Source organism: Algoriphagus sp., from assembly GCF_029254265.1.
Classification (GTDB): domain Bacteria; phylum Bacteroidota; class Bacteroidia; order Cytophagales; family Cyclobacteriaceae; genus Algoriphagus.
Map to the genome: position 1 here is coordinate 1 of NZ_JAQWXX010000115.1, position 57,671 is coordinate 57,671.

Annotated in this window: 49 protein-coding genes and 2 tRNA genes (1 of these 51 running past the window's edge); 22 read left to right on the forward strand and 29 right to left on the reverse strand. The window is 38.7% G+C overall.

What is annotated here, in order from left to right; all coding sequences use genetic code 11:
* Nucleotides 1-257: 257 nt before the first annotated feature.
* Entirely contained in the window at nt 258-1,646 is a 1,389-nt protein-coding gene (locus tag P8O16_RS17620) for a dipeptidase (RefSeq protein WP_300316820.1), read from the forward strand.
* Nucleotides 1,647-1,710: 64 nt separating this feature from the next.
* Complete coding sequence (locus P8O16_RS17625; RefSeq protein WP_300316940.1) at nt 1,711-3,807, forward strand: cytochrome c biogenesis protein CcdA; 2,097 nt, start codon at nt 1,711-1,713, stop codon at nt 3,805-3,807.
* Between the two features lie 50 nt (nt 3,808-3,857).
* On the opposite strand, the gene P8O16_RS17630 is transcribed toward P8O16_RS17625, so the two are convergent.
* The 7 genes from P8O16_RS17630 to dapF form a co-directional block, all read right to left on the reverse strand.
* Nucleotides 3,858-4,508 (reverse strand): response regulator transcription factor, encoded by a 651-nt coding sequence (locus P8O16_RS17630; protein WP_300316822.1) that lies wholly within the window; start codon nt 4,506-4,508, stop codon nt 3,858-3,860.
* A gap of 15 nt (nt 4,509-4,523) precedes the next feature.
* Nucleotides 4,524-6,380: a sensor histidine kinase gene (locus tag P8O16_RS17635; protein WP_300316824.1), complete on the reverse strand. Its 1,857-nt coding sequence runs from the start codon at nt 6,378-6,380 to the stop codon at nt 4,524-4,526.
* Nucleotides 6,381-6,466: 86 nt separating this feature from the next.
* Nucleotides 6,467-7,234, reverse strand: a complete 768-nt coding sequence (locus P8O16_RS17640) for a S1/P1 nuclease (protein ID WP_300316826.1) — start codon at nt 7,232-7,234, stop codon at nt 6,467-6,469.
* Nucleotides 7,235-7,298: 64 nt separating this feature from the next.
* Complete coding sequence (locus P8O16_RS17645) at nt 7,299-8,489, reverse strand: M20 family metallopeptidase (RefSeq protein WP_300316828.1); 1,191 nt, start codon at nt 8,487-8,489, stop codon at nt 7,299-7,301.
* Entirely contained in the window at nt 8,470-9,012 is a 543-nt protein-coding gene (locus P8O16_RS17650) for a hypothetical protein (protein ID WP_300316830.1), read from the reverse strand. Before P8O16_RS17650 ends, P8O16_RS17645 begins: the two co-directional genes overlap by 20 nt.
* 7 nt (nt 9,013-9,019) lie before the next feature.
* Complete coding sequence (gene secA, locus P8O16_RS17655) at nt 9,020-12,400, reverse strand: preprotein translocase subunit SecA (RefSeq protein WP_300316832.1); 3,381 nt, start codon at nt 12,398-12,400, stop codon at nt 9,020-9,022.
* A 101-nt stretch (nt 12,401-12,501) separates the two neighbouring features.
* Entirely contained in the window at nt 12,502-13,275 is a 774-nt protein-coding gene (dapF, locus tag P8O16_RS17660) for a diaminopimelate epimerase (RefSeq protein ID WP_300316834.1), read from the reverse strand.
* Between the two features lie 175 nt (nt 13,276-13,450).
* Between dapF and P8O16_RS17665 the strand changes: the two genes are divergently transcribed.
* The gene (locus P8O16_RS17665) at nt 13,451-14,209 is read left to right on the forward strand and encodes a superoxide dismutase (RefSeq protein WP_300316836.1); all 759 of its coding nucleotides are present in this window, start codon (nt 13,451-13,453) and stop codon (nt 14,207-14,209) included.
* Between the two features lie 78 nt (nt 14,210-14,287).
* Nucleotides 14,288-14,755, forward strand: coding sequence for a nucleoside triphosphate pyrophosphohydrolase family protein (locus tag P8O16_RS17670; protein ID WP_300316838.1), 468 nt, complete (start codon nt 14,288-14,290; stop codon nt 14,753-14,755).
* Here P8O16_RS17670 and P8O16_RS17675 read toward each other — a convergent pair whose 3' ends face one another.
* The 15 genes from P8O16_RS17675 to mutS form a co-directional block, all read right to left on the reverse strand.
* Nucleotides 14,756-15,601 (reverse strand): mechanosensitive ion channel family protein, encoded by an 846-nt coding sequence (locus P8O16_RS17675; RefSeq protein WP_300316840.1) that lies wholly within the window; start codon nt 15,599-15,601, stop codon nt 14,756-14,758.
* Nucleotides 15,602-16,058: 457 nt separating this feature from the next.
* Nucleotides 16,059-16,340: a mechanosensitive ion channel domain-containing protein gene (locus tag P8O16_RS17680; RefSeq protein WP_300316842.1), complete on the reverse strand. Its 282-nt coding sequence runs from the start codon at nt 16,338-16,340 to the stop codon at nt 16,059-16,061.
* Nucleotides 16,341-16,561: 221 nt separating this feature from the next.
* A complete protein-coding gene (locus P8O16_RS17685) occupies nt 16,562-19,099 on the reverse strand; it encodes a hypothetical protein (RefSeq protein ID WP_300316844.1) in 2,538 nt (845 codons plus the stop codon).
* Nucleotides 19,100-19,260: 161 nt separating this feature from the next.
* A complete protein-coding gene (locus P8O16_RS17690; RefSeq protein ID WP_300316846.1) occupies nt 19,261-19,920 on the reverse strand; it encodes a hypothetical protein in 660 nt (219 codons plus the stop codon).
* Nucleotides 19,921-19,989: 69 nt separating this feature from the next.
* Nucleotides 19,990-20,352: a hypothetical protein gene (locus tag P8O16_RS17695; protein WP_300316848.1), complete on the reverse strand. Its 363-nt coding sequence runs from the start codon at nt 20,350-20,352 to the stop codon at nt 19,990-19,992.
* Between the two features lie 54 nt (nt 20,353-20,406).
* Entirely contained in the window at nt 20,407-20,679 is a 273-nt protein-coding gene (locus P8O16_RS17700) for a hypothetical protein (RefSeq protein WP_300316851.1), read from the reverse strand.
* A 69-nt stretch (nt 20,680-20,748) separates the two neighbouring features.
* Nucleotides 20,749-21,930 carry a hypothetical protein gene (locus P8O16_RS17705; protein ID WP_300316853.1) on the reverse strand — a complete coding sequence of 394 codons (1,182 nt, stop codon included), beginning with the start codon at nt 21,928-21,930 and terminating at the stop codon, nt 20,749-20,751.
* A gap of 63 nt (nt 21,931-21,993) precedes the next feature.
* Nucleotides 21,994-22,722 (reverse strand): hypothetical protein, encoded by a 729-nt coding sequence (locus P8O16_RS17710; protein WP_300316855.1) that lies wholly within the window; start codon nt 22,720-22,722, stop codon nt 21,994-21,996.
* Between the two features lie 5 nt (nt 22,723-22,727).
* Nucleotides 22,728-23,285, reverse strand: a complete 558-nt coding sequence (locus P8O16_RS17715; RefSeq protein ID WP_300316858.1) for a sigma-70 family RNA polymerase sigma factor — start codon at nt 23,283-23,285, stop codon at nt 22,728-22,730.
* Between the two features lie 71 nt (nt 23,286-23,356).
* The gene (locus tag P8O16_RS17720; RefSeq protein ID WP_300316861.1) at nt 23,357-24,541 is read right to left on the reverse strand and encodes a serine hydrolase; all 1,185 of its coding nucleotides are present in this window, start codon (nt 24,539-24,541) and stop codon (nt 23,357-23,359) included.
* Between the two features lie 56 nt (nt 24,542-24,597).
* A complete protein-coding gene (locus tag P8O16_RS17725; RefSeq protein ID WP_300316864.1) occupies nt 24,598-27,810 on the reverse strand; it encodes a CHAT domain-containing protein in 3,213 nt (1,070 codons plus the stop codon).
* Nucleotides 27,811-27,945: 135 nt separating this feature from the next.
* Nucleotides 27,946-28,029: transfer RNA gene (locus tag P8O16_RS17730), tRNA-Leu, on the reverse strand.
* 68 nt (nt 28,030-28,097) lie between these two features.
* A tRNA-Gly gene (locus tag P8O16_RS17735) sits at nt 28,098-28,170 on the reverse strand.
* Nucleotides 28,171-28,310: 140 nt separating this feature from the next.
* Nucleotides 28,311-29,108 carry a LuxR C-terminal-related transcriptional regulator gene (locus P8O16_RS17740; RefSeq protein WP_300316867.1) on the reverse strand — a complete coding sequence of 266 codons (798 nt, stop codon included), beginning with the start codon at nt 29,106-29,108 and terminating at the stop codon, nt 28,311-28,313.
* Between the two features lie 55 nt (nt 29,109-29,163).
* Nucleotides 29,164-31,770 carry a DNA mismatch repair protein MutS gene (gene mutS, locus P8O16_RS17745; RefSeq protein ID WP_300316870.1) on the reverse strand — a complete coding sequence of 869 codons (2,607 nt, stop codon included), beginning with the start codon at nt 31,768-31,770 and terminating at the stop codon, nt 29,164-29,166.
* An 85-nt stretch (nt 31,771-31,855) separates the two neighbouring features.
* Here mutS and P8O16_RS17750 point away from each other — a divergent pair, with 85 nt between their 5' ends.
* Nucleotides 31,856-32,389, forward strand: coding sequence for an RNA methyltransferase (locus P8O16_RS17750; protein WP_300316873.1), 534 nt, complete (start codon nt 31,856-31,858; stop codon nt 32,387-32,389).
* On the opposite strand, the gene P8O16_RS17755 is transcribed toward P8O16_RS17750, so the two are convergent.
* The 7 genes from P8O16_RS17755 to P8O16_RS17785 form a co-directional block, all read right to left on the reverse strand.
* Nucleotides 32,386-32,799, reverse strand: coding sequence for a hypothetical protein (locus tag P8O16_RS17755; RefSeq protein WP_300316875.1), 414 nt, complete (start codon nt 32,797-32,799; stop codon nt 32,386-32,388). The two genes, P8O16_RS17750 and P8O16_RS17755, sit on opposite strands and share 4 nt — an antisense overlap.
* A 29-nt stretch (nt 32,800-32,828) precedes the next feature.
* Nucleotides 32,829-33,287, reverse strand: coding sequence for a PaaI family thioesterase (locus tag P8O16_RS17760; protein ID WP_300316878.1), 459 nt, complete (start codon nt 33,285-33,287; stop codon nt 32,829-32,831).
* A gap of 10 nt (nt 33,288-33,297) precedes the next feature.
* Nucleotides 33,298-33,882 carry a hypothetical protein gene (locus tag P8O16_RS17765; RefSeq protein ID WP_300316881.1) on the reverse strand — a complete coding sequence of 195 codons (585 nt, stop codon included), beginning with the start codon at nt 33,880-33,882 and terminating at the stop codon, nt 33,298-33,300.
* A 3-nt stretch (nt 33,883-33,885) separates the two neighbouring features.
* Nucleotides 33,886-35,310: a pyridoxal-dependent decarboxylase gene (locus P8O16_RS17770; protein WP_300316884.1), complete on the reverse strand. Its 1,425-nt coding sequence runs from the start codon at nt 35,308-35,310 to the stop codon at nt 33,886-33,888.
* Between the two features lie 5 nt (nt 35,311-35,315).
* Nucleotides 35,316-36,074: an SDR family NAD(P)-dependent oxidoreductase gene (locus P8O16_RS17775; protein ID WP_300316887.1), complete on the reverse strand. Its 759-nt coding sequence runs from the start codon at nt 36,072-36,074 to the stop codon at nt 35,316-35,318.
* Between the two features lie 85 nt (nt 36,075-36,159).
* Entirely contained in the window at nt 36,160-36,702 is a 543-nt protein-coding gene (locus tag P8O16_RS17780) for a YfiT family bacillithiol transferase (RefSeq protein WP_300316890.1), read from the reverse strand.
* Nucleotides 36,699-37,397 (reverse strand): ComF family protein, encoded by a 699-nt coding sequence (locus P8O16_RS17785; protein ID WP_300316893.1) that lies wholly within the window; start codon nt 37,395-37,397, stop codon nt 36,699-36,701. The genes P8O16_RS17780 and P8O16_RS17785 overlap by 4 nt, the downstream gene beginning before the upstream one ends.
* 81 nt (nt 37,398-37,478) lie before the next feature.
* Here P8O16_RS17785 and P8O16_RS17790 point away from each other — a divergent pair, with 81 nt between their 5' ends.
* The 17 genes from P8O16_RS17790 to P8O16_RS17870 form a co-directional block, all read left to right on the forward strand.
* Nucleotides 37,479-37,826: a carboxymuconolactone decarboxylase family protein gene (locus P8O16_RS17790; protein ID WP_075348774.1), complete on the forward strand. Its 348-nt coding sequence runs from the start codon at nt 37,479-37,481 to the stop codon at nt 37,824-37,826.
* Nucleotides 37,823-38,182: a hypothetical protein gene (locus P8O16_RS17795; RefSeq protein WP_300316897.1), complete on the forward strand. Its 360-nt coding sequence runs from the start codon at nt 37,823-37,825 to the stop codon at nt 38,180-38,182. Before P8O16_RS17790 ends, P8O16_RS17795 begins: the two co-directional genes overlap by 4 nt.
* A gap of 3 nt (nt 38,183-38,185) precedes the next feature.
* Nucleotides 38,186-38,947: an exodeoxyribonuclease III gene (locus tag P8O16_RS17800; RefSeq protein ID WP_300316900.1), complete on the forward strand. Its 762-nt coding sequence runs from the start codon at nt 38,186-38,188 to the stop codon at nt 38,945-38,947.
* 40 nt (nt 38,948-38,987) lie between these two features.
* On the forward strand, nt 38,988-39,389 hold the full coding sequence (locus tag P8O16_RS17805; protein ID WP_300316943.1) for an ATP-binding protein: 402 nt from the start codon (nt 38,988-38,990) through the stop codon (nt 39,387-39,389).
* Between the two features lies 1 nt (nt 39,390).
* Nucleotides 39,391-39,828: an rRNA maturation RNase YbeY gene (gene ybeY, locus P8O16_RS17810; RefSeq protein ID WP_300316903.1), complete on the forward strand. Its 438-nt coding sequence runs from the start codon at nt 39,391-39,393 to the stop codon at nt 39,826-39,828.
* A 65-nt stretch (nt 39,829-39,893) separates the two neighbouring features.
* Nucleotides 39,894-41,759: a tRNA uridine-5-carboxymethylaminomethyl(34) synthesis enzyme MnmG gene (gene mnmG, locus P8O16_RS17815; protein WP_300316905.1), complete on the forward strand. Its 1,866-nt coding sequence runs from the start codon at nt 39,894-39,896 to the stop codon at nt 41,757-41,759.
* A gap of 1 nt (nt 41,760) precedes the next feature.
* Nucleotides 41,761-42,660 (forward strand): class I SAM-dependent methyltransferase, encoded by a 900-nt coding sequence (locus P8O16_RS17820; RefSeq protein ID WP_300316908.1) that lies wholly within the window; start codon nt 41,761-41,763, stop codon nt 42,658-42,660.
* 62 nt (nt 42,661-42,722) lie between these two features.
* Complete coding sequence (locus P8O16_RS17825; protein ID WP_300316910.1) at nt 42,723-44,303, forward strand: Ig-like domain-containing domain; 1,581 nt, start codon at nt 42,723-42,725, stop codon at nt 44,301-44,303.
* 471 nt (nt 44,304-44,774) lie between these two features.
* Nucleotides 44,775-46,523, forward strand: a complete 1,749-nt coding sequence (locus tag P8O16_RS17830) for a long-chain fatty acid--CoA ligase (RefSeq protein ID WP_300316912.1) — start codon at nt 44,775-44,777, stop codon at nt 46,521-46,523.
* Between the two features lie 261 nt (nt 46,524-46,784).
* Nucleotides 46,785-47,255 (forward strand): MarR family transcriptional regulator, encoded by a 471-nt coding sequence (locus tag P8O16_RS17835; protein ID WP_300316915.1) that lies wholly within the window; start codon nt 46,785-46,787, stop codon nt 47,253-47,255.
* Nucleotides 47,256-47,297: 42 nt separating this feature from the next.
* Nucleotides 47,298-49,703, forward strand: coding sequence for a 3-hydroxyacyl-CoA dehydrogenase/enoyl-CoA hydratase family protein (locus P8O16_RS17840; protein WP_300316918.1), 2,406 nt, complete (start codon nt 47,298-47,300; stop codon nt 49,701-49,703).
* 37 nt (nt 49,704-49,740) lie between these two features.
* The gene (locus P8O16_RS17845; protein WP_300316920.1) at nt 49,741-50,916 is read left to right on the forward strand and encodes an acetyl-CoA C-acyltransferase; all 1,176 of its coding nucleotides are present in this window, start codon (nt 49,741-49,743) and stop codon (nt 50,914-50,916) included.
* A 57-nt stretch (nt 50,917-50,973) separates the two neighbouring features.
* A complete protein-coding gene (locus tag P8O16_RS17850) occupies nt 50,974-52,767 on the forward strand; it encodes an acyl-CoA dehydrogenase family protein (protein WP_300316922.1) in 1,794 nt (597 codons plus the stop codon).
* A 127-nt stretch (nt 52,768-52,894) separates the two neighbouring features.
* Nucleotides 52,895-53,905: a DUF3500 domain-containing protein gene (locus P8O16_RS17855; RefSeq protein ID WP_300316925.1), complete on the forward strand. Its 1,011-nt coding sequence runs from the start codon at nt 52,895-52,897 to the stop codon at nt 53,903-53,905.
* A gap of 463 nt (nt 53,906-54,368) precedes the next feature.
* On the forward strand, nt 54,369-56,045 hold the full coding sequence (locus tag P8O16_RS17860; protein WP_300316927.1) for a PQQ-dependent sugar dehydrogenase: 1,677 nt from the start codon (nt 54,369-54,371) through the stop codon (nt 56,043-56,045).
* Nucleotides 56,042-57,325, forward strand: a complete 1,284-nt coding sequence (locus P8O16_RS17865) for a serine hydrolase (protein ID WP_300316929.1) — start codon at nt 56,042-56,044, stop codon at nt 57,323-57,325. Before P8O16_RS17860 ends, P8O16_RS17865 begins: the two co-directional genes overlap by 4 nt.
* 16 nt (nt 57,326-57,341) lie before the next feature.
* Nucleotides 57,342-57,671: the start of a hypothetical protein gene (locus P8O16_RS17870; RefSeq protein ID WP_300316932.1), read on the forward strand. It continues 2,124 nt past the right edge of the window; the window shows 330 of its 2,454 coding nt (coding positions 1-330); its start codon is at nt 57,342-57,344; its stop codon lies off the right edge, out of view.

The following is a 57,671-nucleotide window of genomic DNA, read 5'->3' on the forward strand; positions in this document are numbered from 1 at the left end:
TTCCAAGAGGCATCGAGCCCCTTGGAAGTTTACCCAAGAGAAGAACCTCTGGCTCATAATTGCCCGATGGAATTAAATAAATGTTGAACCAAACGGTCAACGCTATTTAGGGAAGTACAGTAAGTATATTTCAGCTTTCTCACTTCTACTTTCTAAATTTTCAAGCTTAACCAAGATGGCATTTCCTTAAATAAAACTAGGCATTTCCTGCCGAAATGGATAATTTTGAGGCCCTTACTAAAATATAAAACCCAATTATGGCTGTCAACGATTTCATACGCTCCAACAAAGACAGATTTCTTAACGAACTCCTAGATTTACTTCGCATTCCATCAGTAAGTGCTGATCCAAAATTCAAAGACGATGTCTTTGCGGCAGCTGATTTTGTGAAAGAATCTCTTCTAAAAGCTGGTGCCGATACCGTAGAAATCTGCCAAACTGCAGGCTATCCAATCGTCTATGGTGAAAAAATCATTGACCCTTCTTTGCCAACCGTTTTGGTTTACGGACACTACGACGTACAACCTGCAGATCCATATGAATTATGGGATTCTCCACCATTTGAGCCAGTCATTAAAAACACCAAAATTCATCCCGAAGGAGCGATTTTCGCTCGAGGTTCGGCAGATGATAAAGGTCAATTCTACATGCATGTGAAAGCTTTCGAAGCCATGATGGCTGAAAATGACTTGCCTTGCAATGTGAAATTCATGATCGAAGGAGAAGAAGAAGTGGGTTCAGATAACCTAGACAAATTCGTGATTGAAAATAAGGAGCGACTTAAAGCAGATGTAATTCTAATTTCGGATACGCATATGATCTCCATGAAAGACCCTTCCATCACGGTTGGTCTTCGCGGCATGGCTTACATGGAAGTAGAAGTGACAGGTGCCAATCGGGATTTACATTCAGGAACCTATGGCGGAGCAGTTGCAAACCCAATCAATGTGCTTTGTGATATGATCGCTTCCATGAAGGACGAGAACAATCACATCACTATTCCTGGCTTTTATGATAAAGTACAGGAGCTTACTGATGCGCAACGTGCACGGTTGAATGAAGCCCCTTTTGACTTAAATGAGTATAAAGAAAAACTAGATATCAACGATGTTGAAGGTGAAAAAGGCTATACAACCATTGAGCGAATCGGTATCCGTCCGACGCTTGATGTGAATGGAATCTGGGGAGGATACATTGGTGAAGGTGCAAAGACAGTATTACCATCTAAAGCTTCAGCAAAAATCTCCATGCGATTGGTGCCTGATCAAGATTGGCGAGAGATAGCAGCGCTTTTTGAAAATCACTTCAAATCCATCGCTCCGGCTTCAGTTAAGGTGAAAGTAAAAGCACATCATGGAGGTGCTCCGGCGGTAGTTTCAGATTCCTCAGTGGGTTACCAAGCAGCAGAAGCTGCGATGGAAGAGACTTTTGGCAAGCGACCAATCCCAACTCGTGAAGGCGGCTCTATTCCAATCGTCGCTTTATTCCAAAAAGAGTTGGGTTCTGATCCAATATTATTTGGCTTTGGATTGGATACTGACGCCTTGCATTCTCCAAATGAGCATTATGGTGTTAAAAACTATTTTATTGGAATAGAGACCATTGCTGCCTTCTTTCGACATTTTAGATCGCTAAGTGGAAAGTAATTCAGGAACTTAAACTTCAATTTTCTCCTTTGGATAGCAATTATTCCTCATCTCCATGCATTCAATGTTAGGCAAATTCGGAAAACTCATTCTTCCGATCTTTTTCTTATTTATCGCTATTTCAAACGGGCAAATCATCGCACCTCCCAAATGGACAATAACGTTGAGCCCCAACGAGCCAGAGATTGGAGAAAAAGCAACTTTGATTTTGGAAGCTACCATTCCGGTGGGCTGGTATATCTATTCCAATGACTTTAAGCCGGATTTAGGACCAATTCTCACCACGCTTGATTTAGAGCAATCTGAAGCTTATGAAAAAGCTGGAAGCCTTAAAGCAATAAATCCGAAGAAGAAGTTTGAAGAAATTTGGGAAGGAGATGTCACCTATTTTATGGGAAAAGGCCGCTTTGAGCAGCCGATTATCCTGAATTCTAAAAATGGGATAATAGTAGGTTCCATCACATACCAGATGTGCTCTGACCTCACAGGTCAATGTATCAATTACGAAGAGGATGTGGAAATTTCTTTCATTGCTGTTCAAAAATCTCCTGAAAAATCAGCAGATACCAAGACTGAATCTGCATCCACAGAAAGCAAGCAGAAGGAAGAAGTCATAGCAGAAAGTGATTCCATTTTTGCCTTAACCCCAAATCAGACAATCCCAGCAGATGAGACGAAAGATTCACAATCTGAAACCAAAGAAATACAGCTGATTGAAGCTCCTGAAGTACAGCAGGAATCGCTTTGGGGTTTTATGATCTTGGCGTTTTTAGCAGGATTGGCGGCTTTGTTGACTCCTTGTGTATTCCCGATGATTCCAATGACGGTGAGCTTTTTCACTGGTAGGACAACTAGCAAAGCAACTGGAATTCGGAATGCATTCATTTATGGAGCGTCAATTATTGGTATTTATACCATTGCAGGGACAGCAGTAGCTGCTATTCAAGGACCGGAGTTTGCCAATTGGCTGGCCACACACTGGCTACCAAATCTCTTTTTCTTTGGAATCTTTATCTTCTTTGCGCTAGCTTTCTTGGGCCTATTTGAGATCACCTTGCCATCAGGGCTGGTTAATAAAGTGGATGCTAAAGCTGAAAAAGGCGGATTGGTTGGCGTGTTCTTTATGGCCTTCACTTTAGTCTTAGTCTCCTTTTCTTGTACAGGTCCCATTGTAGGTTCGATTCTGATTTCCTCCGCAGGAGGAGAATTGGTGAAGCCCGTTTTAGGCATGTTTGCTTTCTCTTTAGCATTTGCAATTCCGTTTACGCTATTCGCAATTTTTCCGGAGTGGATGAATAGACTTCCAAAATCTGGAGGCTGGCTGAATTCTGTGAAAGTAGTTTTAGGCTTTTTGGAATTGGCTTTGGCTTTTAAATTCCTCTCGATAGCCGACTTGGTGTATCATTGGGGTATTTTGGATCGGGATATTTTCCTAGTGATCTGGATTGTAATTTTTGCAGCTTTAGGTCTCTACCTTTTGGGGAAAATCCGCTTGCCGCATGATTCTCCGATGGATCACATTGGAGTACCAAGGCTGCTTTTGGCATTGACCACTTTTATGTTTATGGTCTATATGATCCCAGGCCTTTGGGGCGCTCCGCTCAAATATCTCAGCGGCTATTTGCCGCCTCTGACCACGCAGCAGTTTAAAATCGGTAAGGGAGTATCTGCCTCAAGTGAGCCTCGCGCTCAAGTTAAATACGGCGAATTGCTTGAAATTCCCTTTGGCATTCAAGGTTTCTTTGACTACCAAGAAGCCCTAGCCGCAGCAAAAGAGCAAGGCAAACCACTATTGATCGACTTCACCGGACATGGCTGTGTGAACTGTCGGAAAATGGAAGAAAATGTCTGGTCAGATCCTCAGGTTTTGGCTCGCTTGAAAAAGGATTTTGTGATGGTAGCACTCTATATCGATGAGCGATTGGAACTACCAGAAAGCGAATGGTACACTTCATCTTATGATGGAAAAGTGAAAAAAACCCTTGGAAAGCAAAATGCTGACTTCCAGATCACACGCTTTAATAACAACGCTCAACCTTACTATGTGATTTTGGATCACAGCGAAAAGCTCTTAGCTCCGCCAAGGGGTTATGAAACCAATATTCAGGAATTTGTAGAGTTTTTGGATGGTGCTAAAAATGAATTTAAAATTAGAAATTAATAATTTAAAATAGGGTTCACTCCAATCTTAATTATCAATTTTAAATTCCTTTACCCTTCAATTATCCGATTTTTCACAGCTTTTTGGACTGCTTCAAGCTTAGAGTGCACTTGGAGTTTGCCGTAGATATTCTCGATATGCTTGCGGACAGTTTTCGGAGATATAAAGAGATTTTCCCCGATTTGATTGTAGTTAAGTCCTTTTGAAGTTTGCTCAAGAATCTCTATTTCACGTGTGGTAAGATTGATTTCTTCCCTTGGTTCTTCAAAATTAGGGGGATTTCGAAGGAGCTTTAAAGCCTTCATTGCCACCGAGGGTGTCATTGCCGCTCCTCCTTCTAAGGTATCCAAAATGCCTTGATGGAGAGATTTAGCGTCTACTTCCTTGAGCAAGTAGCCATGTGCCCCTGCCTGAATTGCCCTAAAGATATTCTCATCATCATCGAATACCGTGATCATAATAATTTTGATTTGGGGATACTTCTTAGTGATTTCGGCGACAGTTTCGATGCCATTCATTTTGGGCATCTCAATGTCCATTAGAATCAGGTGGACATTGGAATCCTGCGCTAGTTTTTCCAAAAACTCAACTCCATTATAGCCATGAAATTTGACCTCCACGTCTTCAAAAAATGAAAGTTTTTCCAAGATTGCTTTGAGCAAAAATGAATTATCCTCTGCAATTGCAATTTTTATCCCCATGATGATTTTTAAAAATTAATAAATACAAACTTCTGTTCCTTGATTTTGCTGAGTATCTATGCTTACATTCTTTCCTATTCGGTCAGCCCGATTTCGCATATTACCTAATCCATTTCCCAGACTTTGATTTTGAATACCTTGCCCATTATCTCGAACACATATCCGTAGAGTTTCACCTGCTTTAACCAAGTTTATCGTGATTTTAGAAGCACCAGAATGCTTAATCGCATTATTGATGGCCTCTTGGACTACTCTAAAATAATTAATTCCTTCCAGTGAATTGAGTAAAAATTCCTTTTCAATCTGATCATCCACCTTTAATTCAAAGTCAATCGTAGGACATGCTTCAATTGCCTTTGCAACGAAGTTGGCCAATCTTCCCCGAAGGTCTTCCAGACTTACATTTTCCTTATTCATGGCCCAGATAGTATCCCTCAATTCACCGACTGTTTCTACGGTAAAGGAGGAGATCTGATCAATTTTAGTTGCCATTTTCTCTGGACTGAGATTTCCTAATTTCAGGTTGTTGAGCGAAGAAACAATAAAGGTCAGCTGAGCGCCAATATTGTCATGCAAATCAGATGAAATACGATCCCGCTGCTCATGAAGACGCTGTTGCGTTTTTTGTTCTGCATAAATCGCTTGAAGTTTCGCCTCTTGTTCCAAATGTCTGTTTTTGGTTTTTTGTCGGTAGTAAATAAAGAATCCCAAACCAATTAGCGAAATGGATGAAATCAAGGCAAGTAACAATTGGTTATTTCTATTTTTGACCAGAAGTTCATTTTCTGCCAATGCAGCTCTTGACTCGGCTAGTTCCCGTTCTTTTGATTCCACCTTATACCTTGTTTCAAGATCAGCCATAAGCTTCACTCGTTCCTCTTTGAAGATAGAATCCTTCAAAGAGCTGTATTGCTCCAGAAAATCTAAGGCTGTCGAAAGGCGACCTCGAAGTTTATTGTAGCGATATTGCTCTTGAAGATAATCCCGCTTTTTCTCTATGGATTGACTCAATTCCACATATTTCGCAGCTGAATCCAACATGCTTTCTGCTTCGCTGTAATTGCCCAGATTATAAGCGATCGTCCCTAAGTTGGTATAGTTTGTCGCTATTCTGGTATTGCTTTTTGCCTTCTGATTAAGAGAAAGTGAGATGCCCATCCACTTTTTAGCCTCTAGGAAATTCCTTTGCTTTAATAGCGTATTCCCAATATTATTGAAGGTATTAGCGAACTTCATGCTATCGAGATTTTTCAAATCATCAATTACTAGGTAGTGGTAGTATAATGCACTGTCAGGTTTATCCCAATCATCAAAATTAATAGCAATCGCATTCAAGGCATAGGCACGGAAGAGTGGCTTAGCTTTTGGGAAATTTTCTAAGAGCTGAAGCGATTCTTTTCCATAGGCAACTCCTTTGTCATATTGCTCCATATCATGGTAGATCACCGAGATATCAAACAAAGCAAAAGCCATGTAATTCGAGTCAGGAACATTCAGCGCATGGTTAAAGTGTGCTTGGGAAAAGGACAATGCTCGGTCCCAATCTCCCGCGAAACTATTAATACGAGAAAGGGAAATAAAACCCATACTTCGAATGCTGGCTTCTTTTGATGGGTCGACTAGGTCAACGCTTTTTTGAAAATAGAACTCAGCACTATCGTATTCCGAATTGGAATAAAATCGATCAGCGATGAAATAAAAATAAAGACCAGAATCTGGAGCATTGCGGAGGTTCACTCTTTCAAGTTCAAAAATAATCGATGCTGAATCTGGATTCAACACAGTTCTTCCTAGCCTATCCCGCAAAGTTTGAGAATAGGAAGCCGTAATCACTAGAAATGCTACTTGAAAAAGGGCAAATGTTCGAAGCATAAAGGTCAAGAGCGCTAACCTTTTAAATATAAAAAATGCTTTTTGGGTTTATACTTTTTTCTAGATTATTTGAAATTATTTGTTGATTAACCGTAAATCTCTTCCAAAATCTGCGCTAATCTAACGCTTGCTGCAACCAATCTCTCCTCAAGGGCATCATTGGATTCATACATATAAACCCAGCTGATTTTTTTACTCTCCGGAAGTTTGTAGACAAGAGGACGAAGTGCAACAGCTTCTTTCAGCCAATCTTCCATGGTAGCGCCACGGTATTTTTGCTTCATAGCCGGAGTCAATCTGCGGAAGAGCTCATCTGCAAGCTCAGAATAGCTCATGCCTTTGCGGTCAATCATGCCACTATCCCAAAGGGCGTGAAGATTGGTTGATTGGTTAAAGAATTCTATTCTGACATCATTTCCTCCACGATCTTCACCTGTGCCTACGTGGAGCGGCTGATGGATATCCTCAACCATATGAATCAGCATTTTGAGTTTTTCTGCCTCTTCCTTCTGGCTTAGGTTTCCAGCTTTAAGTTCTGCCTTCAATCGCTGAATCGCTTCAAAAGCATCCCCTTCTTTTTCCTGGTGTGCTGGATCATACTCCCCATTTTTGGAAGTCAGGTAATGCCAAGAATTTGCATAATCATAGGACCTGTCAGATCTAATCTCGTCCATCCAAGTACCACTTCTTCCCAGAGACATAGGATAAAGAACCTTTTCAACTTTGGCTAAAACCGATTTTTTCATTTGCCGCTCAGCCATAAGGCCTATTACATAGTGACCTAATTGCCCCCAAGCAGAAGCTTGAGTCACAGAGAAAGAGAGCATTACTGCAAATAGAAGTGCTTTTTTCATAAATTATGATAATAGAATAATCGTAAAGATAGTAGGTAGTATATTGAGCAGGGTGAAGAAAAGGTTAAGCTTTTTCCAATTCAGCCACAGCAAGCCAGGCCATCAAACCAGCTCCGATTTCAAGGGCATCCTCATCAATATCAAAAGTCGGTGTATGCACTCCCGAGACAATTCCTCTTGCTTCATTTCTGGTTCCAAGTCTATAAAAGCATCCATCTACGACTTGAGAATAATAAGCGAAATCTTCAGCTGCCATCCAGATATCCAAGTCAAGTACATTTTCATCGCCAAGATAGGCTCGTGCAGCTTCGGTTGCCCGAGCGGTTAGTTCAGGATCATTCTGAAGGAAAGGATAACCTTTTCGGATTTCGAAATCGAGCTCACCTCCCATTCCTTCCACGATACCATGAGCGATTTGAAGCATCTTTTGATGTGCTTTGGCACGCCATTCTTCATTCAGGGTTCGAAATGTGCCTTGTATCTTAACCTCATTTGGAATCACATTTGTCGCTCCAAGAGCCTCCACTCTTCCAAAGGAAAGTACAGAAGGGATTTTTGGACTAGCGGCTCGACTTACCACTTGCTGCAAAGCTACGATTAGATGAGACGCAATTAAAACCGGATCAATCAGCGTTTCTGGCATTGCTCCATGACCTCCTTTTCCTTTTACAGTTATGTAAAGCTCATCGGCAGAAGCCATGTACAAGCCTTGTCGAAACCCCACTTTTCCCGCAGGAATAAAAGGCATCACATGTTGGCCGATAATCCCGGCTGGACGGGGATTCTCCAATACCCCATCTTTAATCATAAAAGATGCTCCCCCAGGAGCCACTTCTTCACCAGGTTGAAAAATAAGTTTGATTGTTCCTTCAAATTGGTCTTTGACTTCGTTCAGGATTTTTGCAGCTCCAAGTAAGGAGGCAGTATGCGCATCGTGCCCACAAGCATGCATAACGCCTGGATTTTGTGATTTATAGGGAACGTCATTTGCCTCAATAATCGGCAATGCGTCCATATCAGCCCTCAAGGCAATCACTTTTTTCCCGGGATTTTTTCCTTCAATTAGCGCTGACCATCCGGTAGTTGCTTTTTGCTCTATTTGAGTGATCCCAAGTTCTTCCAATCGCTCCTTAACAAAAGCCGCAGTTTTAAATTCTACATATGAAAGTTCAGGATTTGCATGAAGATGTCTTCTTGTGGCAATTACTTCTTCCTTATATGCTTTTGCCAGTTCCTTAATTTTTTCCTTCAGCATTATCTTTCTCCAGTGGTGTCACAAAACCTTCCCGTTGAAAACGGTCCTGAATGATCCGGGCAGTAGGAAATTGAGACTTTATTAATGAAAAGTTTTTTTGAGATTCAAATTTGTAATTGTATTTCCCGACTTTGACCAAATAGCGTGGCTGTTGATACTGCATTTCTGGATTGAGATCAGGAAAATATTCGTTGAGTTCAGATTGAGTTTTGAAAGCCCGATCTCGATCAATACCTGAGTAAACCAAGATAGTATATCCTGAATAATATGGCTCCGATTTATTCTTTTCAATCAATCGAGTTTTGACCTGATTTAGGTCTTTATCTACAGTATTATCCGAACTAGTCAAGTTTGCCCGACTTGATTCATTAAGTTGTTGTGTATAATCTGGGTATTGAGGTAGGGAAGAAAGCTGAATATCTTCCCGATAGTTCTGATAGGTATTTCCGGAATCAGTAGTCACCTTGCTTGTTTTACAACTAGCAAAAACCAACACTATTCCAACAATCCAATAACCTCTCATTGTCCTTTTAATTTTCAATAATTACACAATTTCCTTCCTGCACGTCTTGTTCCACACTTTTATATTTCACGTCTTTTTTCGTGGTACCATTGGAATATTGAACAGTAACTTTGTCATTTCGCCCATAGGCTTTATCCGATTTTCGGGGCGCTACAACTTGCGGAGCTGGTCTTCCTGCATTTGAAGCTGCTACTGCTGCACGATTAGCTCCTGGATTTAGGGTACTTGACACTTCTGCTTTTGAAGCTTGAACCTGTGGCTCCGCCTGTTTTCTTGGCTGTGCAGCATTTACTTGAGAAGGATCTTGCTTAGGTAAATCCGCTCTGGTCAAGAAGGAAATCATATCTTCATTCAACTTGCCTATAAATCGCTTAAACATTTCAAAAGCCTCAAACTTGTAAATCAAAAGAGGATCCTTTTGCTCATAAACGGCATTTTGAACTGACTGTTTCAAGTCATCCATATCTCGAAGATGTTCTTTCCAGTTTTGGTCTATAATAGCAAGGGTAACATTCTTTTCGATGGATCTCACAAGCTCTGCTCCTTCATTTGACAGCATAGAATCCAAGTTAACCACTACACCTATTTGCTTCATTCCATCCGATATCGGAACCATAATGTCCTTGACAGTAGCTCCTCGCTCTTCGTTAACTCTTTTGAAAATTGGAAGTGCGGTAAGCATTATCTGATTATTCTTCTGCTGATATGTTTCAAAAGCGAGCCTATAAAGCTCTTGTGTCAGGGTGTTAGCATCTTTGCTCTTAAGATCATTTTCTGTGATTGAAAAATCAACTCCTAATGTCGTAAATGCATTCATACGAAGATTTTCTGCATCCTCCGTGGATTTAGCCATATCAATTAGACTTTCACTCACATCAAAGATGACGTTCAGAATATCCAACTCAAGTCTATCCCCTTTCAGCGCATTTCTTCTCTTCTTATATACAACCTCACGCTGGGAATTCATGACATCGTCATATTCCAATAGTCGCTTTCTAGTGCCAAAGTTATTTTCTTCCACTTTTCGCTGAGCTCGCTCAATAGACTTTGTGATCATACTATGCTGAATCACTTCACCCTCGTCAAGACCCATTCGGTCCATCAATTTGGCTATTCGATCTGACCCAAATAATCGCATCAAACTATCTTCCAAAGACACGAAGAATTGAGATGATCCAACATCTCCTTGTCGACCAGATCGACCTCTAAGCTGTCTATCAACACGACGAGACTCATGACGCTCAGTACCGATAATCGCCAAGCCTCCAGCTTTTTTGGATTCTGGGGAAAGCTTTATATCGGTACCTCTACCAGCCATGTTGGTAGCAATTGTAACAGTTCCACTTTGACCTGCTGCCGCTACAACATCAGCTTCTTTCGCATGTTGCTTCGCATTCAATACCTGATGAGGAATTTTTTTCAACGTAAGCATTCGGCTGAGTACTTCAGAGATTTCGACAGAAGTGGTACCAACCAAGACTGGTCTTCCGGCGGCCACCAACTCATTGATCTCGTCCACTACCGCATTGAATTTCTCCCGCACGGTTTTGTAGACTTTGTCCTCCTTATCGTCTCTTTGGATTACTCGGTTGGTAGGAATTACTACCACATCCAGTTTGTAGATCTCCCAGAATTCTCCAGCCTCCGTCTCGGCTGTACCGGTCATACCGGCAAGCTTGTGATACATTCGGAAATAATTCTGAAGAGTAATAGTCGCATAGGTCTGTGTAGCATCTTCAACCTTCACATTCTCCTTAGCTTCGATCGCTTGATGCAATCCATCAGAATAACGACGCCCCTCCATCACACGACCTGTCTGTTCATCGACAATTTTCACTTTGCCATCCACCAAAATATATTCGGTGTCACGCTCAAACATGCAATAGGCTTTGAGCAATTGGTTTACCGTGTGAATTCGCTGTGCTTTTACACTGTAATCTTTAATTGCTTCTTCTTTCCGGATCAGTTTTTCTTTATCATCGATCTCCTCAGATTTTTCCAAGTCAGCGATGACAATACCGATATCCGGTAAAATGAAAAAGTCAGGATTTTCATTTTTGGTAGTCATCGTTTCGATACCTCGATCGGTCAAATCGACAACATTGGTCTTTTCATCTATGGTAAACAATAGCGGCTCATCTGCTTCTGGCATATTTCGCTTATTGTCCTGCAAGTAGAAATTCTCTGTTTTCTGAAGGATTACTCTAATCCCTGGTTCAGAGAGGTATTTGATCAAAGGCTTATACTTAGGCATTCCTCGAAAAGCTCTAAATAAAGCTAGACCACCATCCTTATCATTTCCATCTGCAATTTGTTTTTTGGCGGCAGTTAGGAAACCTTGAACCAATTTCCGTTGCTCATCAACTAATGCTGAAACCCTTGGTTTCATATCATCAAATTCGTGGACATCACCTTTAGGCACCGGTCCTGAGATGATCAATGGTGTTCGAGCGTCATCAATCAATACCGAATCGACCTCATCAATCATAGCAAAATGATGCTTTCCCTGAACCAAATCACCAGCCTCACGAGCCATATTATCTCTCAGGTAGTCAAATCCAAATTCGTTGTTAGTACCATATACGATATCACTTGCATATGCTTTTTTCCTACCAGCAGAATTTGGGGTGTATTTATCAATACAATCCACAGTAAGCCCATGGAACTCAAAAAGTGGTGCATTCCATTCGGAGTCACGCTTTGCCAAGTAATCGTTTACGGTCACGATATGAACACCTCTTCCTGCCAAGGCATTTAAAAATGCAGGCAAGGTTGAAACCAAAGTTTTACCTTCACCTGTAGCCATCTCGGCAATTTTTCCTTTGTGGAGCACCATACCGCCAATTAGCTGCACGTCGTAGTGAACCATGTCCCAAACGACTTCTGTACCAGCAGCAAGCCACTTATTATGCCAGATTGCGTCTTCACCTTGAATTTCAACATTAGCTTTTACCGCAGCAATTTCCCGGTCTCGTAGATTGGCTTTTACTACTAATTTGCCAACTTCCTTCAGTCTTCTGGCAGTCTCTTTTACAACAGCAAATGCGGTAGGGAGAACTTTCTGAAGAATTTCTTCTAATGCCTGATCCCGGTCTTTTTCAATTTGATCTATTTGATTGAAAAGCTGATCTTTTTCATGAATCGCAGTGGCAGGCAATTCATCCACCTTAGCTCTGATATCAATGATTTTTTGATCGAACTCCTGCAAGTGATCATTGATCTGAGATTTGATCTCTTGGGTTTTTGCTCGGAGTTGTTCATCACTGATTCCTTTTAAACCATCAAAAACTGTATTGATTTCCTTGACGATTGGTAATAACTCCTTAATATCTCTATCAGACTTGGTTCCAAATACTTTAGCAAGTCCTTTTGCTATAAAATCTAACATGTTGGTCTTTTGTAATTCTCAAATGAAGGGTTAAAATTAAGCCCTTTTTATTATAAATGATACTAATGCGAAGATGGGATATGCTCCTTTCTTAGCCTTTTTTATACTGTAATTTGCCCTTTAAATACTTGTTTGGCTGGCCCTATCAGCCAAATATCTCGGAAGGTACCATCCGGTAGGGATAGAAATTTTACGGATAATTGGCCCCCGCGGGTGTTAATTTTCACATTACCTGTAGGTTTATCTTTGGAAAATGCAATCGCTGCAGCCGTCACTCCGGTACCGCAAGAGAGTGTCTCATCCTCTACGCCTCGCTCATAAGTTCGAACGAACAATTCGTCATTATCTATTTTTTCTACGAAATTCACATTAGTCCCTGCAGGAGCATATTCTTGATCATATCTCACTTCTTTTCCCTTCTCAAAGACAGGATATTCCCTCACTTTTTCAACAAATCGAATATGATGGGGAGATCCTGTATTGACAAAGAGATCCTGCCCCTTTTTTTCTAGGGTCTCAACATCACCCATCTTTAATTGCACTAACCCATCTTCAATAACCGCCTCATGTGGTCCATCAATGGCTAAAAAATTTGTTTTTTGGTTTACTATCCCGAGAAATGCTGAGAAAGCAACTGCACAACGAGCTCCATTTCCACACATACTTTGGCTACCATCCGCATTGAAGTAAATCATCTCAAAATCAAAGTTTGCATAATTTCGAATGAGAATCAGGCCATCAGCACCCACTCCAAAACGACGATCACAGAGTTTGGAAATTAGATCCAGATCAGTCAAATCAAATATTTCTTTCCGATCATCGATCATGACAAAGTCATTTCCTGTTCCTTGATATTTATAAAAAGAGATTTCCATAAATTTTTATTATTAAAAAGGAAGACAAAAACCTATCCAAGGTATTTGAGTGCTACAAACTTAAACAACTTGTCAGAAAATCAGACTTATTGTCTGATTGCCAATTTCGAATCAATCGATTTAATGGTTAATTTCAGGTTTGAAAAATCAAATTGAAATCTAAATCCATTACCTGATGAATACTCCTGAGAATTTAATCACTAGAAGAATGTTTCTGTCTAACACATCAAAGGCGAGCATCGCTTTGGGACTTGCTGGGACAGGAATTTTGAGTGCTTGCGCAACAGATGCGAATGGTGACGAGAAAGCTATCTTAGCAACCGCTTTTACGCAGACTCCATTAGCCTATGATTATGCAGCTTTAGCTCCCAATATTGATGCGATGACTATGGAAATCCATTATACTAAGCATGCTGCAGGATATGCCAAGAATCTAAACGATGCCATTGGTGAGGAAAATGTAGATACAAATAAGCCGTTGGAAGATGTCCTGAGTAAAATATCAAGCTATTCCACCAAGATGCGAAACAACGGGGGTGGACATTACAATCATGAATTGTTTTGGAAAGTAATGAGTCCAACCGGAGGTGGAAAACCTGAAGGCGATTTGGCAGCGGCAATTGATTCCTCTTTTGGAAGTTATGATGCATTTGTGACCGAATTTGAAACAGCTGCAAAAACACGGTTTGGATCAGGCTGGGCTTGGCTAGTATTAGGAGAGGATAATAAACTAGCAGTAGGATCAACTGCAAATCAAGACAATCCATTGATGGATATCTCCGAATTCAAGGGAGTTCCACTTTTGGGAATAGACGTTTGGGAACATGCATACTATCTGAATTACCAAAACAAGCGTCCCGACTATGTTTCTGCTTTTTGGAATGTAGTAGACTGGAATACTGTGAGTCAGCTATTTACAGCAGCCTCTATGTAAAATTCTAGCTATTGGAACCAAAAAAGACCGGAAATTCCGGTCTTTTTCATTTATTTCAAGAATTCAAAAATAAAAATCATGCAAGACCCTAAGTCACTTTCTTCAGTAGCTTTATTTCACGAAACCTTCAAACATCCAATTGTATCGGATCCGGCCATCCCATCTGAAACACGATGTAACCTTCGGGTCTCATTGTTAGCCGAAGAGTTAAAAGAATTGGAGGAAGCAATAGAAAATAAGGATTTGGTGGAAATCGCAGATGCCCTTTGCGATTTACAATATGTGCTCTCCGGAGCAATTCTGGAGTTTGGATTAGGAGAAAAATTCAAAACCCTTTTTGATGAAGTACAGCGCTCTAATATGAGCAAAGCCTGCAAAACTGAAGAAGAAGCCAAAGCGACAGTGGTACATTATGAGGCAAAAGGAACACCTTGCTTTTATGAAAAAGAAGGTGATCTATTTTTGGTTTTTAGGGAAGGTGATCACAAGACATTAAAGTCTGTAAATTATTCTCCGGCGGATTTGAAAGGGATATTAGGGAAATAATCAGGAAGTCTTCAGGCTTTTTCCCTGATGGTTTTTCAATTCAATAATTCGGGCCGGTAGATTGTAGCCGGCCTTTTCTAATGCCGTCAAGACTTCCAAAATGGCATTACTTTTTACGACTACATCCAAAACATCACGATCGAAAGTATCCACCCAAATGGTTACTTGAAGATTCAAAGTGCTTTCAACAAGATCAGAAACCCAGACATTTGGACTTTTCTGATCTGACAACACTCCAGGTATTTTTGAGACTGTATTTAGAATCAATGCCATCGCTGCCTTATAGTCAGAACCATAGTCCAATCCGATGATAAAATCATAACGTAGAAATCCATCTATCGTAAAGTTGACGAGCGGGTTTTTTATTATTGTAGCGTTAGGTATAAAAACGTCTTTTCCATCGTTTGTCTTAATCTGAGTATCTCTAAGGTTTAGGGAAAGGATTTGCCCGCGAAATCCATTTATATCCACAAAATCACCAATCCTAAAAGGGGGCTTAAATGCAAGTATTATACCCGACAGGAAATTCTCACCAATATCCTTCAAAGCAAAACCAATAATGAAAGCTGAGATTCCGGCTCCGGTTAATACACCAGTAACCACACCTGATAGTCCCAAAAAGCGGAAAACAATCATAAAACCAACCAGGATAACTATTAGTCTAAAAACAACTGAAATAAAATTCGCTAAAAGCAAATCATTCATTCGCTTAAGTAGTCTCCTTTTGAGAAGCTTTTGAAGCGTATTGGCCAAAAAATAGAAGAGAATGATAATTCCCAAAGAAATGCCAAATGTCTTCAGTGTACCGTAAGTATCATCCAGATTTATACCGAAAAATGTTTCCATAAAGGAAAGTAGGAAAAAGAGGCCTTCTCTACAAGTTTCAGCTATACCAAGACAGGGAAATAGATTTCAAAAAGTTTCTTTATCACTTACTCCAAGACTTAATTTCTAGCCTGAGTTGAAATCAAATAAAAATTGAAAACCTATAAATACAAAAAGACCCGTATTTCTACGAGGCTCTTGTACCAGGAGCGGGAATCGAACCCGCACGGGATTGCTCCCACAAGATTTTAAGTCTTGCGTATTCAACTATACCGCAAGAGATTTAACACCCTTTAAAACACTTGGACCTTGCTCTGTCACCATTGAAGTTTTTATGAAATCTACCGCTTCTTGATAGTTTAGTCCTACAATGAAATCGTACCTTAAAAACCCATCAATGGTAAAATTGACGAGCGGGTTTTTGAGAATTATCTGGAATTAAAACATCTTTTCCATCTCCAGTTTTAATATGGGTATCTCAAAGTTTCAAAGTCAGCAGTTGAACTCTTATACCATTGATATCCAATCTATCTCCTGTGCGAAAAGGTCTTTTAAATGCCAAGATTATTCCAGAAAGGAAGTTTTCTCCGATATCTTTCAGCGCAAAGCCTATAATAAATGCCGATATACCAGCTCCGGCCAACATTCCGGATACCACTCCGGTAAGTCCAATAATTCGCAGGATGATCATTATAACGACGATTATTACCAGTGATGCAAAAATCCCTGCAAGAAAATTGGCTAATAGATCATCATCCATTTTTTTGGTAAGCCTTTTCTCTAAAATTATTTTAGTCTTACGGGAGAGATAAATTAATAGGATTAGTGTACCCAGAGCAACACCAAAAAGAATAAGCTAGTTCTGAACTTCTACCCAGTCTATTGTGAAATTTTCAAAATCAATCATAGGGCTCAAAATACAAAAAAAATAACACCGAGTGTGAACCCGGTGCTATCTAAACTTGCTCTTACGTTCTTAAATTATTTAAGAGTAATGACAACATTTGCCATTCCACCACCGGATAAGGATGAAGCTATCCACTCTGGTAGAAGTGGATCACAAGACGAAGGTTGTGCACTACACCATGTGGCTCCTAAAGAATAGTAATAACTGCCTCCACTAATACCTTTGGAATCGCTCTCTGGCCATCCGTAATAGCTTGGAGGACTTCCTCCATTTGCCCAGGATACTGTTTTGTTTTCGTAGGGATGCTTGTAAGGTGTTTTGAAGCCATAAGTTGTTACCGTGTAAGTTTTTGCATCTGAGTTAACTGGAACAATCACTAATGCATGAACCCCTGCGCTATAACCTCCACCCGGAGACGTTAACTTATAACTTTTTGCAGTTACTGGTATATTCAGAATTATTTTCTTAGGGTCGTTATTGACCTTTACTTTACCTGTGACCTCTTCTCTAAGAATCCAATCGCCAGAACCAGGAACTCTAAAGTAAATACTTGCTTTGATGTTTTCTATACCTTCCAGTACATCTCCATCTATCGCTTGATAGTTAATAGCATTGCCTCTAGTCGTGGCTATGGTGTTTTTCCCATCAAACATGCCATGCTTGCCTTCTGTGGACCATTCCACTTTATATTCTAAGGCACTGGTGCTCACGATGTCATTGACATTGTCGCTTCGCTCTAGGTAAAGGCGTACCGATTGCTTCTTCTTTCCGCTCAGCGTGATACCATCCGGCTTCATCACTACTTTCTGCTTTTTCACATTGATCGTTGCTGTAGCATCACCTATCAAGGTCAAGTCAACGCCTTTTTTAATATATACTTCTACAGTTACAGTCTCTATATTATTTTCTTCCAAATCAGCTGCATTTACTTCACTTCTAAAGTTCACAGTAGCGGAGGTTGTTTCGATTTTAGGTCCTTTGAGGCCGCCTGTGGCCGTAATCACCCCATATTTTCCAGTAGTGGACCATTTGTACAAGAAGGATTGCCCTTCTCCAAGCTGGGTTTGCGTTTCTACCTTCAGAGGCAAATTAGCAAAAGCGACTACGGTCTCTTTTGCAGGGTTGATTTTTACATCGGTTCTACGGGCCTTAGCTGTGAACTCGACGATTCGATCAGACATAATCAACTCTGCTGTCAATTTACCCATATCGAGAAGTTTTACGCACATTTCAACCGCCTTGATTACTTTGAGGTATTTATCAACCGCAGCAGCATTCTGGTAGTCACGATTCAGATCGATCCAAGTAGGCTTATCTAGATTTTTGTATTTATTGACAACAATTTTAATAAACTCCTCTTGAAGTTCTTTGCCTTGATTATCTACTACTATAAATTTTAAGAAATCTTCGATGGCTTTCTCAAAATTTCCGCTAATAATCAAATCCATAATTAGAGGAGTTTGTGAAATGGTCGCTTCAAAAGCATCAAAAGCTAAATTGTTTTCTTCTGCACCTTTGATCTCGGAAATTATTTCAGAAAGAATGGGAAGAACAAAGTCCACATAGAACTGCTTGAGCATCAGTTTTTGCCAGGCAGCCTTTTCTTCGTTTGTCATGGTAAGCGAACTAGAAGGTCTAAATGCTGTACCTACTACTCGTACCTTATAAATCGCCTCATCTTCATTTTCTCCTAAAGCCAATGGAATTGGTCCAGATTCCTTTCGTGCATACTCTATACCGCTCCCCGAAACCCAGTCTGCGATGGTACCCAAGGTACTGCTAAACCCTTTTGTCCCTTCTACGTCCGCTGTAGAGTTAGCTGCTTGACCTGGTCCAATTGATGGAATCAATGGCACTACTTCTTTAGATCCTTTCGCTTTATAGGCAGTTTTATAGATGAATGCTTTTCCGATTCTTCGGTAATGATTGGCAATCTTGATGTTCAAGGCATCATTTTCAAAAATCTGTATACCACTCTGAAAGCCATTAGGATCTACATTGATTTGCCTAGCTCTCATATCCAAAACTTCCACCTCCTTTGTATACTCACTCAGGAGTGTAGATAAATCCTGCTCGAACTTGAGATTTTCTACATATAACTTGTCACTACTTATTCCAGCTACAACTCTAGTCTTAAATTCCTCATAGCCAGGAAGGGCTATTGACGGGGTAAGAAACTCATTTACTATTTCTTTTGGCATATAAAAAACACCAGAACCTAAGTAGAAAAGCGCTTGAGCTGTAGTCTCGGCATTCAAATTTTTATTCTTTGCACTCAAAACTCCCATTAGAATTAGGTTATTGGCATCATCGAATAAGTATCCCAAACGAACCACAGTATCGGGTAAAACGGCTTTAGTCTTTCCAGCAGCATCTACAGGGAAAGTCATGAGTCCTGTAGAAAGAGTAGCCTTAGACAAGTCAACATTTACTCCTGCAGGCAAGGATACGCTTATATCCACCGTTTGAGCAAGTGAAGTAGTGCCTCCTCCAGCGACAGGAGGATTTCCGGGATCTGGAGTCGGAATTGTAGGATCTTCTGGATCAGTACAAGCGAATGCCAGCACCGAAAAAAGGATAAAAACCCATTTGAAGAGTTGTAAGTTTTTCATGGTAAAAGTAGTTTATTCCTCACCATCGAAAAACTTAGAAAATGTCATCAAAAATCTGAAAAATATTCTATCACTTGCCTAGATACGTCGTCTATTAAGCTTGAATGGATTACTACATCTCTTTTCCTAGCTTTGAAATCAGCTCAATTGATTCCTCTCGATCAGAGGCTTTGAGGTACGGAGTTGCTTCGTCGAATTGCCCTTCCTTGATCATAATCAGAACCCTTTAATATCAAATCAATCGTTGTCAAAATTTTCGATTTTCGTACAGCAATTTTTTTAAAGTCCTCAATGCTTGGTTTTGGTAGATTAGCTGGAGCATTTTCCCAGATAGTTTCTGCAGCCACTCTGGCTAAATCCTCCAAAAAGATGGATCCAAATTGATTATATCCTATCGTGAAAAAATCTAACACAGCTTCAGAAAGTTCCCCATTTTGGACCTTCCCATTTACTGATGGCATTTGATCCAAATACCCCGCTACCGCTGTTATTAATGCTTCCCAAAAATCCTGTTGACCTTTCGGTGCTCCTGTGTTTTTAGATGCAGTAGCTTTCGCTGTCAAACCATCAGCAATCAATGGCACAACAAAATCTAAGGTAAAGGTTAATAAAATAATATTTGTTCTAGCAGAAATTTCAACCTGATTGAGATTAGTCGCGGACTTTCCCATACCTATTGCCCTTAGCTGCCACTCCACCTCTTTTTCATCCAAATCTAAAGGAATCTCAATTGCTCCAGTTTTGATTCGGAAAGATTTATCTGTATCTCCCAGTAAATAATCATAAACGGTGCCCGAAAAACTGGTAACTACTTTAACCATAGAAATATCTATTTCCAAATCAGGAACGGATGCATTGTTTATTCCAGGGAATTCATTGACGGGTATCTTTTATCCAGACTCAACAATACTATATCTTTTATATAAAAACCCCTTCACTCTTCGGCGGAAGGTATTGGCGACTCCAAACTGGCTCAAACCAGTCTGGTAAACTTGTAAACCACTTTGAATTTCTACATCTACCAACAAATCTGAAGCTTTCTTCTCTTCATTAGTCCTAGCATTTCTTAAATTTGGTGCAACTTTTTCGATCAAATCTGCTAAAGATTCTCCGATTTTACTTTCAGAAAGAAAAAATGGGTTAGCTATCCAAGCTGCTTCTACCGTATTTTTCCACTCATCCCAAATTGGGAAAGATTCTACTTCATCAAAGAATTTCTCTGCGAGCTCAGATTCGAAAAATGGTCCTGACAAACCCCAATAGAGTAAGGTTTTTGCTGTGGTTTCAATATCTAAGTTTTGCTGATTTTAGTCTATCAATCCTGCAAGTAGAAGGCGGTCTTCTTTGTCAAATAAATAGGCGAAAGCAGGCTCATCCGGAAAAATTATCACTTTCACTACCTCATCCTCATCTAAAGAGCTAAGCTTATCCCAAGAAAGTATTTTTGCATCTGTCAAATCCGGTGCACTCCCTTCTGGGAATTTTACTTGAACAGAATAGGTACTATATCCTTCAAATGGATTTTCACTAGAAGGAGGGCTAGGAAGAATATCCTCTTCTCCCGATTCGGAAGAGAGCATAAATAGTGAAAAAAACAGTCCAAATACTAAAATATTCTTTTAATAGTTGAATGATCTTTTTTTAAAATTTTACTTCCTCCAAAGAAGGTTTAGTCCAAAAGAGAATTGAAAAGTATTTTCTGTGAAGACATTAGGGTGGGTATAAATCTCTTCATTAAGAGAAGAAAGCTGCTTTGCTGTAATAAAATCAACTTGAATATCAAAAGGCATTTTTCCTCCAGTCAATTGATTTGTCGGTATCAACGTACCATATCCCCAGGTAAATCCTGCCCGGTTTCCGGTGACCCATAGTTCACCGGTATCTTTTGTGCCAGAAGGTCCTTTTTCGTTGAAATAACCCAAGCGTACTGCCAGTCTCTCAAAAAACCAAGCTTCAGCACCTACACCAAAAGCAGTATTACTCTCATGATCCGTAGTAGGGGCATCTGAACCCTTCAGATAATCTTGGTATTGGACATCAAGAGAAAAACGGACTTGTTGTGGAGAGTTCTGGAAATAACCTTTATCGACTATCCAGCCTGATTTCAGAGAAGTGTCAAACTGATAACCTGCTCCTATCCGAAGAATTATGGGGAGGTATTCAACTGAGACTGAATTCTCGTAAGTTTGAAGAGTGGTATTCTTGAATAAAAAATTCGTTAAGGATAATGCACCTTTGATTCTTTGGTTCTCAAAGCTCTCAGATTTAATAAGTGGAAGCTCTTTTTCGTATTGAAAACCTACACTAGGCATAAAATCTGAATTCGTCTGCTCTCCATTAATAGCGTTTTCTTCCATCAGATTTATCCCTAAACCCATCTCTAACTCTTCGAAGATTTGATAGGATACCACCGCAGATAGTACGCTTTGGGCGAAAAAGTCCGTATCATAAGTTACTCCTCCGATGATGGTAGTCCAAACCGGATCAGGGTTTCTGTAGGTGAAATAAGAAAGCCCAATCGCTAATTTGGGATTAATCTTGTAGGCGCCTCCTACAAAATAGTAATGCGAGTCCGGTCTATAAGAGTGTCCATTGGCATAGTTGGCATATACCTGTACTGGAACTCCTGTATTTCCAATAGCTGCGGGATTATAAAAAGAGTTCTCAATGCCCCCTTTGGTCAAGGTAGTAAAGCCCATTGCCTGCGACCTTGCACTTGTCAATTGATTGTTCAAAAGACCAAAATAGCCTGGAGGATAATAGTATAAAGTTTGTGAAAAAACAGGGAAGCTTAAGCAGGCCGCTAAAAATAAAGTAACTAGATTTTTCATAGGATAAGAAGTTTTAACTACCCATCGTATGAATTTTAAAAAGTCATCAAAAATTTAAAGTTTTTATTTGAGCTCTTCCAGCAGTGTCTTGGCATCAGGCTTTTGTAATTCCTTCAGTAGGCTTTTCGCCATTTCAATTTCACCCTTTTTCAAATAAAGTAAGGCCAAATACCACTTGGCCTCTTCACTGAACTCGGTATCCCTTCCATTGACTAAGTTGGTCAACAAACCCTCACTTTGCTCGTATTTTTCTAATTCCAATTTTGCCATTGCAACAAAATATACCAAGGTGTCTTGACTACTATCGGCTTCTAAAAGGGGCTCCCAAAACTGCAATGACCCCGTATAATTCTCAGATTTAAAATCTACCATTCCCCGATCAAATTCATAACTATCTGTTCCCGACATTGCAGTGATCAGTCCAGGATCAGTCTCGTAATACGCCTCAAAAAGTCTTTCATTCTTATTTTGAAACAAGCCAAGAAAACTAGCCCCTGCTATTAATAAAAATAAAATGGACGCGGCTATTGCCAAGGGCCAGAATGAATTTATTTTAAGTTTATTGGATCGCCTATTAAAGTTTTCCTGATGTATTTTCTCAATCTCTTCTTTGAACAAATAGTTTTCCAGACCCTGCTTAAGGAACTTTACTTCCTCTATTTTTAGGTTCCAGTCTGGGTCGCTAGCTTCAAAATTTTTAAATTCAATCTCCTCCTTTTTAGAAAGACAATCCTCTAAAAATCCTTCGATAACTTCGTATTCCTTTGGGGCTATATTTAGGTCTTTTGCCATTGATTTTATTTTTGGATGATTTTTCTAAGCGTCTCCATACAGCGATACTTATTATTTTTGGCTGTCTGAGGAGTCCAACCAAACTTTTCTGCTAATTCCCCAATAGAAGCTTTCTCGAAATAAAAACTTTTTAACAGTTCCTTACAGTTATCTCCTAAATCTTTAAAAGCAGTTTTTAATCGATTAAGCTTTTCTTCATAGTCATCTGTTTCTTCCTCATGAGAAAAAGAAAAGTTTTGATCTCCTAATGCAACCACTTTTTTGTATTTACTAGACCTCAACCAATCCAACCATTTATTTTTAGCTACTTGGTAAATAAAACCCTGAAGAGATGAGGCATTCTCAGGTTTAAATCCTCCTGATTTCACTTGTTGCCAGGCTACAATAAACGCCTCTTGATAAATATCTTTTGCCTGATCCTCATCCCCATTATTTTTTAATATATAAGTTCTGACTTTTGGAAATCCCTCTTTGTACATTTCGGTAAGAGCTTCCGATCTGTTTTCACAGATTTTTTTTATAAGTTCTTCTTGAGAAAGTGTACGAATGGAATCTTTTGGCATAAATATAAAGTTGCCAAAAAGATACACTTAAATCCATTTTATCCCAAGAGTTCTACCTCTAATAGAGTAGATTAAAACTGATCAATATCCTGATATACATTGATATCCTTAGTTAATAGTTCTACCATTAATGCATCGTGTGCATTAGCAAAATTGGAATAATTCGTCTTAGTATAATCTGCGTTTCCATTGAATATCAGTGTAACTGCCATTCCATTTGAATGAAACATGTATCCGGATCTTGTACCTGGAAGTGCTCCGTAGAAATATTTAAATTGATTGGACTTTGCAATTCCATTTGCAAAATTTTGGTTAGGGTTTGACCCTTGGATAAACTGATTATAGAAATCAGATCTGAGCAGATCAGGTTTTGATGCGTTTCCATCCATGGCAACTACTATCTTCATTAAATCCACTGCCGTAGTTACAATTCCTGCATCTCCATCTCGTCTCTCAATATTGAAATTATATTCAAATCCTTTAGTATCTCCTTGTCCATAATAAGTAGCTTCATTGGCCTGCTTACCTGACAATCCATTTTTTGCTAATACTGTAGAGCCCATCTTTAATGGATCTGTGATAGACTCCTTTACAAACTGACTGTAAGATTTACCGGAAACTTTTTCAACGATTCTGGCAGCCACAAAATAATTGGAATTGATATACCAATATTGAGATCCAGGTTCAAAATTCAATGTTGCATTATCCAGCATCCAGTCGAAATAGCTTTCATTTGTTAGGGTTTGTTGATAGTCGATAGCATCTCTGTTTCCATTTATTACCCATCCTCCAGAGGTCATTTGAAGTAGGTGCTTCACAGTGACTTGGCTTACCCGAGCTGAATATGGTTTTGAACCGTAAGAATTTCCCAAGATGCCCATATCACCAAACACCTTGTCGTCTAGGTTAATTCTACCCTCCTGAACAAGTAGCATGATTGCTAACCCAGTGAAGCTTTTTGAAACACTTGCCACTCTCATTTGAGTTTGTGGGGTCATCGCCTTCCCAGACTGAACATCCTGTAAACCGAAAGCTTTTTGGTAGACTAACTTACCATTTTTGGAAATTGCCAAACTTGCTCCTGGGATTTCATGATCCAAAAGAAATTTCTCGACTTTAGCATCTACACTGAGGATATCCTCTTGTTTTTCGATTGGAGTTGGATCAGGATCGTCATTACTGGAACAAGCTAATGATGAGATCAAAATCAAGAAGATCAGAGAAAATTGATAAAAGAAGTTGAATTGTTTTTTCATGTGATTAGAAAGTTTTGGTTCTCTTTCCTTCACATCGTATTACTTTAAAAAAGTCATCACACCCTTGCAAATCTTTTCCTAAAGAAGAAAAGAAGTAAAACCAAGAAAAGTACACTCAAAACCAAGGTATTGTAGGGAAATTTAGGACGAATAGTTATAGGGTCGTTATTTCCTAACAATATTAAACCAGCCCAGAAGGATGGGGCCAATTCTCTTCCTTTAGCTGTAGATAAATATTCCAGTTTTGCCAATCGAAGTGCCTCATCCTTACTTTTTCCTTCCTGCAAGAAGCCATAAAATAAAGATGTAATTCTGACACTAGCTTTTTCATCAATTTTCCAGAGGCCCATTAAAAGTGATTTTGTACCTGAATAATTGAATGCATGAGCTAGTGAAACCATGCCCTCCCCAGGGGAATATGTAGGCTTACCAGACTCACAAGCAAGCAAAACCGTTAGATCTGCTCTAAGATCTAGTTTATAAATCTCACTTGAATAAATCTCATTAGGGGACGAAGGGTCTTCTTGGGATTTCGCAAAAATCAAGCGAGAATCCCCAGGATTTACATTATCAGAAATAGCATGCGTTCCTATATGAATTATTTGATTATTTCCAGCCCAATCTTTAAAGTTCTTGGCTGTGGAATAACTTTCTAAAAATGCTTTCCCTCCGAATTTTGTTATCACTTCATTGACTAACTGCCGAGTAAAAGGCTGAGGAATTAATTGAAGATAAGCAAGATCTAAGATTTTATTATTCTGTTGATTATCACGATACGTTTTTTTCATTTGGTCAAAAAATCCAGGAGCAAAGGCAACCATTTGATTTTCATAAACTTTCTCTTCGATAGGTTCTATAAACAAAAGTCCATATTGATAAGAAATACTATGTTTTGCCAATAGCGATGAAGATGCTAATTCATCCCAATTTTGAATTTTTTTGAAGGTCATCGTTTCAAAACTCAAATTGAAAAGTGGCCCATCTGGAATAATTACAACTCGTTCACTCAGAATTTCTGCTGAAGCGGGCATCCAAAGTTGCTCGTAAAGATGAAAAAGCAATTCCTTGCTAAAATTTCTTTCGTAGGCTTCATCCGATAACTTACTTAAGTTTCTTTCAATAGCAACAGATTCCAAGGATATCAGCTTTTTCTTATTCCCGTTGAGAATCAATAATTTCCATTCTTCACCTACTTTTAGATACCTGAGGTAGGTGATTTCGGGGTTCAATTGAGTGTAAATACGATTCAAAGTACTTTCGCTTGACTCGAAATGCAATTGATAATATTGAGGGAAATTTATCCTGAGTGAGTCCATAAAGCTATCCCAAACTTGACTTATCTTCCTAAACTGAGTAAGATTCTGATCCTCCGACTCTAGAAACGCTTTGAGCTGTTTTTTCAATTCTTCTTCACGATCAATTATTGTCTCAGGAACTCCACCATATTTAATAGACTTATTTTTTTGAAGTCTCGTTCTGATCTGCCGGTAGCGAGCATATTCATGAAATGCAAGGAGCCTATCAAGATAAATTTGATTTTGAGAAAGTTGATAGAGTTCTAATTCAATTTTATTAAGGAAATCAAAGTAATCCCGGTTTAAATCCAATAAGATATTAATATCCAGAGTTTCTACTAATAGATCCGTTTTTGAGTCTAAAATTTTCAATCCTTCTCTGAGTTCCTTTTCAACAGCCTGTAGGAATTGAATATCTTTTTCATCAACCAAAGCATACCTACTTCTATTTTTAATCAAAATTGCCGTAGGCTTTTGAAAGGTCATTTGAAGGGAATCAGCAGGAGATTTTGACTTCTTGATCAATTGATCTGCTAGCTCCAAAGCTGCAGTAGCTTGGTTGTATGACCGTGAAAAATCCTTTCCCAATTCATAGATTGAGGCGAGATTTATACTTTGTTCAAATTCTAGGTATAGGTTTTCTGAATCAAGTTCCTCAAGATATTTTCCTGCCAATTTTGAGATTCTTACAGCTTCAGAAAGCTGTTGATTTTCAGCCAAAAATTTACTGTAGTTTTTTAAAAAACCCAGAAAGATAACATCGTATTCTCCTTGAAGAGATTCCTCAAATAAGGCTTTTGCCTCTAAATAAAGTGAATCGGCTCTCAGTTCATTCCCCTCGTAGTCTTCCAATCTTGCCAGTGCATAAACTGCATCTGCTTGATAATAAGTAGTGACTTCATTGGCGTTTCGAATATTTTGCAAGCCTTGATTCAAATTTGCTCTAGATTTTGAAAGTTGCAATATTTCTAAATAAAGCTGGCCTAAAAATATTCTTGATTTTGCTGTTTCGATATCTTCATCTCCAAACTCTTCTGCTTTTCTTCGAAAAGAATATTCTAAAAGTTGTAAGGCTTGATGATATGCACCTTTCTGCTTGTAGAGCCCAGCCAGATTGTCAGTTGCCTGAAAGTAAAAGCTGATTGCATCTTTGTATTGTGCGGGATCCAAATCAGACACTTGATATTTTTCCAAGCTAGAGATGGTCTCTTGCATGGATATTTCTGCATTTTGATAGTCACCTTGAGCAATCTGTACACCTGCAAGATTATTGTTTATAATACTATTCCTGTAGAATTGATTCTTTGGTGTCGCTGGTAATTTATCAATTGCCAACAGTGCTTTTCTATAATAAAAAGCAGCCGAGTCTAAATTGCTCGTGAAATAGGAAATATTTCCAAGGCTACTATTTGCCAAATAAATGGATTCGGGATCTTGGTCCAAAACCTCTAAATCCAAGGCTTCTTTTAAGTATTTCTTCGCTTCAGGCAGATTCATCGTATTTACTGCCAAACCACCCAAGCTCAAGTAAATTTGAGCAATAACAAAATTATTCTTTGGGGATTCTTTTTCAGCCCAGTCTAATGCTTCCAATTGAGTTTCAAAAGCTGAAGAAAAATTCCCTTGATATTTATACCAGCTGGATAAGCTCATAGCTAGCTTTCGCTTTGAACTGGCCAAATCCATTGTTTTATTCCAGTCGTGATATATCTCCAAAAGGCTTTTAGTGATAGCTGTATTAGATTGCTTTGCTTCTAATGCCCTCCCATAGATTTCCAAATAGTTAGATAGGCTATCTTGAAATGCATTTTGGATAAGATCATCGGTTGTATTTTTGATTTGCTCCAGTGCAAGTTCAGCTTTACCCTCCTTAATCAATTGGTCCCAATGCTCTATTTTGTTTTCTTGCTGGTAATTATTCAGCATAGAAAACAGAACTAATATCAATGAAACTACTTCGGTAAACTTTGGCATTTCAAAATGGATGATTAAAAAAATCCTTTTTCTTATATCGTTTAAGTTAAAGAAAGTCATCAAAAAATTAGACTGAACTGAAATAGATTTACTGATCAAAAAAACAAAAAGCCCCGTATTTCTACGAGGCTTCTGTACCAGGAGCGGGAATCGAACCCGCACGGGATTGCTCCCACAAGATTTTAAGTCTTGCGTGTCTACCTATTCCACCATCCCGGCTTCACTTGGACTTGACCAAGCTACTTGTTGACCGAAACAAGAAAGCCCTTGAATCAAGGGCTTTTTTGAGCGGGAGACGAGATTCGAACTCGCGACCCCGACCTTGGCAAGGTCGTGCTCTACCAGCTGAGCTACTCTCGCTTTTTTCGTACTCAGAACTTGATCTGAGCGTATTGTGGATGCAAAGGTAAGCTACTGAAATAAAATTACAAGAATTCGGCACTTAATTTTTTTATTAATCTTACTCTACAAATAGCTATCCCTTGATTTTCAACTCTCTATCAGAAATCATAAGAGGCAAGAATTTTTATCATCTCCCCCATATTTCTTGCATTTAGTTTCTTTAGGATATTTTTTCTATGAGTTCCGACTGTATTCATAGAAATATTTAGTGTTTCGCTCACCTCTTTGGATTTTTTTCCATCCAAAATCATTTGAGCAATTTCTTTTTCCTTTTTAGTCAGTTTTACATTATTGTCTTTTGGTGAGCTTTTGCTGACATAGACTCTAGACCCGTCTTCTTTTTGATAAGAATAATTCCAATCATAGCTAGTTACCTTCGGCTGATTTTGCAATTGAATAATGATATGCAAATCAATCGCAAAATTCCCATCAGAATCAATCAAGAATGGTTTGGCTTTCCCGACAGTCCATATAATCTCATTAGTAGTTCGATGGACCCAACGAGTGGTGTAAGAGAACTCAAAACTATGTCGCTCCTTCATGGTCAATTGATGAAAAACGTCAAAGACAATTTTCTGGAATCGAAATAACTCTGGTCGATCACCAGGATGAATCATGGAAAAAGAAGCCTCCATCCCTTTTTCACGAAAGATAGACTCTGGGTAACCCGTAATTTCCTCTACATTTCCTGTAAAAAAAGCTAAATCCAAATTTCGGTAGTCAAAACAAGCAATCACGAATCCTTCCCGCATTCCAATGTTTTTACTCAAAACCTCTAATTCTTCCAAAACTTTTGCTTCATCTGGGTGGTCTTTGAACTCCTGTTCCTGCCACTCTTTGAAAAATTTGGTGTACTTATTTTGTCTTTTTAAGTCCTTTAAAAGTACTTTATCCATAGAAATACATTCTATTATGCTTTTTACAAATTAAATATAAGGAAAATGAACCTAATCAGCCTTCTATTTTCTTTTTGATTTCGTGCAGCTTCAATAGTGCCTCAATGGGAGAAATGGCATTTATATCAATTTTATCTATCATTTCTTTAGCCTCTTGGAACTTGGGATCAAGCTCAAACATACTCAGTTGATAGTTATTTTTTGGAATAGATTTAAGATTTTCTTTACTCTTCTTTACTGATTTGTCATGTTCCAAATGGGACATTATCTCAGAAGCTCTGAACACAATGGGGTTTGGCATACCTGCCATTTGGGCTACGTGAATTCCAAAGCTATGCTCGCTTCCCCCAGCTTTAAGTTTCCTCATAAAAATAACTTTATCACCAACTTCCTTTACCGACACGTTGAAGTTTTTGATTTTGGGAAAATCTGAGGCTAATTGGTTCAATTCATGGTAATGAGTGGCAAAAAGAGTTTTGGCCCTAAAAGTTGGATGATTATGCAAATATTCTACAATGGACCAAGCGATTGAAACACCATCGTAGGTGGATGTCCCCCTTCCTATTTCATCCATCAATACCAGACTTCGATCAGAAAGATTGTTCAAAATACTTGCTGTCTCGGTCATTTCGACCATGAAGGTAGATTCTCCTTTAGATAAATTATCTGATGCACCGACTCGGGTAAAGACTTTGTCAATGATACCAATCCTAGCAAAAGAGGCCGGTACAAAGGATCCCATTTGAGCCATCAGAACAATTAAAGCTGTTTGCCTCAGCAAAGCAGATTTACCGGCCATATTCGGACCGGTAATGATGATGATTTGCTGGGTGTCATTATCCAGATAAATATCATTGGGAACATAATTTTCTCCCGGAGGAAGTTGCTTTTCGATGACTGGATGACGACCCTCTTTGATTTCCAAGGTTTCTGTCTCAGAGATTTTTGGCCTAGCGTAATTATTTTGTATCGCAACCTGTGCAAAGGAAAGCAAAGCATCCAAAGTCCCCAAGACTCTCGCGTTTTGTTGAATTTCTGTAACAAACTGTGCTACTTCCTGTACCAAGGCCTGAAAATAGCGTTGCTCAATGCCGATCATCTTTTCCTCTGCATTCAAAATCTTTTCCTCATATTCTTTCAATTCAGGAGTGATGTATCGCTCTGCATTTACAAGGGTTTGCTTTCTGATCCACTCTTGAGGCACCTTATCCCGATGCACATGGGTCACTTCCAGATAATATCCAAAAACTTTATTGAAGGCTATTTTTAAGGAAGAAATCCCCGTCTTTTCTACCTCCCGTTGCTGAATTTGGACTAGAAAGTCTTTACCCGAAGTAGCCAATCCACGATATTCATCCAATTCCTCATCTACTCCATCGTTGATGATTCCCCCTTGATGGGTTAGCATTGGGGCATCTTCTTTCAGTTCCTTTTCAATTTTTTCTAGTAAAAATTCGCAGGGGTGTAGTTGATCAGAGAGTTTTTTTAGAGTCGGGTTTTTCTGGACTTTCAAAAGCTCTTTAATCGGAAGAGTCACTTTTAGGGCTCTTTTGATCTGATTGATTTCTCTGGGGTTTGCACGGCCGACAACTACTTTTGAAATCAATCGCTCCAAGTCTCCGATTAATTTCATCGGGCTGATGATATCATCAATCAAGGACGGATTTTGGTAAAAAAAATCAACCACATTCAAGCGCTCCTCAATCATCGCCTTTTCTTTCAAAGGAAGCACAAGCCACTTCTTCATCATTCTAGAACCCATAGGGGTCACAGTTTGGTCCAAGACTTGAATCAGCGGAACTCCTCCTTCGTGCTGCGGAAAAACCAGTTCCAGATTCCGAATGGTAAACTTATCCAACCAGACATATTTCTCTTCGGCAATTCTGGAAATGGCTGAAATATGCTGGATTTCCTTGTGCTCTGTTTCTTCCAAATAATATAAAATCGCACCCGCAGCGATCGTTCCAGCTTGGAGCTCCTCTATTCCAAAGCCTTTTAGATTTGCTGTTCCGAAGTGACTTTTCAGCTTCTCGTAAGTGAAGTCATATTGGTAAACCCAATCTTCACAATGAAAGGTGATAAACTCATTTTTCAATAATTCTGATGCGGTTTTTTTTGCCGCTTTAGAATATATTATTTCTGCAGGAGCAAAGCTTTGGATAAGCTTTTCAAGGTAGGGGAGCTTCCCTTCTGCACACATGAATTCCCCCGTAGAGAGATCCAAAAAGGCGATTCCATGAATATCTTTCCCAAAATAAATTGAGGCTAAGAAGTTGTTTTTTTTGGTGTCTAAAACTTGGTCATTAAATGAAAGACCGGGAGTAACCAATTCGGTCACGCCTCGCTTGACAATTCCTTTCACGGATTTTGGATCCTCTAATTGATCACAAATAGCTACCCGGTTGCCCGCTCTAACTAATTTTGGGAGGTAAGTATCCAAGGAATGATGTGGAAAACCTGCCAATTCAATATGAGAGGCGGCTCCGTTTGCCCGTTTTGTCAAAACGATATCAAGAATCTTACTTGCTCGGATGGCATCTTCACCAAAAGTCTCATAAAAATCTCCAACCCGAAAAAGTAACAACGCTCCAGGGTGTTTTGCCTTGATCGCATTGTATTGTTTCATCAATGGGGTTTCGTTTCCGTCTTTGGACTTACTCATCGGGATATGCTTACTTTTGTGTTTGTAAAAAATTCTGGTGATTCCAGCCTGAAAATACGGCATTCAAATAGGAGAACAAAAAGGGATGAAAAAATTAAGCATGGAAGAGCTCGAAAGGCTCTCAATAGAGGAGTTCAAGGAAGTGAAAAAGTCACCAATAGTTTTAGTATTGGATAATATCCGAAGTCTAAATAATGTTGGATCTGCGTTTCGTACCGGAGATGCATTTCGTGTAGAAAAAATATACCTCTGCGGGATCACGGGTACACCACCTCATCGGGATATTCAGAAGACAGCACTTGGAGCTACGGAGTCTGTGGAATGGGAATACCATTCAGATACAACTCAAGCACTCGAGAAGCTTAAATCTGAAGGATATATCAATTGTGCTTTGGAGCAGGTAGATAGATCCGTAATGCTCCAAAACTTTAAACCGGACCAAGCCAAAAAATATGCCTTGATTTTTGGAAATGAGGTTTTTGGAGTAGAAGAGGAAGTTCTTAAAGCCTGCGATTATGTGCTGGAAATACCACAGCTTGGGACCAAACACTCCTTAAATATTTCAGTCACTTTAGGAATCGCAGTCTGGGATTTGATGGTAAAAATGAAGCAGTTCTAATTCTTAGCGAATCGGTACCTTATTCCAAAAGAACCTCTAAATAATGAGTTGTCATTAAATCCGATTATTGGGGCTCCTTCGATATGAAATCCAAAATCTTTTTGCTCAAAAGGGTAAATATTCAATCCAACCGGGACTACTAGCCCATCAAAACTCCCAACTCTAACTCCCAGTCCTGCATAAAACTCATACCGTTCCTCACTTTTAAAAATATAATTTCCAGCTAATTCCAAAGAAATATCCTCAAAGAATTGGTCAGTACCTATTCTAAATTCAGGGATAAAACGTTCACCAAACTGATAATTCACTCCAATGAAAGGGAGGTTGCTTTGGTGAAAAGATACAGTGGTTTGAGAATAAGCGGATATAGTAAATAGTCCAAATAAGGCAATAAGAAGCGTTTTTTTCATTTGTATAAAAGTTCATTGTGTCAAAGCTATTAGAGTCCTAACTCGCTCAACTTAACATGAGTCTTAATCATGTTGCTACTTGCTTTAGCTACGATTTTTCCAGAACCTTTTGTGATTACGGCTTCCCAATGATTTAGGTTTGATCCTAAACGGATCAATTTCGCTTCTACCTGTACTTTCTCACCAAATTTGACTGATGAAAGAAAATCTACATTCAAATTGATTGAACTCATTAGATATTCAGACCCCAAAGAAAAATTTGCTAGTCCAATTACATCATCGAGCATCAAAGAAGAAATCCCACCATGCAAAATCCTACCGGGGTTACAAAACTCTTCTCTAACCTCATACTCTAATTTTGAGTAGCCATAATCTATTTCTAAAAGCGTTCCAGCAAGCCAATTTCCTGCAGGAGAAGGCGTATTAGTAAGTTTTTGGCCTATCATTTTTTTGAAAAATGCCAATTTTGAATTCATTTGCTCGGTCATAGTTTGAGAATTAGTCTGTAAGATTTTGAAAATCTTCTAAGATCGCGTTTAATGCTTCCTTTTCCTTAGGTGTGGACCAAATGGGATTCCACCCAGAACCTGTTTGTATTTCTATTAAGTTTCCAGCTTCAATGGCTGGCTTCAAAAGTTGAAAATAGTGCAAGTGATCTGATTTGTTGCCATTTTCGAAAGTATAGGTTTTTGACTTTTCGTTAGAAATAATTCTTAGTGTTATTGGCCAATTCAATTTTATAGGCTCCAAATAAATGTATGCTTCATCCTTCGAAGGATTCAGGATGATCATTATACTAATGTTAGAGTTATTTGCTTCAGGTGTCAACTTTTTATGCCTGTAAACAGTCATTCCTGCGTCTCGACGCACTTCCATATCATACTGAATTGCTTTGACATTCTGAAAATACATTCTATTGGCTGATGTCATCACGAAAGTCTGATCCTGACCGGTATTATTTGCTCGCCGTTCATTAAAAAAAGACAACATCAGAACAAGCCCTAAGGAGACCGCCCCAAAAATCTTGATTATCCGAATCAACTCAGGGGTAAAGACCGAATCTGAATTGGCTCTTTTGGACATAGATTAATGATCAGTTAGGGTTTGTTGTAATTGTTCCAACAATAAACTCCATGCTTTTTGGATATGTTTTTCGGTAACATCCGTTTGGCCGATAACCCATCTGATCACATATTTCCCATTTAGCTTGGTGTGCGAAAAAAAGGCTTCTCCAGTGGCATTCACATGATTCATCCAGGTCTCATTGATTTGATTTTCTTTTTCAAGAGAAAGACCTTCTGAAAAATACCTAAAACAAATTGTGTTGAAATTTACTGGAGCCATTATTTCCAGTCGGTCCTCAGCCTCAATCAAAGATTTGGCTTTCTGAGCAAGTAAAAGATGATTTCTCAACTTTTCTCTCAAACCCTGCAATCCATAGGATCGAACTACGAACCATAATTTCAGCGCTCTAAATCTTCTTCCTAGTGGAATTCCCCAATCGCGGTAGTTATTCACTTCCTCATCTAATTTGGTTTTCAAATATTCCGGAGTCATGGAAAATGTATTCACCAAATACCTAGGCTCTTTGAGGTACATGATTGTACAGTCAAAATTTGTAAACATCCACTTGTGGGGATTGAATACGTAGCTATCTGCCAGTTCATGGCCTTCGATCAAGTTTTGAAATTCCGGCAAAATCAATGCTGTTCCAGCAAATGCAGCATCTATATGGTGCCAAATCTTATATTTCTGAGTGATTTGGGAGATTTTACCAATTGGATCCACAGCGGTAGAACTCGTCGTTCCTAAGGCTGAGACAACACAAAGTGGATGAAAACCATTTTCTAGATCTTCTAAAATCGCTTTTTCTAAGGCTTCAGCAATCATTGAAAAATTTTCATCTACGGGGATTCTCACCAGATTATTTAATCCAATCCCTGCTATTTTTAGTGCTTTATCAATTGAGGAATGGACATGTGAAGAAGAATAAACCCGAAATTTCTCATTACCCTGGAATCCATTTTCATTGATTTGATAATTGGTGGCCTTTTCTCTAGCAGCTAATAACGCACTTAACGTGGCTGTGCTTGCAGTATCGTGAATACATCCTTTCCAGGTTTTATCAATTCCTTTAGCGTCCCGAATCCAATCACAAACACGTTCTTCCAACTCAGTGGCAGCAGGCGAAGTCAACCAAGACATGCATTGAGCACCAAGGGTGGACATAAGCATTTCTGCTAGAATCGAAGGTTCAGAATTATTTGCAGGAAAATACCCAAAAAAAGCAGGATGCTGCCAGTGAGTCATCCCAGGGACAATAATCTCTTTAAAATCCTCTAAGATCGCATCAAATGATTCTCCCTTTTCAGGCGCCGAATCTGGAATTTGATCAAAAATAGCTCTTGGTTGAATTTGCGGAGTCACCGGATAATTTTCTTTCTGAATCAGATAATCAGCCATCCAATCCACCAATTCGTGTGCTCTTTTTCTAAATTCTTCTTTTTCCATGGGGTTTAATGGACGTATGATCCAGCATTTATATCAATTGTCGCTCCAGTGGCGTGATCTGCAAGTCCCGAGCATAATAAAGTAACCATTGGTGCAATATCCTCCGGCCTAGTGAGCTCTCTAAGAGCAATATCATTTAAAGCAAAGTCTTCACCGTATTCGGATAGGATCTCATCGGCCATATCAGTCCGGGTGAAGCCCGGCGCAATTAGAAAAGCCTTTATTCCGAGTTTCCCATAATGCCGGGCTATAGTCCGAGTAATGCTCACAATGGCTCCTTTTGAGGCTGCATAGGCGATGTAATCTGTCGTGTCACCTCTAAATGCCGCACGAGAAGAAATGTTGATTATCCTCCCGTTGTTTTGTGATTTAGCTTGATCGACAAACTCCTTGCATAAAATCGCCAGTGAAGTCGTGTTTACAGCCATGGTTTCATCCCAGATTTGGAGCCATTCAGAGGTAGGAAGCGTATCCGGAGCTGATCTAGAAATTCCCGCATTGTTTACAATGGCTGAAATAAAGCCATATTTTTCGACCAAACTTGGTATAAAGCCTTTTACTTCCAAAGGATCTGCTAAATCACAAGGGGCAAGGATTGCTTCATTTTTCATTTCTGACAAAAGTGATTCCGCTTCTTTTTGATTGCGGTTATAGTGAATTATCACTTTTGCTCCAGATTCAGAAAGCTGTTTGGCAATAGCCCTACCAATACCTCTTGAGGCACCAGTTACAAGGATCAGTTGATTGTTGAGAGAAATATTCATATTCAGCTCATTGGGATTATTAGGATTCTACTGACTTCGGCAATTCCAGTCAGGTAGAGTTGTTTTATTTTCTGTCAAGAAAAAATCAGATTTTCCCTTCAGTTAAACTTGGAAGGTGTACATGGGCCAAATGATGTTTGGAATGCCAAGTATACATCAAGGTAACCTCCGCTAAAGTTTGGCTTCGCTTTTTTTCTGGGTGAAAATATGTTTTCTGGAAGTCATCATCAGTCATGGACTCTAGTAATGCGACCCACTTAAAATGTACAGCTTTGATGATTGCCATTGAAGATTCTATACCAAGCGACGCATCAGCGAGGTTTGCCCATGCTGATTCATCGTAAGGTTTGATCGCTGGATTATCTTCTGTCAATGCCAGTTTGAATCTACTGAAGGCATTCATGTGACTATCTGCGATGTGGTGAATCACTTGCTTGAGTGTCCATCCTCCTGGTCTATACGGCGTGTCTAATTGTTTTTCAGACATGTTATTGACCGAATCAGCTAGATAAGAGGGAAAATCCCTCAAATATTCTATTGATTCCTGAATTTGAGTCGATGTGATGGTTTCTGGTACTGAGAATTTTCCTATTGGAAATTTCAAATGCTCGATATCTATGTTTGTCATATTTTTCCTCCTGCTGCTAAAGTGATCAAATCTACAGTTTTTGCATTATTTCTCAAGAGCTCATTTGCGCAGGCACAAAGCGTAGCACCGGTAGTCATGACATCATCCACAAGCATTACTTCTTGATTGTCAACACTTTTACTACTTGAAAGTCGAAAAACATCTCCGACATTTGACATACGCTCTAATCTGCTTTTTTTTGTTTGGGTTTCCGTATATTTTTCACGAACCAATAGGTTCTGAAGAGGGATTCCCAGTTCTTTGCTTAAGCCTTTTCCAAATTCCTCACTTTGATTATATCCTCTTCGTTTTAATTTTAGAGGGTGAAGAGGCACCGGAACAATCACATTCCAGCGATTTTTTAATTGGCCTTCTGCTAATATTCTCCCATACAAAACCCCAAGCTCTTGGGCCAACTGAGGCTTATTTCTATATTTCAATTGATGAAGAAGCTGCTGACTTTTACCTTCTTTGGTGAATTTTAGAAAAGCCATAGCAAGGTCAATTCTACTCAATCCTCGAACTTTATCAATAAGGTCATTATCAGAAGCCCTCAAATGATAAGTGGTTACAGGCAATAATCCAATACATACAGAACAGAGACAATTTTCTCGATCAAAAAGTGTTTGACCACACAAATCACAATTCCTGGGGAAAATCAAATCCAAAAAATCTTTTACTAAAAATAAACGCATTGCTAAAAAGGCTTGTTGTACACTCCTAAGGATAAATAGGTGGTATATTTGCATCCTACAATTTCCTAAACAGTTAATTTAATGAATCTTATAGAGGAATTCAATGCATATCGCAGCAAAATGAATGAAAGTATTCTAGCTGCAGATAACAAAGTAATTAAGAGGTTTTTTAATCTTGACACAAACGCCTATGCTGCTGGTGAGCTGGAAGTAAAAACCAAAGAAATGATAGGTTTGGCATGTTCGATGGTTCTTCGTTGTGATGATTGTATAAAGTATCATTTGGGAAAATGCCACGAAGTGGGAATAAATAAAGAGGAAATCTTTGAAGTATTCTCCATTGCGACACTTATCGGAGGATCAATTGTGATTCCTCATTTGAGAAGGGCGACGGAATATTGGGAGGAATTAGAAAAAGTAAATCAATGAAGAAAGATCTTGAACTAGAAAAACGCTGGGGAAAATTACTGGATGGCTTAAAAGAATCCATTGGAAAAAAACCTACAGACTTAAATGGCGTTCTCTTCCTTATTGGGGTACAAGAACTTGGACAAGGAACCAAAACCTTCAGTAAAGAGCAAAAACAAGATTTATTGCATATTGCTGTCTGCAAAGTCCTAAGTTTAGCAGGATTTTACGAACTTGATTTTATTGATCAAGATGGCTGGCCGCATTGGAATTTAATAAAGGAATTACCACATTTTGATCTGTTGGATCAAGAGAAACTCCTAAAAATTCAGGTTTTGGATTACTTTGAGAAAGAGTATCAAATAGAAATAAAATAAACTGTGAAAATCATATCATATAATGTCAATGGAATCAGGGCCGCAATGAACAAAGGCTTTGTAGATTGGTTAAACCAAGAAAACCCAGATATCATTGGCTTACAGGAAGTTAAAGCAGAATTAAATCAAATAAATCCTACAATATTTGAAGATTTGGGGTATGAGTTGTTTTGGTATCCAGCAGTAAAAAAAGGATATAGTGGTGTGGCAATTCTGACTAAAATAAAACCTAAATCAGTAAAATACGGTATGGGTTTATCCAAATATGATGACGAGGGTAGGATAATTCAGGCAGATTTTGATGATTTCTCATTTATCTCATCCTATTTTCCTTCAGGGACCACTGGAGATGCCAGGCAAACATTCAAATATGAATTCTTGGATGACATTTCCGGATACCTGCAAGATTTGAAAAGAGAGAATACAAACCTTATTGTAAGCGGAGATTATAACATTTGCCATAAAGCAATAGATATACACAATCCAATATCAAATAAAAACAGTTCGGGTTTCTTACCAGAAGAACGGGCTTGGATGGATCAGTTTACAGATCTAGGGTTCATTGATAGTTTCAGACATTTTAATCCAAACCCTCATCAATATACATGGTGGAGTTACCGCGCAAATTCAAGAGCAAAAAATCTCGGATGGAGAATTGATTATCATATGGTAACAAGTAAAATGCAAAACAGATTAAAAGGGGCTGTAATTTTACCAGACGCAAAGCATTCAGATCACTGCCCAATACTTCTTGAAATAGATTAAAAATTAGACTATAAGCAACAGGTTTTTCAATATAATCATGATGAAGACTATAAAAATTTCAATTCCTTCTTTAATTGAGAATATAAAAATAATTGAAAGTTTCATTGACAATGCTAAAGAAAGCTTTGAAATAAACGATGATATCTATGGCAACATCATGATTTCAGTGACAGAATGCATCAGTAATGCTATAATTCACGGAAATCAAAATGATAAAAACAAGCTAGTTCATTTAGAATTAAATGTGGAAGATGACACACTAAAATTCACCATAGAAGATGAAGGAGTTGGTTTTGATTCGAATGAATTAAAGGATCCAACCGCTCCAGAAAACATTGAAAAAACCGGGGGAAGGGGAATCTTCTTGATAAAGCATTTATCTGATGATGTTAAATTCGAAGAAAATGGGAAAAAGACCATTTTATCTTTTTACATGATTTGAAATGGCAATAAACTTTTTTTCTGAAGATACTTCGTTCCTAGTCAAACAAAAGCGAAAGCGAAAACAATGGCTAAAAGAAATCGCACTTCAAGAGTCCTTTAAAATTCTAGATTTAAATTACATTTTCTGCTCAGATGAGTATCTGCATAAAATAAACTTACAATATCTAGATCACGATACATATACTGACATAATCACATTTGACAACTCAGAATATGAAGCAGAAATAGAAGGCGATATTTATATCAGCATAGACCGAGTTAAAGAAAATGCGAAAGATCACAAGGTAGATCAAGAAACAGAGTTAAGCAGGGTATTGAGCCATGGCTTGTTCCACCTAATCGGATATAAGGACAAAACAAGGAGCGAAGCAAACACAATGCGGGAGAAAGAAGAGTTTGCAATCTCCCTATACAAAAAACTGAACTGTTCCACGTGAAACAGTCAAGCAAAGAGTTATAATAATACTACGTGTTTCACGTGGAACAGTAAAGACAAAAGAGAATGTTTCCAATATATGATGTAATTGTTGTAGGTGCAGGGCATGCCGGATGTGAGGCTGCACATGCTGCTGCAAAAATAGGCGCCAAGGTACTTTTGTGTACAATGAACATGAACACAATTGCACAAATGTCTTGCAATCCTGCGATGGGAGGAGTCGCAAAAGGGCAAATAATAAGAGAGATAGATGCTTTAGGAGGAATGTCTGGAATTATATCAGACAAGTCAATGATCCAGTTTCGAATGCTTAACCGATCAAAGGGTCCAGCAATGTGGTCTCCAAGAAGCCAGAATGACCGAATGAAGTTTGCAGAAGAATGGAGACTTGCCCTAGAACAAACTCCCAACGTAGACTTTTGGCAAGAAATGATCACTGGTATCCTAACGAAAGATGGAAGAGTGGTAGGAGTAAGGACAGGGATTGGTATCGAAATTAGTTCTAAATCAGTTGTTTTAACCAACGGTACTTTCTTAAACGGCATTATCCATATTGGAGAAAAGAAATTCGGAGGTGGAAGAACAGGTGAATCTGCATCAAAAGGCATTACAGAGCAATTAGTAGAGTTAGGCTTCCAATCAGGAAGGATGAAAACCGGAACTCCGCCTAGAGTAGATGGTAGAAGTTTGGACTATTCAAAAATGGAAGTTCAATACGGAGATGAAAACCCTGAAAAGTTTAGCTACGACGATAGCACTAGTGCTTTAAAAGAACAAAGAACTTGTTGGATCACCTATACCAACAAAGCGGTTCATTCAAGCTTGGAAGAAGGCTTTGATCGATCTCCAATGTTTAATGGTAGAATTCAAGGATTAGGACCAAGATATTGTCCATCTATAGAAGATAAAATCAATCGGTTTGCAGAGCGTGATCGTCATCAGATTTTTGTCGAGCCGGAAGGATGGAATACCGTTGAGATGTACATCAACGGTTTCTCAACATCACTTCCAGAGGATATTCAATATAAAGCAATGCGACAAATCCCTGGATTTGAAAATGCTAAAATGTTTAGACCAGGATATGCGATCGAATATGATTTCTTTCCACCTACTCAACTTCGCTTGACATTAGAAACACAGCTGATTGAAAACCTTTATTTTGCAGGACAAATAAATGGCACAACCGGATATGAGGAAGCTGCATCTCAAGGATTGGTAGCAGGAATAAATGCAGCTCTCAAAATAAAAGAAGAAGAACCTTTTTTACTTAAAAGATCAGATGCCTATATCGGTGTTCTAATTGATGATTTAATAAACAAAGGTACAGAGGAACCATATCGCATGTTCACTTCGAGGGCTGAATTTAGATTATTACTTCGGCAAGATAATGCTGATTTAAGACTGACTCCAATGGGTCACCAAATCGGTTTGGCCTCAGATGAGAGATTAGAAAAGGTCATTATCAAAAAAGAAAATACTGCCCGTTTAATCAATGATTTAAAGCAGAGAAAGGCAGAACCAAACATTTTTAATACAGGCTTAGAATCATTAAACTCCGCAACGATTAGAGAAAAGGTTTCTCTTGAACAATTACTTAAGAGACCTCAGATAGGAATTCAGGATTTGATCAGGATAAATTCAGAAACCTCTGTTTATCTAAGTAAATATGCCAAGGACGAACTAGAACAAGCAGAAATTCAGATTAAGTATGATAGTTACATCGACAAAGAGCAACAAATGGTCGATAAGCTTAGTAACATGGAGAATTACAAAATTCCACTGCAATTTGACTATCTAGCAATTACAGCGCTTTCAGCAGAGGGAAAACAAAAACTGAGCAAAGTAAGACCAGAGACACTTGGACAAGCATCTCGAATAAGTGGCGTATCCCCGGCAGATTTATCCATCATCACAGTATATTTAGGAAGATAAAATGATAGAAAGGCTTACAAAATGCCCCCTCTGCAAAAGTGGGCTTTTTCTTAATTCAACTGAAGTAATAGACCATGCGGTTAGCAAAGAGCTTTTCATAATATGCAAATGCACTTCATGTGATGTCCTTTTTACGAATCCCAGACCAACACAACAACAAATATCCAAATACTACGATTTTCCCGAATACTATTCTCATACTGATTCTACAAAAGGCTTAACTCAATTCATTTATAATAAGGTTAGATTAATTGCCATTAAGGGGAAAATCTCACTACTTACAGAATTAAAACCAAAAAAAGGAAGTCTACTTGATTTTGGCTGTGGTACAGCAGAATTTATTTATCGAGCAAAGCAAAAAGGTTGGAATGTAACAGGGATAGAACCCAATACGAAAGCAAAAGAACAAGCATTAACTAAATTAGATAATCAAATTCATTCAAATTTAGACACACTAAATAAAAATGACCGATTTGATCTAATAACAATGTTCCATGTTCTAGAACATGTACATGAGTTAAGAAAAACAGTAAAAAAGATTTTAAAGCACTTAAAATCAAATGGTTATATAATTATTGCAGTACCAAATCCAGCGAGTTTTGATGCAGAAATATATGGCAAAAATTGGGCGGGTTGGGATGTACCAAGGCATCTTTACCACTTCTCTCCAAAAGCTATTGAATCTTTCCAAGAAATCTTTGACCTTGAATTGATTGATCAAAAGAAGATGCCCTTTGATAGTTATTATGTTTCTCTCTTATCAGAGGGATATAAAGCCCCAAAGACATCACTTCTATCTAAATATTGGAAAGCCTTAAAGACTGGATACAAATCAAATAATCTTGCACAATCTCGAGGCTCCAATTATTCTAGTAACCTGTACATTTTCAAAAAGAAGTGAAATACTTAAATCTATTCATACTCATCTTATTAATGTCATCTTGCGCAAAGCAAAGCACCCCTATGGGAGGACCAAGAGATGAAGACCCGCCTGTATTAGTTGAAATAAACCCCGAGAATGAATCATTAAATATAAAACCTGAAAAAATAACCCTCACTTTTGACGAATACATAAAACTTGATAATGCTAATAAAAACATCATAATCACCCCTCGGGTCAATAACGATGAGCTAATAATTTCCGCTTTGAAAAATTCAGTTATTATAGAACTGAACCAGGAATTAGAGGATAGTACAACCTATGTTTTCAACTTTCAAAAGTCAATTCAAGATCTCTCCGAAGGTAATTCAGCAGAAAATCTTAAGCTTGTTTTTTCAACAGGTACAACCATAGACAGCCTTACTTTTTCAGGAAAAACAAATATCTATTATCCGGATCCTAGAGCACCTTATGAAGATATTATCGTCGGGTTATATCCATCAAATGATACAACTGATGTTTTTACTGCTCCTCCATATTATTTGACTCAGGCAGACAGTGTTGGAAATTTCAAGATAACCAACATCAAATCCGGAGATTATCGAGCATATGCCTGGAAGGATGACAATAATTCTCTTAAAGCAGAATTTAAATCAGAATCATTCGATTTTTTGCCTGATACAATAACAATAAATAAAAATGTAGAAGGTATAAACTTCAATTTGGCTAAAGGGGATCAAACTCCTATAAGAATATTGAGATCATCAACTAATGCAAGAGGCTACGACATTATCTACAATAAAACACCTGTAAAGATAAACATTGAAACAGAAGGTTTAGGTGAGAATATTTTCTACACCGAAGGAGATAAACGAATCAAGCTCTTTGCTAAAGAATCATTGACGGATAGCATTGCAACAAAAATCTCTCTAATAGACTCAGTAGGAAATAAAACCGATTCTTTGATTTATACAAAGTTTGAGGAGTCTGAAAGAAGAAAAGAAGAGTTAACAATCAGTCCTAATTCAGGTAAGAGTTTTTACAAAGAATTAGTCATGGAATTAACCTTTAATAAACCTCTTCAATCTATACGATACGACTCACTATACTTATCCTACGATACTGCATCAGTCATTCCAATAATCCCTTCTATGATTTCATTCAACGATTCAATGAGAATGGATAAAATGAAGATAAACATGTCGATTCCACATCCAATAGCATTTCAAATATTCACATTGAATGCTAAAGACTCTACTTTCTTAGATATAGAGGGTATTTTTAATGAAAAAGAGCTTAAAGCCAACTATAAAAAACTAAGACTTGAAGAACTTGCTGATGAAATTTCAGGAAGCATAATCGGAGCAGAAGGACCATTTATAATACAGCTGATCAGTAAGGATGAAATCAAACGTGAAGAATTCATCAATAATGGGAACACATTTTCTTTCAAACTGGTAGAAGCAGGTATCTATCAAATAAGAGTAATTGCAGACACGAATGGAAACAAACGATGGGATCCTGCTAATTTTTCAGAAAATCGCTTAGCTGAACAAGTATTCTATTTTCTAGATGAAGAAAACAGTCAAAACATTACTATTAGAGCAGGATGGACAGTCCCGGATCAAATCATAAAAGCAAGCCCAAAAACAGGCAAAAATTGAAAAATCTTCACTGTGAATAAGTACCAAATTAAGTGTGGATATCTAGATGGTTGGAAAGATAATAAGATCACTTACCAACAATGGAATTATAAAAAACCAACAACTCTTTAAAATTGGGGATATCTACTCTTTTATACACACAAGAAAATCAAGTAATCCACATTCAAATAATCAACACCAATAAACTTTAAGAAATCCACCAAAAAGTAAATAAGAAAAGAAAAAACAGATCTTCAAGTACTTAGATGTGGATAAAATCTTGATAAGAGGTGAACATATAGATTCACAGAAATTAAAATCGTGGACAATTATAAAAGACAAGGTTTTCAACAAATCCACAGACTTAATAATCATAAGAGGAATTTTTTTAAAAAATCTTATTTCAACTATTATAAAAAGGGGCTGTGGATAAACCTTTGTTTTTCGAATTTGCTTTGGTAATATTAAATATCAACCCAAATTAACCTAACAATGGAATTAACCAGATTATTTGATCTTATACCTTATCAGATTGCTAATTTTGATAAAGATATAGCACTGGCAAAAAAAGAGAATGGATCTTGGACTACCTTTTCTTCCAGGAAAGTCAAAGAAATTGTAGATAAACTGAGCTTGGCATTTATCGAGCATGGTATTGAACCTGGAGATAAAGTTGCTTTGATTTCTAATAATTGTCCTGAATGGAACTTTGTTGATATTGCTTTGCAGCAAATGGGAGGAATATCGGTTCCCATGTATCCCACTATTACTTCTTCAGATTACGAATACATATTTGATCATGCTGAAGTAAAAATGATTTTTGTAGGTGATCAGGAAATCTTTGATAAAGCTAAAGTAGTATCAGGAGATCGAGTGATTGTTTCCTTTGAAGACATTGCCGGGACAATACCATTTAATGATTTCGTTGAAAAGGGGGCAAGTGGAAATTTAGAGATCCTTGAAAATTCCAAAGCTGCAGTAAAGCCTGATGATTTATTTACTGTAATCTATACCAGTGGTACGACTGGAAGGCCAAAAGGAGTAATGCTCACGCATCATAACGTATTTTCGAATGTTCTTCAGGTTGGAAAAATTTTTACACCTGAAAAAGGTACATCTCGCGTTTTAAGCTTTTTACCTCTTTGTCATATTTATGAGCGATCTGCTTCTTTTGCTTTTATGGTCATGGGTTACTCTGTATACTATGCAGAAAGCATGGAGACCATCGGAGAAAATCTTAAAGAAATCAAGCCTCATTTATTTAACACTGTACCTAGGTTATTGGAAAAAATTTATGATAAGATTGTCTCTAAGGGCTATGAATTAAGCGGAGTAAAAAAGAGTTTATTTTTCTGGGCTTTAAATCTTGGTTTGAAATATGATCCTGCAAAGCCCATGGGAGGTTGGTTTGATTTTCAATTGAAACTTGCAAACAAGATAATATTTAGTAAATGGCGTGAAGCCTTGGGAGGAGAAGTTCTACAGATCAATTCTGGAGCCTCTGCCTTGCAACCCAGATTAGCAAGAGTATTTTGGGCTGCAGGAATAAAGGTTTGTGAGGGTTATGGATTGACAGAGACTTCTCCTGTGATTTCGGCCTCAATCTGTAATTTCGAAGAAATTAGAATAGGATGGGTGGGTAAACTCATTGAAGATATTGAAGTGAAAATTGCTTCTGATGGAGAAATATTGGTTAAAGGGCCAAATGTGATGAAAGGGTATTATAAAGAGCCTGAATTGACTGCTGAAGCATTAAAAGATGGTTGGTTCCACACCGGAGATATTGGAGAGCTAGATGGCCCTTATTTAAGGATTACCGATCGGAAAAAGGAAATGTTTAAAACCTCCGGAGGAAAATATGTAGCTCCTCAGGTGATGGAGAATAAGTTTAAAGAGTCAAGCTTGATTGATCAACTAGTAGTTATTGGTGAAAACAGAAATTATCCGGCTGCTTTGATTGTCCCAAGTTTTGAAGGGTTAAAAGAATATTGTAACCATAAGGGTATTCCTTACAGTTCAGACTATGAAATGATTAAAAAACCTGAAATCATTGAGAAATATGATCGTGAAGTAGAGAACGCAAATAAGTTCTTTGCTAAATGGGAACAGGTAAAGCGTTACAAACTACTAAGGAATCCATGGTCTATCGAAACTGGTGAATTGACTCCTACCATGAAACTCAAACGAAAAGTAATTCATCAAAAATATGAAACAGAAATTGAGGGAATTTATCAAGGTTAATTAATCTGGTTCTCCATTCGGTTATAAGTATTCATAATTTGATCCTGATCAAAAAGAGTACTTTATTCTGATTTTCTTGTTTTATCTTTAATTTATTTTGAATACTCTCTTTTCAAGCATGTTTGAAGGGAGAGTATTTTGTTTTTTAGATAAATTCAACTTTTTATTTGTGATGCATGCATAACTTTTTTCTTATTTAGTATGCATGCATACAATATTTTTTTTAAATTAGTAGACTAAAAATCTCAGGATTATTAAAGAATGAAGCGCGAAGAAACAGTCGATTATCATATTAAAAGCTCATGGCATGCAATATCCCGCATGTACAATCAGCAGGCTGCTGAAGAAGGTTTTACCACCGCTATTGGCTTTGTGTTGATTAATATAAATTCCAAAGAAGGTACGCCCGCAACCAAAATTGCTCCGCAAATAGGACTAGAAACTAGAAGTCTTACTCGGATGCTTAAAACAATGGAGGAAAAGGGGCTTATTTTTAAAAAACCTGATCTGGTAGATAAGCGTTCTGTTAGAATTTACCTTACGGAAGAAGGCAAGCGAAAGAAAGAGATTTCCGTTAACACAATCAGGGAATTCAATGAGCAAGTAAGGACTGTCGTAGCGCAAGAAGAATTGGACGTTTTTTTCTCTGTTTTCCAAAAAATACAAAGCGTAATCGATCAAGTCCAAAGTGATAAGGAAATAGATCTTCAAAAAGCAATCATAGAATTTTAATAATAAATGGCTTCATGCCAAAGACTACCAAAACCCAAAAAAATGAAAAGAACCATTAAAAAAGTTGCCGTATTAGGCTCAGGAGTAATGGGATCCAGAATCGCCTGTCATTTCGCCAATATAGGCGTACAGGTACTTTTATTGGATATCGTTCCATTTGAACTCACAGAGCAAGAGCAAAAGAAAGGTCTGACTAAAGAAAGTCCTTTGGTGAGAAATAGGATTGTGGAGACAGCACTGCAAACTACCTTGAAAACAAACCCCTCTGCGATTTATGATAAAGCCTTTGCTTCAAGAATAACCACTGGAAATTTTGATGATGATCTTCCAAAAATCAAAGATTACGATTGGGTAATCGAAGTAGTTGTAGAGCGATTGGATATCAAGCAGCAGCTTTTTGAAAAAGTAGAAAAATATCGAAAGCCAGGCACATTAATCACTTCCAATACCTCAGGTATTCCAATGCATTTGATGTGTGAAGGAAGAAGTGAAGATTTCCAAGTGAATTTTGCAGGTACACACTTTTTTAATCCTCCGAGATATTTGAGGTTATTGGAGATCATTCCTGGACCAAAGACAGACCCTGAAATCATCGATTTCTTGATGGAATATGGAGACAAATTCCTTGGAAAAGAAACTGTGCTATGTAAAGATACTCCGGCATTCATCGCCAATAGAATTGGGGTATATGCCATTATTTCCGGGATGCACGCTATCGAAAAAATGGGTTTTGGAGTATCCGAAGTAGATAAATTAACGGGTCCTGTGATTGGAAGAGCTAAGTCTGCAACATTCCGAACCATGGATGTCGTAGGATTGGATACTACCGTCAATGTGGCCAACAACCTATACAAAGCTCTGCCTGATGATGAGTCACGAGATAAATTCAAACTTCCAAAAATTGTTGAGTTCCTTTATAACAATAAGTGGTTTGGAGATAAGACGGGTCAGGGTTATTTCAAAATGATCCGTCATAAAGATGGTACCAAAGAACTCAAAGAACTTGATTTCAATACCTTCGAATACAAGCCTGTTGAAAAACCAAAATTCAAAGCACTTGAAGCTTCCAAAGAAATCGAAGACTTGAAGAAACGAATCAAATTCTTGGTGAATTTTGATGATCGTGCTGGTGAGTTTTATAGAGCTTCTTTTTATGATCTTTTCAAATATTGCTCTCACCGAATTCCCGAGATTTCAGATGAACTCTACCGAATTGATCAAGCCGTTAGCGCAGGATTTGGTTGGGAGCTCGGACCATTTGAGACCTGGGATGCATTAGGAGTTCGAGAAACTGTTTCAAAAATGGAAGCTGCTGGCGAACCTGCAGCTAAATGGGTTCATGAAATGCTCGATGCCGGGCATGAGTCATTTTACAAAGTAGAAGGCGGCAAAAAGAAATACTATGATATTCCTACCAAGTCATTTGTAGAAATACCAGGTATCGAGGAGTTTATCATTTTGGACACCTTAAAATCAGCAGGTAAGAAAATCTGGGGGAATGCTGGAGCTTCAGTTTATGATATGGGTGATGAAGTGATCGGATTGGAATTTCATTCCAAGATGAACTCCATGGGCCAAGAAGTGATCGAAGGAATCAATACTGCCATAAGTATGGCTGAAAAATCCTACAAGGGATTAGTAATTGGAAACGAAGGAGGAAATTTCTCTGCAGGTGCCAATTTAGCAATGCTATACATGTTTGCAGGCGATCAAGAATTTGATGAGATCAATATGATGATCGCTCAATTCCAAAACACCATGATGCGTGCGCGTTTCTCATCAATTCCAGTGGTCGTAGCCCCACACAATATGGCTTTGGGTGGTGGTTGTGAATTGTCACTCCATTCTGACCATATTCAGGCACATGCTGAATTATACATGGGTCTGGTTGAAGTTGGAGTAGGATTGATTCCTGCCGGTGGTGGAACCAAAGAAATGACCTTAAGATTTTCAAATAGGACGATTGAAGGAGATGTCGAAGTAAATCAGCTTCAAGAATACTTCATGAATATTGCAACTGCGAAAGTTTCTACCTCTGCTGCTGAGGCAAAAGCATTGGGCTACTTGAGAAAAGATGATGGGATCACTATCAATAGAAAGCGCCAATTAGCGGAAGCAAAGACAAAGGTTTTGGATCTCTTTGCAGCTGGGTATATCCAACCAATTCAGCAAACAAACATTAAAGTATTGGGAAAAACATCGCTGGCACTTTTCGAAGCAGGGATCACCGGTATGCGCTATGGAGCATACATTTCTGAGCATGATGCATTGATTGCTAGAAAACTTGCTTGGGTGATGTCTGGAGGAGACTTATCTTCTCCAACCTTAGTTTCGGAGCAATATTTATTGGATCTCGAGCGGGAGGCATTCTTGAGCTTGACTGGAGAAAAGAAAACTTTGGAAAGAATTCACAGCATTTTATTCAAAGGCAAACCACTTAGAAACTAGGAACTCAAAAAACCCAATTACCAAAAACTAAAATACAATGGAAGCATATATTATAAATGGATATAGGTCAGCAGTAGGTAAAGCAAAAAAAGGAGGCTTTAGATTTTATCGCCCGGATGATTTAGCTGCAGATGTGATCAAACACTTGATTGCTAATACTCCTGGTCTAGAGACTAAAATGGTCGATGATTTGATCGTAGGTAATGCAGTTCCAGAGGCAGAACAAGGCATGCAAATGGGCCGAATGATTTCGCTTTTGGCTCTAGGAATTGATAATCCAGGATTTATCATCAACCGATATTGCGGATCTGGTTTAGAAGCTATCGCTCTAGCTGTTGGTAAAATCAAAGCTGGAATGGCAGACTGCATCATTGCAGGAGGAACAGAATCCATGTCTTTGGTACCAATGATGGGCTACAAGACTGCATTGAACTGGAAGATTGCGAAAGATCATCCTTCTTATTACCTCAGTATGGGATTGACTGCTGAAGAATTAGCGAGAGAGTATGAAATCACTAGAGAAGAGGCTGATGCATTTTCTGTAAAATCTCATGAGAAAGCTTTGGCGGCAATCGCCGCTGGTAAATTCAAAGACGAGATCGTTCCTGTGGAAGTAGAGGAAACTTACTTAGACGAAAAAGGAAAGAAAAAAACCAGAAAATACATTGTGGATACAGATGAAGGTCCTCGTCCAGGCACTACCATGGAGGCATTAGCAGGATTGCGACCAGCTTTCAAAAATGGTGGTCAGGTGACAGCAGGAAACTCTTCCCAGACTTCCGATGGAGCATCTTTTGTAGTTGTAATGTCAGAGCGAATGGTCAAAGAATTAAATCTAGAGCCCATTGCAAGAATGATGTCTTATAGTGTAGCAGGTGTCGATCCTCGGATCATGGGTATTGGACCAAAAGAAGCTGTTCCAAAAGCATTGAAGCAAGCAGGATTGACTCTGAATGATATCGAATTGATCGAGTTAAATGAAGCATTCGCGGCACAGGGACTTTCGGTTATGAAAGCCTTGGACATGAATCCAGACATTGTTAATGTAAATGGTGGTGCTGTGGCTTTGGGTCACCCACTGGGATGTACCGGAGCAAAGCTTTCAGTTCAGATTTTCAACGAATTGAGAAGACAAAACAAGAAATACGGAATGGTCACTGCTTGCGTAGGTGGTGGTCAAGGTGTCGCAGGGGTTTATGAACTCTTGAAATAACCAACTTCTTGACTTCATAATTCTTACATCTTATGTCTAAAATCTTAAATTAATACAATGGCAACGCTAACAAAATCAACACAAGGAGGAGAATTCCTCATCAAAGATGTTCTTTCGAGTGACATTTTTATCCCTGAGCAATTTACAGAAGAGCAGCGAATGATGGCTCAGGCCTGCCAAGACTTTATCGATACTGAGATCACTCCAAATATCGAGGAGATTGACAGTATGAAGAATCCGGATTTGGTCCCCTCAATTTTTAAGAAGGCAGGAGATCTGGGTCTTTTGGGAATTACCGTTCCTGAGCAATATGGAGGAATGGGAATGAGCTTCAACACCTCTATGCTGATTGCTGACATCATAGGAGCAGCAGGATCGTTTTCTACCACTTATGGAGCACATACAGGAATCGGTACACTTCCGATTTTGTATTATGGAGATGAGGCTCAAAAATCTAAATATCTTCCTAAACTAGCTACTGGCGAATGGGCAGCATGTTATTGCTTAACCGAGCCTGATGCTGGTTCGGATGCCAACAGTGGTAAAACCAAAGCGACTTTGTCAGCAGATGGTAAAACCTATATGCTCAATGGTCAGAAGATGTGGATTTCTAATGCTGGCTTTGCAGATTTATTTATTGTCTTCGCCAAAATTGAAGATGATAAAAATCTGACGGCATTTATCGTGGAGAAAACATTTGGTGGAATCACCATGAATGAGGAGGAGAAAAAGATGGGCATTAAAGGCTCGTCTACCCGCCAGGTATTCTTTAACGATTGCCCGGTTCCAGTTGAGAATATGCTTTCTGAAAGACAAAATGGATTCAAGATCGCAGTTAATATTTTGAACATAGGAAGAGTGAAGTTGGGGGCAGGTGTACTTGGCGGAGTCCGTACGGTTACTTCTCTTGCCACTCAGTATTCTACAGACCGAAAGCAGTTTGGCGTAAGCATTAATACGTTTGGAGCAGTGAAAGCGAAACTCGCTGAAATGGCAACCAGAACATTCGTGACGGAATCACTTTGCTACAGGGCGGGTCAAGATATCGAAGACCAGATCAATTCATTAATCGCTGGAGGAATGGATGAGACAGAGGCAAAGCTTAAAGGAGTGGAAGCTTTTGCAATTGAGTGTGCGATTGCAAAAATTCACGGTTCTGAGGTTTTGGACTACGTAGTAGATCAGGGCGTTCAGGTATATGGTGGAATGGGTTATTCTGCAGATGCCCCTATGGAGAGAGCCTATCGAGATGCTCGAATCGCTCGTATTTATGAGGGAACAAATGAAATCAACAGAATGCTGATGGTTGGGATGCTCTTGAAGCGTGCAATGAAAGGTGAGATCAATCTTTTCGAGCCGGCAATGGCAGTTTCGGCGGAATTGACAGGAGTACCATCCTTTGAGTCTATTGATACTTCAGAGCTTTTTGCAGCAGAAAAAGACGTGCTTAAAAAACTCAAGAAAGTATTTCTAATGGTTGGAGGAAAAGCAGCTATGGCACTTCAAGACAAAATTGAAGACGAGCAGGAAGTGATGATGAACTTAGCTGATGTAATGATTGAAATTTATGCCGCAGAATCAGGAATTCTCCGAGCTGAAAAGCTGGTAGGTATGAAAGGAGAAGATGCTTGCCAAAGTCAAATCGCAATGGCTCAGGTTTATCTTTCTGAAGCAGTAGACAAAATCGCAATGGCAGCTAAAGAAGCAATAGGTAGCTTCACCAAGGGGAATGAGCAAAAGGTCATGCTTATGGGCTTGAAGCGGTATACTAAGGCAGACTTGGTTGATACTAAAACACTGAGAAGACATATTGCTGACTACATGATAGCGCAAGGAAAATATCCATTTTGATAAATACACAGGATAATTATTTAAGCCTCCGATTATTAAAATCGGAGGCTTTTTGCTTTATAATGAATAGATTAAAGAAAAAATATTCTTATTATCCATTCCATTATTTTGATAAACCCCAGAAGAATTGAAAAAGACCTTACTAATTTTAATTCCACTCTGCCTGTTGATACCTTTTGCTTTCCAGATGATGGGAGAGGATCCTGCATCCAAATTTATTGATTCGCTAAGCCCAGAACAGCGAAGTAAAGTGGTGTTGGATTTTGAAGATCAGCGAAAGTTGGATTGGCATTTTTTTCCAAGCACCATGTTTTCGCGTGAAGGAATTCCACTTGATGAGTTAAGTAGTCCTCAATTAGAGAAACTTGAAGAACTCATGCTTACTTTTCTTTCGAAATCGGGTTACGAAAAAGTTGAAAAAATTAAAGGACTGGAAGACGTATTGCGCGCTATTTCCGGTGATTCAGTTATGCGGGATTCAGGGAAATACTTTACCACCTTTTATGGAGACCCTAAGAATGATCCTGTTTGGGCCATGTCATTTGAAGGGCATCATATTTCCTTGAATTTTACGGTTGTGGACGGCGAAGTTTCTAGCACACCACGATTTTTGGGCGCAAATCCGGCAATGATACCAGAAGGTCCAAGAAAGGGTGATCGAACACTTCAAGAAGAAGAAGATTTAGGATTTGATTTGATCAACTCATTTACAGAAGCACAAAAGCAGAAAGCTATTTTTCAAGAGGAGTCATTCAAAGATATTGTCTCCTTCAATATTCCAAAAGTAGATCCTTTTGAGCCAGCTGGGATTCCATATTCAGAATTAGACGCAGATCAGCAAAAGAAATTGATGCGATTGATTGATGAATATTTGAATACCATGCCTAAGAAATCCGCAATGGAACGAAGGGATAAAATAATGGAGGAAGATCTAAGCGATATATATTTTGGGTGGGTTGGTGCTTTTAAACTGGGATCAGCTCATTATTACAGGATTCAAGGAAAGACGTTTTTGATTGAATTTGACAACTCTCAAAACAATGCGAATCATATACACACCGTTTGGAGGGATTTTGATGGTGATTTTGGGCGGGATCTAATCCATGAACATTTACAGTCTTCACCACATCATCACTGATAAGTTTAGAAAGCTTTAAAAAAACTTAATAATTCAGATTTCTGTTCCTGATTTAAATCACTAACTTTCTTCTAATCCGGTGGAGAAGAAAACGGATGATTTTATCCTTATCTCATTAAATCCCGAACCAATGGCAAAACAACCAGAAGGTAAACCCAAGGACGATAAATCCAAGGCTACCAAAACACTGAAAGAAAAGAGGGCTGATAAAGCTGCTAAAAAAGAAAGTAAGAAGAATTATTAAAACCATTCGTTACTAGTATAAAGGGAAGTCTAAAGCTTCCCTATTTTTTGATAGGGGTGCAAGAATCATTCAATAAGTTTGAAAATAGGAATAGTCTCATTTTCACAAAAGATTTTAATAAGAAAAGTTTGTTAAAAACTTGATTTATTCTGTCGGTTTCCCAATTCCAAGAAGAATTCGGATATTATCAGCTAATCCTATGCGCTAATCTTCTCTTATATGAATTTTCGTTTCGCTTACATCACGCTACTGTTCCTTATTTTCGAAGCGTGTTCACCTCGTGGAGAAAAAATATTCGGTGAGGATATCTCTACCTCATCGGAGCAGATATTGGCTGGAAAAAAACTTTTCGAACAAAATTGTTCCACCTGCCATAATTTTAATGAGAATGCAATCGGGCCAAATCTAAGTGGCTTAACCCGTCAGGTGGAAACAGATTGGATCAAAAGATTCATAAAAAACCCTCAAGAGTTTTTTCTCGCCAAAGATGAAAGAGCGTTGAGGCTTCTGGCAATTTATAAGAATGAAATGCCGGCTTATCCTGCCTTTTCGGATCAAGATCTTGATGCTGTCCTCAGCTACCTTCATACGTTTGAAACACTTCCAATTGAAATTCTGGGAGATACCACTTCCAATCTTATTCCAGAGAAAATTCTGGATTCCGGGATAAGATTAGAATTAGAATTTTTTGCGCAGCTGCCTGCTTCAGACACAGTGCCTGCTTTGGCCAAAATGACCAAAATGGAGCCAATTCCAGGGACAAATCGCTTGATGATCAATGATCAGCGAATTGGAATCTATGAGTTGGTTGACCAAAAACCACAGCTCTATTTGGACCTGTTACAGCAAAAACCGGATATGGTCAGCAAGCCAGGTTGGGCAACTGGGGTAGGTAGTTTTGCCTTTCACCCAGAATTCGACAAAAACGGACTTTTCTATACTGCGCATACTGAGCCAGGAGGAACACAGCCTTCTGATTTCGGCTATACGGATAGTTTAGCGGTCTTCATGCAATGGGTCTTGACGGAATGGAAAGCGGATTCTCCAAGCGCTAAAATCTTCAAAGGAAGTAATCGAGAAGTCCTTCGGATCGATAATTCCTCACAAGCTCATGGAATGCAAGAGCTGACTTTCAATCCAAATTCGAAGAAAGGAGATCCTGATTTTGGATTGCTTTACATTGGTTATGGTGATGGAGGAACAGCTGAAAAAAGATTTGCCCATATTTCTAACCATGGAGGAGCGGGAATTTATAGTAGCATTTTGCGAATCGATCCAGCTGGAAAAGACGGAAAAAATGGAAAATACGGAATACCCAAAATCAATCCTTTTGCAGGAGCTCCGGGAAAAGCTGGTGAAGTTTTGGCCTTTGGATTCCGAAATCCTAACCGGATCTTTTGGAATGAGTCAGGAATTCTTTTTGCCACCGATATTGGACAACATAGCATTGAAGAAATCAATTTGATAGAGCCAGGTAAGTTTTATGGCTGGCCCATTCGCGAAGGAAGGTTTATGATCAATCCTTTTGGAAGCTTCCGCACGCTTTATCCCTTGCCGAAGGATGATGCAGAAAAGGGTGTCACTTATCCATTGATCCAGCTGGAGCATGATGAGACCGTTGCAGTGATCGGTGGATATTTTCTTCCTGAAGGAAATCTTAAGGGCGATTTCATTTTTGGAGACATTCCAACGGGCCGATTGTTTTTAGCTGATTTGAATCAGAGACCTACCCCTGAAGTAAAAAGTCTGAAAGTCATTTTTGAGGGAAAAGAAACTACCATGGAAGAATTGGTTGGTGGCCGAGTAGATTTGAAATTCGGAATAGATGCTGAAAAGCAAGTTTACATCATGAGTAAGAATCAGGGAAAAATTTATAAAATTATCAACACCCTATGAAAAAGTTATTGAAAAGCCTACCGGTAATCGCCCTTGGCTTAGTAGTACTCATCTCTTCTTGCCAACAGCCGGAAGAAAAAGTCGAATTTATAGTCAATGAAAGGGCCATTGCGAGATTGGATTCCACACTTCAGAGCTACGTCAACTCCGGAAATGTAGCCGGAATCTCTGCGTTGATTTTCGAAAAAGATCAGGAGGTTTATTTCAATGCCTTTGGCTTTGCCAACCAAGAGAAACAAATCCCGATGGATAGAAACACCATTGTGCAGATTTATTCCATGACCAAACCGATTACCGGAACTGCACTGATGACACTTTGGGAAGAAGGGAAATTTCAATTGGATGATCCCTTGGAGAAATACGCACCAGAGTTCGCTAATATGAAGGTATATCAGGGAGTGGATGAGAATGGTAAAATGATTCTGGTGGATGCTGATCGACCTGTTACGATTCGAGATATCACTAGGCATACTGCAGGATTTCCTAACCGAAATGATATTCCCGGGCTTAGTGAGCTGATGGCTGAGAAAGATGCTCGAAGCTATGAAAACACGCTGACCCAAATGGCTGAAAAGATCGGAAGCACTCCGCTTTGGTTTCAGCCAGGGACCCAATGGGAATATGGCCAATCTGTGGATGTTCAGGCATTTTTGGTTGAAAGACTTTCCGGAGTGCCCTATGCTGAATATGTCCAAGAGCATGTTTTGAGCCCATTAAAAATGAATACTACCCGCTATGTAGTTCCAGAAGAAGATTTAAATCGATTCTCGGCAGCCTATCAGCGAACTGGTGAAGGGCAATTGACGCAAATGCCAGATTCGGCTGCGCATGCATTTAATTTAAAAAAGTGGCCTTTGACACCCGGAGGTTTTGGATTGACTTCCACTTTGGATGATTACATGACCTTTGCTCGAATGCTTGTCAATGAAGGAACAATCAATGGAACGACTATTCTAAAACCAGAAACCGTAAAACTGATGGCAACAAACCATCTTCCAGATTCTGTCACAGAGCGATCTTGGCTGCCAAGTAAAGGCCGAGTGGGATTTGGAATTGACTTTGCCGTACGAACAGACCCTCCTGCAACAGCTGAAGAAATGAATGGTGTGGTGGGAGAATTTTTCTGGGACGGAGCAGCTAGTACCCTATTTTGGGTTGATCCTAAAAATGATTTGGTAGCAGTGCTTTTTGTCCAGCTTTATCCTTACGATGGGATTGGGCTACATAAAAATTTTAGGGATGCTGTGTATGGAAAAATTGTAGTGAATCCAGCTCAATAATTAAAAACAAACTTGTATGAAGAAATTTTTTAAGAAAATAGGGACTTGGATCAAAGGCAAACTTAACCTCATCAAGCCGGGAGCATTTGCGATCAAAGGTGCAGCGATTGGGTTGTTGGTTCTAACTTTGATCGTTTTTGTAATTGAGATAGTAGGGATGAGTGTCAACTGGAAGGATCCTTGGATTCTTGTTTTTGGGTTGTTGATTCTTCTTGCTGTGACCCTGGTTTCATTCCTTGCTGTCAAGCTGATCAAATTGATTTTTGAAATCCCGAAAGATTATAAACGAGTATTAATTGCTTGCGCCATTCTGCTCAGCTTGGTCCGGCTAAGTGACGAGCGATAT

What these genes read in the sequence shown, in the direction of transcription:
- P8O16_RS17620 (WP_300316820.1), top strand. Translation starts at nt 258, where the DNA reads ATGGCTGTCAACGATTTCATACGCTCCAACAAAGACAGATTTCTTAAC.
- P8O16_RS17625 (WP_300316940.1), top strand. Translation starts at nt 1,711, where the DNA reads ATGTTAGGCAAATTCGGAAAACTCATTCTTCCGATCTTTTTCTTATTT.
- P8O16_RS17630 (WP_300316822.1), bottom strand. Translation starts at nt 4,508, where the DNA reads ATGGGGATAAAAATTGCAATTGCAGAGGATAATTCATTTTTGCTCAAA.
- P8O16_RS17635 (WP_300316824.1), bottom strand. Translation starts at nt 6,380, where the DNA reads ATGCTTCGAACATTTGCCCTTTTTCAAGTAGCATTTCTAGTGATTACG.
- P8O16_RS17640 (WP_300316826.1), bottom strand. Translation starts at nt 7,234, where the DNA reads ATGAAAAAAGCACTTCTATTTGCAGTAATGCTCTCTTTCTCTGTGACT.
- P8O16_RS17645 (WP_300316828.1), bottom strand. Translation starts at nt 8,489, where the DNA reads ATGCTGAAGGAAAAAATTAAGGAACTGGCAAAAGCATATAAGGAAGAA.
- P8O16_RS17650 (WP_300316830.1), bottom strand. Translation starts at nt 9,012, where the DNA reads ATGAGAGGTTATTGGATTGTTGGAATAGTGTTGGTTTTTGCTAGTTGT.
- secA (WP_300316832.1), bottom strand. Translation starts at nt 12,400, where the DNA reads ATGTTAGATTTTATAGCAAAAGGACTTGCTAAAGTATTTGGAACCAAG.
- dapF (WP_300316834.1), bottom strand. Translation starts at nt 13,275, where the DNA reads ATGGAAATCTCTTTTTATAAATATCAAGGAACAGGAAATGACTTTGTC.
- P8O16_RS17665 (WP_300316836.1), top strand. Translation starts at nt 13,451, where the DNA reads ATGAATACTCCTGAGAATTTAATCACTAGAAGAATGTTTCTGTCTAAC.
- P8O16_RS17670 (WP_300316838.1), top strand. Translation starts at nt 14,288, where the DNA reads ATGCAAGACCCTAAGTCACTTTCTTCAGTAGCTTTATTTCACGAAACC.
- P8O16_RS17675 (WP_300316840.1), bottom strand. Translation starts at nt 15,601, where the DNA reads ATGGAAACATTTTTCGGTATAAATCTGGATGATACTTACGGTACACTG.
- P8O16_RS17680 (WP_300316842.1), bottom strand. Translation starts at nt 16,340, where the DNA reads ATGGATGATGATCTATTAGCCAATTTTCTTGCAGGGATTTTTGCATCA.
- P8O16_RS17685 (WP_300316844.1), bottom strand. Translation starts at nt 19,099, where the DNA reads ATGAAAAACTTACAACTCTTCAAATGGGTTTTTATCCTTTTTTCGGTG.
- P8O16_RS17690 (WP_300316846.1), bottom strand. Translation starts at nt 19,920, where the DNA reads ATGGTTAAAGTAGTTACCAGTTTTTCGGGCACCGTTTATGATTATTTA.
- P8O16_RS17700 (WP_300316851.1), bottom strand. Translation starts at nt 20,679, where the DNA reads ATGCTCTCTTCCGAATCGGGAGAAGAGGATATTCTTCCTAGCCCTCCT.
- P8O16_RS17705 (WP_300316853.1), bottom strand. Translation starts at nt 21,930, where the DNA reads ATGAAAAATCTAGTTACTTTATTTTTAGCGGCCTGCTTAAGCTTCCCT.
- P8O16_RS17710 (WP_300316855.1), bottom strand. Translation starts at nt 22,722, where the DNA reads ATGGCAAAAGACCTAAATATAGCCCCAAAGGAATACGAAGTTATCGAA.
- P8O16_RS17715 (WP_300316858.1), bottom strand. Translation starts at nt 23,285, where the DNA reads ATGCCAAAAGATTCCATTCGTACACTTTCTCAAGAAGAACTTATAAAA.
- P8O16_RS17720 (WP_300316861.1), bottom strand. Translation starts at nt 24,541, where the DNA reads ATGAAAAAACAATTCAACTTCTTTTATCAATTTTCTCTGATCTTCTTG.
- P8O16_RS17725 (WP_300316864.1), bottom strand. Translation starts at nt 27,810, where the DNA reads ATGCCAAAGTTTACCGAAGTAGTTTCATTGATATTAGTTCTGTTTTCT.
- P8O16_RS17740 (WP_300316867.1), bottom strand. Translation starts at nt 29,108, where the DNA reads ATGGATAAAGTACTTTTAAAGGACTTAAAAAGACAAAATAAGTACACC.
- mutS (WP_300316870.1), bottom strand. Translation starts at nt 31,770, where the DNA reads ATGAGTAAGTCCAAAGACGGAAACGAAACCCCATTGATGAAACAATAC.
- P8O16_RS17750 (WP_300316873.1), top strand. Translation starts at nt 31,856, where the DNA reads ATGAAAAAATTAAGCATGGAAGAGCTCGAAAGGCTCTCAATAGAGGAG.
- P8O16_RS17755 (WP_300316875.1), bottom strand. Translation starts at nt 32,799, where the DNA reads ATGAAAAAAACGCTTCTTATTGCCTTATTTGGACTATTTACTATATCC.
- P8O16_RS17760 (WP_300316878.1), bottom strand. Translation starts at nt 33,287, where the DNA reads ATGACCGAGCAAATGAATTCAAAATTGGCATTTTTCAAAAAAATGATA.
- P8O16_RS17765 (WP_300316881.1), bottom strand. Translation starts at nt 33,882, where the DNA reads ATGTCCAAAAGAGCCAATTCAGATTCGGTCTTTACCCCTGAGTTGATT.
- P8O16_RS17770 (WP_300316884.1), bottom strand. Translation starts at nt 35,310, where the DNA reads ATGGAAAAAGAAGAATTTAGAAAAAGAGCACACGAATTGGTGGATTGG.
- P8O16_RS17775 (WP_300316887.1), bottom strand. Translation starts at nt 36,074, where the DNA reads ATGAATATTTCTCTCAACAATCAACTGATCCTTGTAACTGGTGCCTCA.
- P8O16_RS17780 (WP_300316890.1), bottom strand. Translation starts at nt 36,702, where the DNA reads ATGACAAACATAGATATCGAGCATTTGAAATTTCCAATAGGAAAATTC.
- P8O16_RS17785 (WP_300316893.1), bottom strand. Translation starts at nt 37,397, where the DNA reads ATGCGTTTATTTTTAGTAAAAGATTTTTTGGATTTGATTTTCCCCAGG.
- P8O16_RS17790 (WP_075348774.1), top strand. Translation starts at nt 37,479, where the DNA reads ATGAATCTTATAGAGGAATTCAATGCATATCGCAGCAAAATGAATGAA.
- P8O16_RS17795 (WP_300316897.1), top strand. Translation starts at nt 37,823, where the DNA reads ATGAAGAAAGATCTTGAACTAGAAAAACGCTGGGGAAAATTACTGGAT.
- P8O16_RS17805 (WP_300316943.1), top strand. Translation starts at nt 38,988, where the DNA reads ATGAAGACTATAAAAATTTCAATTCCTTCTTTAATTGAGAATATAAAA.
- ybeY (WP_300316903.1), top strand. Translation starts at nt 39,391, where the DNA reads ATGGCAATAAACTTTTTTTCTGAAGATACTTCGTTCCTAGTCAAACAA.
- mnmG (WP_300316905.1), top strand. Translation starts at nt 39,894, where the DNA reads ATGTTTCCAATATATGATGTAATTGTTGTAGGTGCAGGGCATGCCGGA.
- P8O16_RS17820 (WP_300316908.1), top strand. Translation starts at nt 41,761, where the DNA reads ATGATAGAAAGGCTTACAAAATGCCCCCTCTGCAAAAGTGGGCTTTTT.
- P8O16_RS17825 (WP_300316910.1), top strand. Translation starts at nt 42,723, where the DNA reads ATGGGAGGACCAAGAGATGAAGACCCGCCTGTATTAGTTGAAATAAAC.
- P8O16_RS17830 (WP_300316912.1), top strand. Translation starts at nt 44,775, where the DNA reads ATGGAATTAACCAGATTATTTGATCTTATACCTTATCAGATTGCTAAT.
- P8O16_RS17835 (WP_300316915.1), top strand. Translation starts at nt 46,785, where the DNA reads ATGAAGCGCGAAGAAACAGTCGATTATCATATTAAAAGCTCATGGCAT.
- P8O16_RS17840 (WP_300316918.1), top strand. Translation starts at nt 47,298, where the DNA reads ATGAAAAGAACCATTAAAAAAGTTGCCGTATTAGGCTCAGGAGTAATG.
- P8O16_RS17845 (WP_300316920.1), top strand. Translation starts at nt 49,741, where the DNA reads ATGGAAGCATATATTATAAATGGATATAGGTCAGCAGTAGGTAAAGCA.
- P8O16_RS17850 (WP_300316922.1), top strand. Translation starts at nt 50,974, where the DNA reads ATGGCAACGCTAACAAAATCAACACAAGGAGGAGAATTCCTCATCAAA.
- P8O16_RS17860 (WP_300316927.1), top strand. Translation starts at nt 54,369, where the DNA reads ATGAATTTTCGTTTCGCTTACATCACGCTACTGTTCCTTATTTTCGAA.
- P8O16_RS17865 (WP_300316929.1), top strand. Translation starts at nt 56,042, where the DNA reads ATGAAAAAGTTATTGAAAAGCCTACCGGTAATCGCCCTTGGCTTAGTA.